Annotated in this window: 45 protein-coding genes; 24 read left to right on the top strand and 21 right to left on the bottom strand. The window is 61.9% G+C overall.

Annotated elements, in window-relative coordinates:
- The first annotated feature begins 338 nt into the window (after nt 1-338).
- Entirely contained in the window at nt 339-791 is a 453-nt protein-coding gene (rnhA, locus tag ACTHLA_RS07860; protein ID WP_440186949.1) for a ribonuclease HI, read from the top strand.
- Between the two features lie 11 nt (nt 792-802).
- Here the strand turns inward: rnhA and ACTHLA_RS07855 are convergent, their stop codons facing one another.
- Nucleotides 803-1,330: a gamma carbonic anhydrase family protein gene (locus ACTHLA_RS07855; RefSeq protein ID WP_440186947.1), complete on the bottom strand. Its 528-nt coding sequence runs from the start codon at nt 1,328-1,330 to the stop codon at nt 803-805.
- A gap of 328 nt (nt 1,331-1,658) precedes the next feature.
- Between ACTHLA_RS07855 and ACTHLA_RS07850 the strand changes: the two genes are divergently transcribed.
- The gene (locus tag ACTHLA_RS07850) at nt 1,659-2,429 is read left to right on the top strand and encodes a PhoH family protein (protein WP_440186944.1); all 771 of its coding nucleotides are present in this window, start codon (nt 1,659-1,661) and stop codon (nt 2,427-2,429) included.
- 38 nt (nt 2,430-2,467) lie between these two features.
- On the opposite strand, the gene ACTHLA_RS07845 is transcribed toward ACTHLA_RS07850, so the two are convergent.
- A complete protein-coding gene (locus ACTHLA_RS07845) occupies nt 2,468-2,854 on the bottom strand; it encodes a MerR family transcriptional regulator (protein ID WP_440186941.1) in 387 nt (128 codons plus the stop codon).
- Between the two features lie 68 nt (nt 2,855-2,922).
- Here ACTHLA_RS07845 and ACTHLA_RS07840 point away from each other — a divergent pair, with 68 nt between their 5' ends.
- Complete coding sequence (locus ACTHLA_RS07840; RefSeq protein ID WP_440186938.1) at nt 2,923-3,663, top strand: MauE/DoxX family redox-associated membrane protein; 741 nt, start codon at nt 2,923-2,925, stop codon at nt 3,661-3,663.
- Here ACTHLA_RS07840 and ACTHLA_RS07835 read toward each other — a convergent pair.
- Nucleotides 3,650-3,865, bottom strand: a complete 216-nt coding sequence (locus tag ACTHLA_RS07835; protein WP_440186935.1) for a hypothetical protein — start codon at nt 3,863-3,865, stop codon at nt 3,650-3,652. The two genes, ACTHLA_RS07840 and ACTHLA_RS07835, sit on opposite strands and share 14 nt — an antisense overlap.
- 136 nt (nt 3,866-4,001) lie before the next feature.
- Between ACTHLA_RS07835 and ACTHLA_RS07830 the strand changes: the two genes are divergently transcribed.
- Entirely contained in the window at nt 4,002-4,442 is a 441-nt protein-coding gene (locus tag ACTHLA_RS07830) for a hypothetical protein (protein WP_440186932.1), read from the top strand.
- 46 nt (nt 4,443-4,488) lie between these two features.
- Here ACTHLA_RS07830 and ACTHLA_RS07825 read toward each other — a convergent pair whose 3' ends face one another.
- The 6 genes from ACTHLA_RS07825 to ACTHLA_RS07800 all read right to left on the bottom strand — a co-directional run bounded on the left by ACTHLA_RS07825 (nt 4,489) and on the right by ACTHLA_RS07800 (nt 13,949).
- Nucleotides 4,489-5,745, bottom strand: a complete 1,257-nt coding sequence (locus ACTHLA_RS07825; protein WP_440186929.1) for a DUF3422 domain-containing protein — start codon at nt 5,743-5,745, stop codon at nt 4,489-4,491.
- Between the two features lie 81 nt (nt 5,746-5,826).
- A complete protein-coding gene (manD, locus tag ACTHLA_RS07820) occupies nt 5,827-7,038 on the bottom strand; it encodes a D-mannonate dehydratase ManD (RefSeq protein ID WP_440186954.1) in 1,212 nt (403 codons plus the stop codon).
- 24 nt (nt 7,039-7,062) lie between these two features.
- Nucleotides 7,063-9,678, bottom strand: a complete 2,616-nt coding sequence (locus ACTHLA_RS07815) for a glycosyl hydrolase 115 family protein (RefSeq protein WP_440186926.1) — start codon at nt 9,676-9,678, stop codon at nt 7,063-7,065.
- A gap of 9 nt (nt 9,679-9,687) precedes the next feature.
- Nucleotides 9,688-10,716: a cupin-like domain-containing protein gene (locus ACTHLA_RS07810; protein WP_440186923.1), complete on the bottom strand. Its 1,029-nt coding sequence runs from the start codon at nt 10,714-10,716 to the stop codon at nt 9,688-9,690.
- The gene (locus ACTHLA_RS07805) at nt 10,716-11,525 is read right to left on the bottom strand and encodes a GDSL-type esterase/lipase family protein (protein WP_440186920.1); all 810 of its coding nucleotides are present in this window, start codon (nt 11,523-11,525) and stop codon (nt 10,716-10,718) included. The genes ACTHLA_RS07810 and ACTHLA_RS07805 overlap by 1 nt, the downstream gene beginning before the upstream one ends.
- Before the next feature lie 15 nt (nt 11,526-11,540).
- Nucleotides 11,541-13,949: a glycoside hydrolase family 3 N-terminal domain-containing protein gene (locus tag ACTHLA_RS07800; RefSeq protein ID WP_440186917.1), complete on the bottom strand. Its 2,409-nt coding sequence runs from the start codon at nt 13,947-13,949 to the stop codon at nt 11,541-11,543.
- A 188-nt stretch (nt 13,950-14,137) separates the two neighbouring features.
- Between ACTHLA_RS07800 and ACTHLA_RS07795 the strand changes: the two genes are divergently transcribed.
- Complete coding sequence (locus tag ACTHLA_RS07795; protein ID WP_440186914.1) at nt 14,138-15,286, top strand: endo-1,4-beta-xylanase; 1,149 nt, start codon at nt 14,138-14,140, stop codon at nt 15,284-15,286.
- 127 nt (nt 15,287-15,413) lie between these two features.
- Nucleotides 15,414-15,956, top strand: a complete 543-nt coding sequence (locus ACTHLA_RS07790; RefSeq protein ID WP_440186911.1) for a hypothetical protein — start codon at nt 15,414-15,416, stop codon at nt 15,954-15,956.
- On the opposite strand, the gene ACTHLA_RS07785 is transcribed toward ACTHLA_RS07790, so the two are convergent.
- Together ACTHLA_RS07785 and ACTHLA_RS07780 are read right to left on the bottom strand one after the other, a co-directional pair.
- Nucleotides 15,950-18,169: a WD40/YVTN/BNR-like repeat-containing protein gene (locus ACTHLA_RS07785; RefSeq protein WP_440186908.1), complete on the bottom strand. Its 2,220-nt coding sequence runs from the start codon at nt 18,167-18,169 to the stop codon at nt 15,950-15,952. The genes ACTHLA_RS07790 and ACTHLA_RS07785 overlap by 7 nt on opposite strands.
- A 170-nt stretch (nt 18,170-18,339) precedes the next feature.
- On the bottom strand, nt 18,340-19,002 hold the full coding sequence (locus tag ACTHLA_RS07780) for an OmpW/AlkL family protein (RefSeq protein ID WP_440186905.1): 663 nt from the start codon (nt 19,000-19,002) through the stop codon (nt 18,340-18,342).
- A gap of 165 nt (nt 19,003-19,167) precedes the next feature.
- Here ACTHLA_RS07780 and ACTHLA_RS07775 point away from each other — a divergent pair, with 165 nt between their 5' ends.
- Nucleotides 19,168-19,482 (top strand): rhodanese-like domain-containing protein, encoded by a 315-nt coding sequence (locus ACTHLA_RS07775; protein ID WP_440186902.1) that lies wholly within the window; start codon nt 19,168-19,170, stop codon nt 19,480-19,482.
- On the opposite strand, the gene ACTHLA_RS07770 is transcribed toward ACTHLA_RS07775, so the two are convergent.
- Nucleotides 19,479-21,098 (bottom strand): methyl-accepting chemotaxis protein, encoded by a 1,620-nt coding sequence (locus ACTHLA_RS07770; RefSeq protein ID WP_440186900.1) that lies wholly within the window; start codon nt 21,096-21,098, stop codon nt 19,479-19,481. The two genes, ACTHLA_RS07775 and ACTHLA_RS07770, sit on opposite strands and share 4 nt — an antisense overlap.
- A gap of 148 nt (nt 21,099-21,246) precedes the next feature.
- Here ACTHLA_RS07770 and ACTHLA_RS07765 point away from each other — a divergent pair, with 148 nt between their 5' ends.
- A complete protein-coding gene (locus tag ACTHLA_RS07765) occupies nt 21,247-22,443 on the top strand; it encodes a glycoside hydrolase family 5 protein (protein ID WP_440186897.1) in 1,197 nt (398 codons plus the stop codon).
- Here ACTHLA_RS07765 and ACTHLA_RS07760 read toward each other — a convergent pair.
- The 5 genes from ACTHLA_RS07760 to ACTHLA_RS07740 form a co-directional block, all read right to left on the bottom strand.
- Nucleotides 22,440-23,570 carry an ABC transporter permease gene (locus tag ACTHLA_RS07760; protein WP_440186895.1) on the bottom strand — a complete coding sequence of 377 codons (1,131 nt, stop codon included), beginning with the start codon at nt 23,568-23,570 and terminating at the stop codon, nt 22,440-22,442. The genes ACTHLA_RS07765 and ACTHLA_RS07760 overlap by 4 nt on opposite strands.
- Before the next feature lies 1 nt (nt 23,571).
- Complete coding sequence (locus tag ACTHLA_RS07755) at nt 23,572-24,513, bottom strand: ABC transporter ATP-binding protein (protein ID WP_440186893.1); 942 nt, start codon at nt 24,511-24,513, stop codon at nt 23,572-23,574.
- The gene (locus ACTHLA_RS07750; RefSeq protein WP_440186891.1) at nt 24,513-25,448 is read right to left on the bottom strand and encodes an HlyD family secretion protein; all 936 of its coding nucleotides are present in this window, start codon (nt 25,446-25,448) and stop codon (nt 24,513-24,515) included. The genes ACTHLA_RS07755 and ACTHLA_RS07750 overlap by 1 nt, the downstream gene beginning before the upstream one ends.
- Entirely contained in the window at nt 25,441-26,067 is a 627-nt protein-coding gene (locus ACTHLA_RS07745) for a TetR/AcrR family transcriptional regulator (protein ID WP_440186889.1), read from the bottom strand. Before ACTHLA_RS07745 ends, ACTHLA_RS07750 begins: the two co-directional genes overlap by 8 nt.
- 76 nt (nt 26,068-26,143) lie before the next feature.
- On the bottom strand, nt 26,144-27,313 hold the full coding sequence (locus tag ACTHLA_RS07740) for an acyltransferase family protein (protein ID WP_440186887.1): 1,170 nt from the start codon (nt 27,311-27,313) through the stop codon (nt 26,144-26,146).
- Nucleotides 27,314-27,489: 176 nt separating this feature from the next.
- Between ACTHLA_RS07740 and ACTHLA_RS07735 the strand changes: the two genes are divergently transcribed.
- The 5 genes from ACTHLA_RS07735 to ACTHLA_RS07715 all read left to right on the top strand — a co-directional run bounded on the left by ACTHLA_RS07735 (nt 27,490) and on the right by ACTHLA_RS07715 (nt 30,739).
- Nucleotides 27,490-27,879 carry a hypothetical protein gene (locus tag ACTHLA_RS07735; protein ID WP_440186885.1) on the top strand — a complete coding sequence of 130 codons (390 nt, stop codon included), beginning with the start codon at nt 27,490-27,492 and terminating at the stop codon, nt 27,877-27,879.
- Complete coding sequence (locus ACTHLA_RS07730; RefSeq protein WP_440186883.1) at nt 27,876-28,082, top strand: helix-turn-helix transcriptional regulator; 207 nt, start codon at nt 27,876-27,878, stop codon at nt 28,080-28,082. The genes ACTHLA_RS07735 and ACTHLA_RS07730 overlap by 4 nt, the downstream gene beginning before the upstream one ends.
- A 24-nt stretch (nt 28,083-28,106) precedes the next feature.
- Nucleotides 28,107-28,280, top strand: a complete 174-nt coding sequence (locus ACTHLA_RS07725) for a hypothetical protein (RefSeq protein ID WP_440186881.1) — start codon at nt 28,107-28,109, stop codon at nt 28,278-28,280.
- A gap of 13 nt (nt 28,281-28,293) precedes the next feature.
- The gene (locus ACTHLA_RS07720) at nt 28,294-29,235 is read left to right on the top strand and encodes an alpha/beta fold hydrolase (protein ID WP_440186879.1); all 942 of its coding nucleotides are present in this window, start codon (nt 28,294-28,296) and stop codon (nt 29,233-29,235) included.
- Between the two features lie 106 nt (nt 29,236-29,341).
- Nucleotides 29,342-30,739 carry an MFS transporter gene (locus ACTHLA_RS07715; protein WP_440186877.1) on the top strand — a complete coding sequence of 466 codons (1,398 nt, stop codon included), beginning with the start codon at nt 29,342-29,344 and terminating at the stop codon, nt 30,737-30,739.
- Here the strand turns inward: ACTHLA_RS07715 and ACTHLA_RS07710 are convergent.
- Nucleotides 30,736-32,202 carry a sigma-54-dependent transcriptional regulator gene (locus ACTHLA_RS07710; protein ID WP_440186875.1) on the bottom strand — a complete coding sequence of 489 codons (1,467 nt, stop codon included), beginning with the start codon at nt 32,200-32,202 and terminating at the stop codon, nt 30,736-30,738. The genes ACTHLA_RS07715 and ACTHLA_RS07710 overlap by 4 nt on opposite strands.
- Before the next feature lie 201 nt (nt 32,203-32,403).
- Between ACTHLA_RS07710 and ACTHLA_RS07705 the strand changes: the two genes are divergently transcribed.
- The 7 genes from ACTHLA_RS07705 to ACTHLA_RS07675 all read left to right on the top strand — a co-directional run bounded on the left by ACTHLA_RS07705 (nt 32,404) and on the right by ACTHLA_RS07675 (nt 39,770).
- The gene (locus tag ACTHLA_RS07705; RefSeq protein ID WP_440186873.1) at nt 32,404-34,203 is read left to right on the top strand and encodes a M3 family oligoendopeptidase; all 1,800 of its coding nucleotides are present in this window, start codon (nt 32,404-32,406) and stop codon (nt 34,201-34,203) included.
- A 116-nt stretch (nt 34,204-34,319) separates the two neighbouring features.
- On the top strand, nt 34,320-35,525 hold the full coding sequence (locus ACTHLA_RS07700) for an FAD-dependent monooxygenase (protein WP_440186871.1): 1,206 nt from the start codon (nt 34,320-34,322) through the stop codon (nt 35,523-35,525).
- A gap of 78 nt (nt 35,526-35,603) precedes the next feature.
- Nucleotides 35,604-35,843, top strand: coding sequence for an aa3-type cytochrome c oxidase subunit IV (locus ACTHLA_RS07695; RefSeq protein WP_440186869.1), 240 nt, complete (start codon nt 35,604-35,606; stop codon nt 35,841-35,843).
- A 186-nt stretch (nt 35,844-36,029) separates the two neighbouring features.
- Complete coding sequence (locus ACTHLA_RS07690) at nt 36,030-37,163, top strand: Re/Si-specific NAD(P)(+) transhydrogenase subunit alpha (RefSeq protein WP_440186867.1); 1,134 nt, start codon at nt 36,030-36,032, stop codon at nt 37,161-37,163.
- A gap of 12 nt (nt 37,164-37,175) precedes the next feature.
- Complete coding sequence (locus tag ACTHLA_RS07685) at nt 37,176-37,505, top strand: NAD(P) transhydrogenase subunit alpha (protein ID WP_440186865.1); 330 nt, start codon at nt 37,176-37,178, stop codon at nt 37,503-37,505.
- The gene (locus ACTHLA_RS07680; RefSeq protein WP_440186863.1) at nt 37,505-38,926 is read left to right on the top strand and encodes an NAD(P)(+) transhydrogenase (Re/Si-specific) subunit beta; all 1,422 of its coding nucleotides are present in this window, start codon (nt 37,505-37,507) and stop codon (nt 38,924-38,926) included. Before ACTHLA_RS07685 ends, ACTHLA_RS07680 begins: the two co-directional genes overlap by 1 nt.
- A 115-nt stretch (nt 38,927-39,041) precedes the next feature.
- Nucleotides 39,042-39,770 carry a hypothetical protein gene (locus ACTHLA_RS07675; protein WP_440186861.1) on the top strand — a complete coding sequence of 243 codons (729 nt, stop codon included), beginning with the start codon at nt 39,042-39,044 and terminating at the stop codon, nt 39,768-39,770.
- A gap of 11 nt (nt 39,771-39,781) precedes the next feature.
- Here the strand turns inward: ACTHLA_RS07675 and ACTHLA_RS07670 are convergent, their stop codons facing one another.
- The 3 genes from ACTHLA_RS07670 to rpsU form a co-directional block, all read right to left on the bottom strand.
- Nucleotides 39,782-40,279: a hypothetical protein gene (locus tag ACTHLA_RS07670; protein WP_440186859.1), complete on the bottom strand. Its 498-nt coding sequence runs from the start codon at nt 40,277-40,279 to the stop codon at nt 39,782-39,784.
- 62 nt (nt 40,280-40,341) lie between these two features.
- Entirely contained in the window at nt 40,342-40,767 is a 426-nt protein-coding gene (locus ACTHLA_RS07665; protein ID WP_440186857.1) for an acyl-CoA thioesterase, read from the bottom strand.
- Between the two features lie 108 nt (nt 40,768-40,875).
- The gene (gene rpsU / locus ACTHLA_RS07660; protein WP_440186952.1) at nt 40,876-41,118 is read right to left on the bottom strand and encodes a 30S ribosomal protein S21; all 243 of its coding nucleotides are present in this window, start codon (nt 41,116-41,118) and stop codon (nt 40,876-40,878) included.
- 252 nt (nt 41,119-41,370) lie between these two features.
- Between rpsU and ACTHLA_RS07655 the strand changes: the two genes are divergently transcribed.
- The 4 genes from ACTHLA_RS07655 to ACTHLA_RS07640 form a co-directional block, all read left to right on the top strand.
- Nucleotides 41,371-42,039 (top strand): COQ9 family protein, encoded by a 669-nt coding sequence (locus ACTHLA_RS07655; protein WP_440186855.1) that lies wholly within the window; start codon nt 41,371-41,373, stop codon nt 42,037-42,039.
- On the top strand, nt 42,036-42,335 hold the full coding sequence (locus ACTHLA_RS07650; protein WP_440186853.1) for a hypothetical protein: 300 nt from the start codon (nt 42,036-42,038) through the stop codon (nt 42,333-42,335). The genes ACTHLA_RS07655 and ACTHLA_RS07650 overlap by 4 nt, the downstream gene beginning before the upstream one ends.
- A gap of 46 nt (nt 42,336-42,381) precedes the next feature.
- Complete coding sequence (locus ACTHLA_RS07645; RefSeq protein ID WP_440186851.1) at nt 42,382-43,581, top strand: hypothetical protein; 1,200 nt, start codon at nt 42,382-42,384, stop codon at nt 43,579-43,581.
- A gap of 89 nt (nt 43,582-43,670) precedes the next feature.
- A partial coding sequence (locus tag ACTHLA_RS07640) for an N-formylglutamate amidohydrolase (protein WP_440186849.1) occupies nt 43,671-44,004 on the top strand: 334 nt, incomplete at its 3' end.

The raw sequence follows: 44,004 nt of genomic DNA, 5'->3' as shown, positions 1-44,004 counted from the left end.
ATCATTGCGCCCACGTTCGTGTTTACCGATCCGTTCAGCATCGGGTGTCCTTTCCATTCTGGTCGGGGAGATTGTCGCGGCTTTTGCCGCTCAGCCATTTTAGCCAGACCCGTCGCAGCAAGCCGAATGCCACGATGCGGCGGTGCGAAAAACAATTTATACAGTTGAATTATATAGATAAAAACATATTGCACATGGATCGAATCGGAGTCCTTGACGCTACGGCGGCAAATCCTGCCCGAGGCGCGCGCCTTACCGGCAATTTTAACCGGGCATTAGGGATGATTTCGGCCTCGCGCCCCTCGCCTTCCTGTGCGACTCCGTTATATAGCCAGCCGATGACCGCAACGCCCAAAGTTCAGCTCTACACAGACGGCGCCTGCAAGGGCAATCCCGGACCCGGCGGCTGGGGCTGCATCCTCGTCGCCGCTCCGCATGAAAAGGAGCTTTACGGTTACGATCCGGAAACGACCAATAACCGCATGGAATTGATGGCCGCCATTCAGGGGCTGGAAGCCTTGAAAAGGCCGTGCGACGTCGATCTCTATATCGACAGCCAGTATGTCATGAAGGGCATGCAGGAATGGATTCGCGGCTGGAAGGCGCGCGGCTGGAAGACAGCCGATAAGAAGCCGGTGAAAAACGACGATCTGTGGAAACGCCTCGACGCGGCTACTCAGCGGCACAAAATCCGCTGGCATTGGGTCAAGGGCCATGCCGGACACGAGATGAACGAACGCGCCGACGGTCTGGCCAACAAGGCGATCCGCGAGGCGCGCGCGACCGGCTGAGACGCCGCCGGTTAGATGGCCGTTAATCCGGCGCGGAAGCGCTTGCCGTTCCAGACATAGTGCTCCGCCGACAGCCGCAGGCCCGCAATCTGTTCGGGCGTCAACTCCCTCGCCACGCGCGCGGGCTGGCCGATCAAGAGCACGCCGACGGGAAATGTCTTGCCTTCAGGGACCAGCGCCCCGGCGCCGACGATGGTGTTTTTGCCGATGACCGCCCGGTTCAGCACGATGGCGCCGATGCCGATCAGGCTGTTGTCGCCGACCGTGCAGCCGTGCAGCATCGCCTTGTGGCCGATGGTGACGCCCTCGCCAATGGTGAGCGGGCTGCCCGGATCGGAATGCAGCACCGCGCCGTCCTGCACATTGCTGCGCGCGCCGATGGTCATAGGCTCATTATCGGCGCGCAAAACCGCGCCGAACCAGATGCTGACATCCTCGCCCAGCCGCACCTTGCCGCAGACATCGGCGCTCGGCGCGATCCAGCAGCGCTCAACATCCGCCATCTCAGGCGCGTCGTCGTCCAGTCGATAGGTTGTCATGACCTCACCCTTTCGTGAACCTTATATGAAATCGCACATGCAGCATTTTTTATTAAGACCCCGCTAACCATACTGAACGAATCTGTTAGCGTGGCAAGCGGGGGAATCATCTCCTCCTCGGTCCTCCGCTTCAAGGCTTTAGCTTTCGAGGTTTCAGTGGCAAGACGGGTTGTTTTTTCTCCCTTTGTCTCTCCCCCGCCCCTTCCGGGCGACGGCGCTGAACCTCTTGCGTCACGCCCCGGCGGTCCCACCTCCTCACATCGCGTATCCGTATCCGAAGGCGAGCCTCTGTGGCCTCGCCTTTTTCATTGGCTTTAAGGAGCATCCCATGACCAAGCGATCCGTCAAACGCTTCATGCGCGAAGGCACGCTCGATCTCGACCAGTATCAGCCCGATACCAAGGTCCGCCGCCTCAACGTCCATAGCGGCGGCGCGGCGTGGTCGCCTGTTGGGAATCATGAAGAACGCGATCAGAGCTATATGAAGACCATAAAACCGAAATCGGAGGGCCAGGCGGCCCTGCTTTCGGCTATCGACGAAAAGAACCTGATCCTGGCGCTTGGCCCTGCAGGCACCGGCAAGACCTATCTGGCCATCGCCAAGGCGGTCGAGGCGCTGGAGGCGGGCAAGGTCGGTCGCATCGTGCTGTCGCGTCCCGCGGTCGAGGCGGGCGAGTCCATCGGCTTCCTGCCCGGCGACATGGAGGACAAGCTGGCGCCTTACCTGCGCCCCCTTTACGACGCCCTGACCGACCGCCTGTCGATGAAGCGCGTCAAGGCGCTGATGCAGGAGGGGCTGATCGAGATCGCGCCGGTCGGCTATATGCGCGGGCGCACGCTCAACAACGCCTTCGTGGTCATCGACGAGGCGCAGAACTGTACTTACACGCAGCTCAAAATGCTGCTGACGCGCCTCGGCTGGAATTCGACCATGATCGTCACCGGCGATCCAAACCAATCCGACCTGCTGCCTGGCCTGTCCGGTCTGGGCGACGTCGCCGACAAGTTCGAAGCCGTGGATACCATCGCCGTCGTGCGTCTGATGGATAAGGACATCGTCCGCCATCCGCTCGTCGCGCAGATGCTGGGCGTTTTGTAACGCGCACAGGGCCGGTGCGGAGGACGCGTCGGCCCTGCCTACATTGTGTCTTCAAACGCGGTCAGGATCGGACACGGCCCGCAACTGTGTTCACAGGCGTCCGCCAGTCGCTCCAGCGCCGAGCGCGCCGTCTTCATCTCCTTGATTTTCGCATCGAGCGCTGCGATGCGCGAGCGGGCCAGAGCGCGCGCCGCGTCCCGATCCTCGGACGCATTGAGCTGCAGGAGTTCGGCGATTTCCTCCAGCGTAAAGCCTGCCCCCTGCGCCTGCCGGATGAAGCGCAAACGGCGTACATCGCCATCATCATACCGTCGCCCGCCCGCCATGCGTGGCAGCGTCGGCAACAGGCCGCGCCTCTGATAATATCGCACTGTCTCAACACCTACGCCGCCCTTATCGGCCAGCCGTGCAATCGTCATCGACATGCCGCTTGACTCCGTACCATGGTACGGAAAGTAAGCTTCCGGCCTTGAAATGCAAGTAGGCGCAGATAATGACCGAACCCAAAACCGCCGTCCTCTATCGCATGGTGATGCCGACCCACACCTGTCCTTATGGACTGAAATCTCTGCATTTGCTGAAAAGCAAAGGTTATAGCGTCGAAGATCACTGGCTGAAGACGCGCGAGGAAACCGACGCCTTCAAGGCGCAGCATGAGGTGAAAACCACGCCGCAGACCTTCATCGGCGACGAGCGCATCGGCGGCTATGACGATCTGCGCCGCCATTTCGGTCAGCGCGTCTCCGACCCGAAAGCCAAGTCCTATACGCCTGTACTCGTCGTTTTCGCTGTTACGGCGCTGCTGTCGCTCGTCATAGGCTGGCTGACCGGCCAACTGCTGAGCTGGCGCACGCCGCAAGGGTTCATCGGTCTGAGCATGGTCGTTCTGGCCATGCTGAAATTACAGAACCTGGAAAAATTCTCGACCATGTTTCTGAATTACGACCTGCTGGCCAGACGCTGGGTTCCGTATAGCTACATCTATCCGTTCGCCGAACTTGGCGCAGGCCTGCTGATGACCGCCGACGCACTGAATATCGTCTCCATCCCGGTCGCCCTGTTCATCGGCATTATCGGCGCGGTCTCAGTGTTCAAAGCCGTCTATATCGACAAACGCGAATTGAAATGCGCCTGCGTCGGCGGCGAGTCCAATGTGCCGCTCGGCTTTCTGTCGCTGACCGAAAACCTGATGATGATCCTGATGGCGGTCTGGATGCTGATTATGCCCTTTTAAGCTTCCCGTCATGTGCGCGCGGCGGCAGGATGAGCAGAATGCGCGGCGCTTCGGGATTATGCGCCAGCGGAGAGCCGCTTTCGGCATAGAGCCAATCGCCCACAGCATAGATGGCTGGTCGCAATCGCCGCCGCAACACCAGTTGCAGGCGCGCCTCGCCCTCAATCTCCACCCAGCAGCAATCCTCCAGCCGATCCAGCATACGCGACTCACATGACTACAGTTCAATCTTTGTTCTGGAGCCGCCGCTGCGGTCAAATCACAAAATAGGCGTACACGCTGGACAGAGGAAAAGACCCCTCCTAGTGTCCGGCGCCATGACCATGCGCCTGTTGTTAATGCTTTCTCTCGCTGTTTCGTTCGCCGCCGCCCCCTTGGCGCACGCCGCTGTCAAACATCCGACTCATCCCGCCCATAAAACGACGACCAAAAAGACGTTGCACAAGACGGCCAGTCGGAAAAAAACCGAAGACCCCAAAGCGAAAACCGAAGCCGCGCTGCGCGAGCAGACCGAAAGTTTCGTCACGCTGATTAACGACGGCAAACAAAGCCTGACCGACGCCCAGATCGCCTGGAAGGCGAATCATCCGCAGGTCGCCTGTCAGCGCGCCAAAACCGCGAAAGTCCGCTTCGACAAGGCGCGCCTCATTTTGGACGGCATGGTCAAAACAGCGGACGATGGCAAAGCCGACGCAGCGCCGTTTAAAGCCCTGTACCCCAAGACCGACGAACTGGATGCGACGACGCGCAAGCTGATCGGCATGACCTGCGCAGGCTAGATGTGAGGCTTCAGAATTGAACGCCTCTGACCGCGAAGCAACGCCGCTATTCCGCCGCGCCTTCGATGCGTTTCTTACGATGGGTGATGAACAGCCAGGCCAGGGCGAGGATAGTCGCTATAATCGGCGCGTAAAGTATGTGCGCCAGACGCTCGTGGCCGCTGAGCAGCGGATCAAGCGCGTATTTGACCAGATTGAAAACATAGTAGCTGACGGCGAACACCGACAGCCCCTCGACCAAGGCCGACAGCTTCATTTGCAGACGCGCGCGCAGGTCCATGCTTCGCAACAGATTCTGGTTCTGCACCTCCAGCGAGATCGAGATGCGGGCGCGCAAAAGGTCCGAGGCTCGCCCGATGCGCGTCGCCAGATCGTCGAGCCGTCTGGACGCCGCCTCGCAGGTGCGCATAGCCGGTTGCAGGCGGCGTTCGATGAACTCCTGCATGGTCGAAAAGCCCTCGACGCGGCTTTCGCGTAACGAAGCCAACCGGTCTTCGGTCAGGCGATAATAGGCCTCGGTGGCGCCCTGGCGGAAACGCACCGCATTGGCGCGGCTCTCGACCTCGGCGGACAGGGTCATCAGCCGCTCCAGCAAGGCGTCCTGCGTCGCGCCCTGCGCCGCCATGTCGGCGGTAATCAGGTTCAGCCGCGCCTCGGCGGTCTTAAGCCAGCCCATCAGGTCGCGCGCCACCGGAAAGCCCAGCAGGGCCAGCTTGCGATAATGGCCGATCTCGATCAGACCCTGCAAAAGCCGCGACAGCTCATCGTGCTTCAGGCCCTTGTCGTGGACATAGATCCGGCCCGCCCCTTCATGGGAGCGGAAATCGCTCCAGATACGCGCGTGATGGTCGAAGACATCGCAGCACACGGCCTGGGTCAGGTCGATCACGCCATCGAACTGGGTCGGCTTCGGCTCGGCGCGCGCCACCACGATTTCAACCGAACGGAATACCCGGCCCGGCGCGCCTTGCAGGCCCTCGACATCCGCCGTGCGGATTGCGCCAAAGCCCAGGCCTTTACGCGCTGCAAAGCGCGGATCGATTCCGGCGTCGTATTTCAGCCAGGTCGAGAATTCGCCATGACGTTCCCAGATGACGCCGCTGCGCTCAGACATCTGCGCCATCCGTCCGTCGGCGGTCTCGCCCAGCCTCGCGACCCAGTCCGTCTCGGCGGCGCGCTCCTCATCGGACACCAGCATGACCCAGCTTCTCGCTACCGCGGGCGAGGCGAATACCGGTATGGTGCGCTCGTGCATCAGTTGGCTTAACGCGGCGCGCAGCGGATGGTCGGCGGGTTCGGTCATGACGGAAGTGTGGCTTTGTTGGGTTTGCGCCACCATAGTGCGAAATGTCGCGGTCGTAACGTCACATTGGATGACGAACTTCTACCAGTTCCACATGCTGCCGTCCTGCAATCGGGCGACCGGCAACTGCTTGGGGCTATAGGGATATTTCGCCGCCAGCGCCTCATCAATATCGACGCCGTGGCCGGGCGCCGAGCCCGCGTGAAGATAACCGTCCTCGAAGCGGTAGTCGTGCGGAAAGACGTCGTCGGTTTCCGGCGCATGGCGCATATATTCCTGGATACCGAAGTTCGGAACCCAGGTGTCGAAATGCACCGCTGTCCCCAGCGTGACCGGCGACAGGTCGGTGGCGCCGTGGCACCCGGTGCGCACCTGATACACCGAGGCGAAGTCGGCGACGCGGCGCAGGTGGGTGACGCCGCCCGATCCCACAATTGTCATGCGCAAATAGTCGATCAACTGCTCGCTGATCAGCTCCTTGGCGTCCCATAGCGTATTGAAAATCTCGCCCACGGCCAGCGGCGTTGTGGTGTGCTGGCGGATCAGGCGGAAGGCCTCCTGATTTTCGGCGGGGGTGGCGTCCTCCATCCAGAACAGGCGGTAGGGCTCCAGATCCTTGCCCAGTCGCCCGGCTTCGATCGGCGTCAGGCGATGGTGGACGTCGTGCAACAGATGCACTTCCTCGCCATGATCGGCGCGCAGACGCTCGAAAAGCCTGGGCGCAAAATTCAGGTAGGAGGATGTATTCCACAAGGTTTCGGTCGGCAGGGCCGAGTCGGCGGGCTCGTAATACATATCGCCGCGTCCGACCCCGTAGGCGCCCTTGACGCCGGGAATGCCCGACTGGGCGCGGATCGCTTTATAGCCCATGTCGCGATAAAGGCCGACCTGCTCGGAGGTATGGTCGATGTCCTTGCCATTGGCGTGGCCATAGACCAGTACACCGTCGCGCGAGCGCCCGCCCAGCAGGTCGTAGAGCGGCATCCCTGCCATCTTGGCCTTGATGTCCCATAGAGCGACATCGACTGCAGCGATGGCGCGCATGGTCACCGGTCCGCGCCGCCAGTAGGCGCCGCGATAGAGGTACTGCCAGATGTCCTCGATACGGCGCGGATCGCGCCCGATCAGGCACGGGATGACGTGGTCTTCCAGATAGCTGACCACAGCCAGTTCACGTCCGTTCAGCGTGCCATCGCCGATACCGTAAACGCCTTGGTCGGTCTCGATTTTCAGCGTGACGAAGTTGCGTCCGGGCGAACAGACAATGACGCGGGCTTTGGTGATCTTCATGATCGTCTTCTCTTATGTTTTTATTTATTATCGCGCCGTTTCCGGCGGACCAAGATAAGACGGCTTAAGACCGCCGGTGTCCAGAACCAGCCTCTCCAGCACGACATTGCCGTCGATGCGGTAAATATGGATGGTGTGGTTTCCCGCGTTCAACTTCGCAAACTTGGCCTTGAGAACGATGATATTATCCTCTACCGCCTTGTTCCATTGCGGGGTGTCGGGCCTAAGGTCGAAGTTCAGGGTCTGCATAGGCGCATCGTCGATGCTGACGCCGATGCGAAGCCCGCCCTGCCCTTGCGTGTCGAGCGTAGGCGCGAGGTAGAGATTGAGCGTGGCGTCGGCCTCCTTGGCGGTCTTGACATCATAGTCGAGCCGCATCGAACCATCATGGGTCGCGGGAGCGGATTGCGGAAGGGACAAAACGGCTCCAAGCGTACGACCGAGATCAGGTATCACCTGCCAGCGCACACCGTGCGCCTCGGTTTTGCGGGTGAAATGCGGGGCCTCAATGGCGATATAGCCATCCTGACCATCAGCACCTCCATAATCGGCAAATCGGTTGCCAGGCTTGGGTGGAGGAGGCAGGCTACAGACAGCGAATTGAAAAAAATCGCTGCACACGTGATTTTTGGGCAGCGAACCCGCCGACTTGCGCTCAACTGCTGGCATAATATTAGTTTTGGGCTCCTGCCAGTTCGTATAACCAATATGAGTTTGATCCATCATATGGTCCCATTTGCCATCGCCAAGCGCGTTATATTGACCCGACAATTTGGCGTCTTCATTAAAAGCGGCTTCGGCAAGGTCAGCGGCCTTGTTGCCACAAATCGCATCGCCAGCGACATGGCTATAATTGGCTTCAGCGTAGAGCTCATAAAGGTTCGCGCTGGCTTCGACCGGGTATTGCACGAGTTGGAAAAAAGCGTCGTGTAGAGGCGCAGGTAACCGCTCGCCCTCGGAATCGACAACAAGACTTAAGAGATTGTAAGCTCTTGTCATATCTGCAAAGTCCGGATCGCCCGCGACACCCGTATTCAGCAATTCCGGCTTACGGCGCGCATTATATTGCGTGTAGCGTGTCAAGATTCCACCGATCTCCGCCGCGTGTTCAGCCCCGAACTGCTGCCCCGCCCATTTCGTGGGATAGTCCGCCAGCGCCTGCGGCGTCATTGCCTTGGGGTTCCACGCCATGTCGAGGAAGAAGCTTAAGGGGTATTCCATCGGCTTGATGTCGCCGACATTGACGATCCACAGACGGTCCGCGCCCGCCTCGTCGGCCAGTTCCATCTGCTGCCAGGTCTTTTCGATCTGGTTGGTGTTGATCCACTTATAGTTCCGCGGCCCGCCGACATAATCGAAGTGGTAATAGATTCCATAGCCGCCGGTTCGCGGCGGCGCGCCGAATGTCGGCAGACGGCGAATCTGGCCCCAGTTGTCGTCCGAGAACAGCAGGGTCACGTCATCGGGAACCTTCATCCCGTGATCGTAATAGTCCTGCACCTCTTTATAGAGCGCCCAGACCTGCGGCGTTTCCGAAGCCGGTTTGCCGGTCACATCAGCGATAATCTGGCGCTGGTCCGTGACAATGCTTTCCAGTAGCGGAATGGCGCCGCCCTCCGTCATCGGCTCATCGCCATCGCCGCGCATGCCAATGGTCACCACATCCTCATGGCCGCATTTTTTCGTTGTGCTACCGCTATCGCTGCTTGAGCACGCGACCATGCGCTCAATGCCGCCGCGCCAGAATGTATTGAGATTGTCAGCGTTCTTCGTGTAATCCCACGCCCCGCCGGTGACGCCCTGATCCTGATGGCGGTGCCACTCCTCCTGAGCGCGCGTCATCGGTTCATGGTGCGAGGTTCCGAGGACAATGCCGTAATCGTCGGCAGTATCGAGGCTTTGCGGGTCGTCGTCTGCAATCGCCTTGCCCCACATGGCGGGCCACAGGTAATTGCCTTTCAGGCGCAGATCCAGCTCGAAAACCTTGGCGTAGAGTTCGTGATTGATTCCGCCGAACTTCTCGCGCGCCCAGCCGCCGAAAGACGGCTCCTCGTCATTGATGAAAAAGCCGCGATACTTGACGACAGGCTGATCGTGGCGCAGCCCCGCCGTAACGTAGAGATTATCCTTGTGCTGCGTGGGAACGTCCGCCCACCAATACCAGGGCGACACCCCCATCTTCGCAGAGATGTCGTAGGTTCCGTAGATGGCGCCGCGCTTGTCCGCACCGGTGATCACCAGCGCATGATGACCATTGGACAGGTCGATCACCTGTTGCGCATAGGCTTCCCACTGGCCCTGAATGGGCGAGACATTGAGCTTCCCGGCCTTGACCCAGGCGTCAATGAGCGATGAATGCCCCATCTCGCCGATCACCACGACATCGCCCGTCACGCCGTCGAGACTGTGGACAATCTGCGCATCCGTTCCCGAAACGCGCCCCAGATCGGCGGCGAAGTCGGATGCGACTCGCGCCACCGGCTTTTCAGCCTCGGCATCGACATAGACCGCCACCGGACGGCTGTCATGGATCAGAGCGACTCCGGGGCCTGCCCCATCGCAAACCGCCACCGGGCCTTCGCAGGCCGCGAAAGCCGGGGTTGCGACAAAGACCAGAAGAATGCCGATACAATAGCCCCGCATGATCGTTTCCTACAGTTTGAAGTGCGTTTTGATAAACGCTTTGAGCTGCCGCTCCATCTCAGGCGTCATCGGGCCGAATACGCCGCGCGCATCTTCGGGAAGATGCGCGACTGCGCCTTCGGGATCGTCAAACACCAGAAGGTCAAGCAGACGCCGCCAGATCCGCCGGTGTTCGCGCGGCAGATCGCGCAAACTCAGCAAGGCGGCGTAAAAGCCCGCATAGGGCGAAGCCTGCCCTTCACGGCCCTCGTCCCACCAATAGTTCAGCAGGATATTGAACGACGCCAGCGAGCGCACATGGTGCCACCACATGTACGGGATAAAGACCGCATCGCCGGGCTCCAGTTCGCCGCTGACGGCGTGCGCCAACGCCTCACGAAAGCGGGGGTAGCGTTCAAAATCAGGGGGCTCCAGCGGCGCCATGCTGAAGGCCACGCCGCCTGGACCATTGTCGAACGGCGCGACATAGAGGTTGTCAACCTGATCGGGCGGGAACAGCGTGAAGCGACGCCGCCCAGCCAGCACGCAGGCGATGTTGTGCGACGGATCGAAATGGGTCTGCGCCCACAGCCTGGTGCCGATCCAGATGCGCGGCTCGATCCCGTCGAGCAGCGGCATGGGCATTTCGCGCTCCAACCCCGGCAGCACGTCCTTGACCACCATCGACGGCAGATAGACGCTGGGCCGATCAGGTTGAGCGCCATTGGCCAGTTGCCAGGCGACGACCTGCGAGATCGGCGCCTGATCGCGCATGAAATTAAACCCCTTCATATCGCTGCGATAGAAGAAGCTGCCGTCATTTTCAGGCGGCGCCACCATGACCTGACGCGGCGCGCCGGGATCGAAACGTTGCAGATGCGCTGCCGCCGCCTGCGGCGACGTTCTGGCCGCTTGCACGAGCGGCCAGTCGCCAACCAGTCCACGCATCACCACGGGCTGGTTGGCGGGCAGTATTTCGGCCTCGAAGCGTTCGCGCGTCACAGCCTCTACGACAGGAATAGGCCGCAGCGACGCAGGACTGAACGCTTCGTCCGCCATCACCCCGCCAGCGCCGTATTAACCGCCGCCAGCAGAATCGGCTGCATCAGCGCATAGCCCTGCGCGTTCGGATGCACGGCGTCGCCATTGATGCCCAGTTCCGGCTTCAGACCGCCATCCGGGGTCGCCAGCACAGGCCAGTAATCGACATAGGTGGCCCCCTGCGCCGTCGCGACCGATTTCAGCCAGTCGTTCAGCGCCACGATCTTGTCGTGCGGATTGCCGACCGAAGCATGCCACGGAAAGCTGATTGAGGGCGGCACGGAGCCAAGCAGCACCTTCATGCCGAACAGGTTGGCCAGGCTGATCATGGCCTGCAGATTATTGGTCGTGGCGACCGGATCGTAAGGATCCTTGTTTTCCGCAATGTCATTGGTCCCCGCCATGATATGCACGGCCTTGGGGCGCAGCGCCACGACGTCAGCCATAAAGCGCACCAGCATCTGCGCCGACACCTGGCCGGAAATGCCGCGTCCGATCAGGCCGTTATCGGCGTAGAATGTGCCGGAAAACTGCGGCTTGGCCCAGTTGTCGGTGATCGAATCGCCCATCATGACGACGCGACGCTGCGCGTCCGGCAGGGCGGCGGCGCTGGCGTTGGCGACGTGGTAACGATGCAGGTTCGCCCAGTCCTCACCGACCGGCGTGACGTTCAGTTCCGGCCCGTTGAAATCCTCAAGCGCCTTCTGAACATTCTCGGCTTCACTGTTATTCTGCCCCGCATTTTGCGCCCGCGCCGCAGCGGCGACGGCCATAGCCGCCCCGCCCGCCAGCGCGCCTGTGAGAAGTTTGCGCCGCATTCCGTCCATGAGGTGTCTCCCTATTCAGGCGACTGTCAGAGTCGCCGTCTTCAGATCGACACTATTCGCTCCGGCCATGATGGTAAAGGTTCCGGGCTCCACAACGCGCTGCATGTCGGTGTTATAGAACCACAGATCGGGCGGCGCGATGGTGAAGGTCACCGTCTGTTGCTCGCCCGGTTTCAGGGTGATGCGTTTGAAATGCTTCAGTTCTTTGATCGGGCGTGTGACCGAGGACACGTCGTCGCGGATATAGAGCTGCACCACTTCGTCGCCCACGACCGGCCCGGTATTCTTGACGTCGATGCTGACCTCGACGCTGTCCGCGACGCCCATCGTGTCTTTCGCCAGCCGCGGCGCGGAGATGTCGAACGTGGTGTAGCTGAGACCATAACCGAACGGGAACAGAGGCTTGGTCGTGCCATCCAGATAGCCGCGGCGCGCCGTCGGCTTGTAATTGTAGTAGATCGGCAATTGCCCGACATTGTGCGCGATCGACACCGGCAGCTTGCCGCCCGGATTGGCCCGGCCGAACAGGATGTCGGCGGCGGCCCAGCCGGTTTCCTGGCCCATATACCAGCCTTCGACCAGCGCGTCGGCCTTGTCGTTGATGCGGTTGACCGACATCGGGCGGCCATTGAGCAGGAAGACCACGGTGGGTTTTCCAAGCGCGAAAATCTTCTCGGCCAGGTCGTTCTGGCGGCCCGGCAGTTCCAGAGACTGCACATCGCCAAGGTGATTGTCGGCCCAGGCCTCGCGCGAGGTCTGTTCGTTGCCGCCCAGCACCATCAGAATGGTGTCGGCTGATTTCGCCGCTTCGACCGCGTCGGCGATCAGCTTGTCATTGACGGAATCCGGCGTAAAGTGCACCTCATCCTGGCCCCAAACATGGCCTTCGGTGATGCGCACCGCTTCGGAATAGGCGACTTCAAAGCCCTGAGCCTTGCCCTCGGCCATAACGCCGTCGAGGATCGAAACGACATGGCGCGGCACGTCGGAATAGCCGCCGATCGGTGTATCCTTGGCGTGCGTACCCAGCACCAGCAGCTTGCCCAGCTTTTTCGGCTGAAAGGGCAGTATGCCATTGTTTTTCAACAGCACGACGGTCTTGGTCGCCGCCTCGCGCGCCAGCGCCACCGCGTCCGGCGTCGCGGTCAACTTGTCGGCCAGCTTGGCGTCGACATACGGGTTCTCGAACAGGCCCGACTGGAACTTAAGCTCCAGAATGCGGCGCACCGGCGCATCGATCTCGTCTTCCGAGACGCGACCGGCCTTGATCAGGTCGATCAGGTGCGGATAGGCGGCGCCGTCCGGGGTTTCGATATCGACGCCCGCCTTGATGGCGCGGAAGGCGGCTTCCGTGAGATCCGGCACGAGATGATGGCGCGTGATCAATTCATTGATGGCGAAATAGTCTGAGACGGTCACGCCCTTGAAGCCCCATTCACCGCGCAGGATGGTGGTCAGCAGCCACTTGTTGGCGTGGGACGGCACGCCGTCGATCTCGTTATACGAGGGCATGACGGCGCGGATATTGGTTTCCTTGATGATCTTCTCGAACGGCGGGAAGAAGTCTTCGCGCAGTTCGCGCTCGCCCAGATCGGCGGGGCCGACATTGGTGCCGTTTTCGGGCTGGCCATGGCCCGTCATGTGCTTAAGCGTGGCGAACACCTTGTCATTAGCCAGCGGCAGCGCATCGCCCATAAAGCCCAGCACAGCGGCCTTGCCCATTTCACCGCACAGATGCGGATCTTCGCCATAGGTTTCCTCGATGCGGCCCCAGCGCGGCTCGCGCGCCACATCGACCACGGGCGCCAGTGCGAAATTGGCGCCGCGCGCGCGCATTTCACGCGCCGCCACGGAAAAGATCTTTTGGGCCATGTCCGGGTCGAACGACGAGGCCAGACCGATGGCTTGCGGGAAGGAGGTCGCGTCGCGCGCGACATAGCCATGTAAGGATTCCTCGTGCATGATCAGAGGAATACCGAGGCGCGTCTGTTCGACCGCCCACTTCTGCACGGCGTTGATATAGGTGGCGGTCTCGAAGGCGTTGCGATTCGGCGTCGCGCCATTGTCGCCCGCGCCGGTGACGGCGTGAACGCCGACCCGATCCGAGGGGCGCGCCATCATACCAAGACCATTCGGATAGACAGCCTGCGCCTTCCTGGGATCGAAATTGCCCTGATCGTCCATAATGGCGCCCTTGGCCTGCCAGACGCACTGCATCTGCATGACCTTTTCTTCCAGCGTCATCCGGCCCAATAGATCGTCGATGCGCGCCTCGATCGGCTGGCCGGCGTCCTTGTAGAGCGGCAGATCGGCCTTTTTCGCTTTGGCGACGGCGCTGCTGGCGGCGCCGAGCGTCAGGGCCAGGGTGGAGACGCCAGCGCCAGCAGTGAAGGCGCGGCGGGTCGTGTTGAGGGTGTCGCTCATAATATCTTCCCTGTCTTGTTCGCCGATGGATCGGCTGTTGTTTCACATCGGGCGGAGCCCGTCACGGGCCGTCTTGTCAGACCTATCCTGCCCTTTGCGGCGCGCGTCAAGCCGATACGACATTGACGATACGCACAATTGCTGTCACTGTTAGCGCTAACAAAAAAAAGTGCAACAGGGAATTTTTCATGAAGCAAAATCTCGCACCTGCGAATTTCACCCGGCGTCAATCTCTGGCCCTGGTCGGTGCGTCGATGGCGGCGACGGCGCTTGGCGCCGGTCAGACCCTTGCGGCGGACGCCCGCCCATTCGACGGCCCGTCTCTGGCGGAACTGGCGGCGCATAAAGGGATGCGCTTCGGCACGGCGATCGCGGCGGGCAAGACCGGTCTGCTGGACCCGCAGGTCACCGCCATCGTCGCGGCGGAGTGCAATATCCTCGTGCCTGAAAACGAGCTGAAGATGTACGTCACGCATAACCGGAATGCGACCGATTACAATTTTGCGCCGGGCGACGCGATTCTGGCCTTCGCCGAATCGCGCAGCATGGCGATGCGCGGCCATAATCTGTTCTGGGCGCGCGATGAGTTCACACCGAAATGGCTGCTCGATTACAAGTTTTCCGGCAAGGCTGAAGCCGAGCAGATGCTGCGCGACTACATCGCCAAAGTCACGGAACATTACGGAACGCGCCTGACCTCATGGGACGTGGTCAATGAAACGGTCGATCCCAGGACAGGCGAGGTGCGCGACAACGTCTTTTCACGCGTGCTGGGCATGGACGCCCTGCGCATCAGTTTCGAGGCGGCGCGCGAGCATTTGCCGCACATGCAACTGGTCTATAACGACTCTATGAGCTGGGAAGCGGGCCATGAAGTCCATCGCGGCGGAGTCTTGAAACTGCTGCGCTGGTTCCGCGACAACCATGTCCCGGTCGATGCGCTGGGCGTGCAGAGCCATATCGGCAACGGCTTCGACCTGCTGGGCGCGCAGGTCAATGCCTGGAAGGACTTTCTCGATGAGGTCACCGGTATGGGCTATGACCTGCTGATCACCGAATTCGATGTGGACGACCAGCGCATCCCAACCGACGACATCGACCAGCGCGACGCCATTGTCGCCACGGTCGGACGGCTCTATCTCGACCAGATGTTGAGCTACAAACAGACGAAGGACGTGCTGTGCTGGGGCATGTTCGATAAATATAACTGGCTGCAAGGCTTCACGCCGCGCAAGGATGGCGCGCGCTTACGCTGCACGCCCTACGATGAGGATTTCAAGCCCAAGCCGCTGCGGGAGGCGATCGCGGCGGCGTTCAGGACCGCCCCCGCGCGATAGCGGCATGAAAGCCACGGGCGGGACTCAAGTTCCGCTCGCCGCTTCTGACTCTGTTGTCAATTCCCGGTCTGCATGGCAGCCTGCCTGAAAACAGGACGACTCTACGTCCGAGTCTTGGGAGATCACCATGCGCAAGCGTCACCTGCTTATCGCCCTCGCCACCGCGTCCTTGTGCCTGCCCGTCATGGCGCACGCCGACGACGACCCGATGCAGCACCTGATCAACAATCCCAATCCGGCCAGTCTGGTCATTTACGGTCCTCAGACCAATAAGAAGATCAAGGATTCCGGTGTTCAGGGCGGCGGCGCCATCGAGGTCAAGGCCACCGGCGTCGGCGAATCCTACGCCGCCGCCGTGCAGACCAGCCTCGACAAGCCGATCAAGGCGGGCGATCAGATCGAGTGCGATATCTTTCTCAAGGCGAAGCGTGACGACGGTCAGCCGCCCGTGCTGCACAGCCGTGTGCAGATCAACGAAGCCCCCTACTCCAATGTCGGCGCCGAGGCTGACTTCAACGTCACCGACCAGTGGACGCTGTACACGCTGAAAACCACCGCCGACAAGGATTACGACGCCGGTAAGCTGGTCTTCGTCGTCCATCTGAACAGCGCCAAACAGACCGTCGATGTCGGTCCGGCTTTTGTCTTCGACAACAGTAGAACCTATTGAGCCGCCGCAGGCTGCCCCACCATGACGCCGCGTCCATCGGGCGCGATGTAGAGTACGCCGTATTCGCGCGGATCGCCCGCTATGGCGCGCATATTGCCAAAGCGGTGCGCATCGTCATTGATGCGCGTCCAGGAGCGGCCTTCATCGTCGGAGCGCCACAAACCTTCGACGCCAGAGACCTTGCCCCACAGGAAGACGGCGGGATAATCCGCACCCGGCGCCGCCTTGCCGAAGGTGACCTGCCATGCCGTCGTCACCTGCGCGGCAGGCGTCGCCTCGCTGTCCTGAAGATGGTAAAGCCCTCGCGGCAGGGCCAGCCACAGATCGCCCCTGCGTCCTGGAACAGCACGCAATTGACCGCGCTCGTTACTGTCCAGCTTCGGCAGGCGCGTCGCCAAGGGCGCAAAGCTGACGCCGCCGTCGCGACTGACCAGAATGCGCTGGCCCTTGCGGTCAAAGACATAGAAGCTCTGCGGATCGACCTTGTCCGCAATCGGATCGAGGCCGCGATCCGGCGACGGAAAACCCTTCGATGCGATCCAGGTCACCCCGCCATTCCTTGAGACATATGCGCCTGCGTTTTCGGGCATCCACAGCAGGCTTGCGCCGTCCGCCGACACGGCGATCCGGCCCGCGCGGTGGTCATGCCATTCCTGACCGCTCAGCGGCGGCGGCGCAGAAGGCATCGCCGCCCAGCTCTTACCGCCATCGTGCGACAAGTAGCCGTGCGCACCATCATTATCGGCGGCGCGCGCCACAATCAGCGGATTCAAGGCCGCGAAGGCGACCGACTGATTGGTCTCATGCGTCGGCGCGAACAGATAGGCGTCCGGCGTCTTTGTCACATCGTCCCAGCCCGCGCCGGAAACATCGCCCATCGCCGCCAGTACGCGCGCGCCTTCAGGCGGACTTTCAAGCCCGAGGATCACCGTCTCCTCGAAATTATCATCGCGGAAGGCGAAATCGACGGAACCGCCGCTATCGAGATGACCGAGATCGTTCGTCATCCAGACGCCATAACCCGTGCCATAGACCAGCTCATCAGGATCAAACGGATTCAGCTTCACCGCATCCATCCAATGGCCCATCTTGCGTCGGTTGGCCGCGTCGTGATCGGCGTCGCCCATATAGGAGGTCAGCCACGGCTCATGGGAAATGTCATGCGTCGCTTGCGGGCCAATCGCTTTCCATGAGGCGCCTCCGTCACGACTGACATAGAGATCGTCGCGCCCCGGATAGTGGTCCGAGGTCGAGACGACCAGCACACCGTCTTGCAGGTCGAGGCCGGAAAAGCCGAACCTGTCGTCTTTGGAAGGATGGATCGGTGATATGTCGGTCCAACGGCCATCGGGCGACACTTTCCACACGGCGCCGTCCGTCACCCCCCAGGGTCCGAGGCCATCGGCAAAGGTTGCGTACAGCGTTCCGTCGGCGCCAAGCGCCATCTGGTGCGGGATCAGATGCGGCGATCCGGCGACCGCTGTGAAGCTTTGGCCGCCATCCCGGCTGACGAACAGTCCCTCGCCCGTTTCGCCGGAACCGACCCAGACGGTCTTGCCATCTGGCGACGGCAGCACGACGCTGACCGATTTTTGCGCAAAGGCCCGGTTGCGCGCGAACGATCTGCCTGAGTCGTGCGACTCCCAGAGCCCGTCCTGCGGCGTCCCAAGCCAGAGATGCGCGCTGTCCGCCGGATCGACCTGCAAACGCTCGCCCGTCCCGCGTCCCATAGCGTTGCCGCCCATTCGCACCGGCACGCGCGTCAGCGTCCAGGTCGCGCCACGATCTCCAGACCGCGCCACGGCGCCGTTCGGAGCGTTGGGGCTTACATACAAACCGCACGTTGCGTAAAGGCGGTCTGGTTTATGACGGTCCACCGCCATGCTCATGACGCCGAAGCAGTCCCAGTCATCATGGCCAAAACCATCCATCAGCGGTATCCACCGCCGCGCGCCGCGATCATAGCGGTACATGCCACCCACGTCCGTGCGCGCGTACAGAAGCCCCTTTTCGGTTGGGTGGTAGAGGAAGCCATCGACAAAGCCGCCACCATGCCATGGAACCGTCGCCCAGTTATAGTGCTGAACAGCCGTAACTTGTGGCGCCCAGGAAGCGACGATTTGCGCGACCGTCGGCTGCGCGCCAATTGGCATGCCAAGGCCAATGATAAGCATAGCAGTGGCGACGGTTGTGAAAAGGCGACGATGACGCATGGCTCAACTCCCGGCGCCGTCTTGTTCGCGGCGCTCGGAGGTCATTTGACACGGACAATGCGTCCCAAGCCAGTGAAAATTATATGTTATATAAAAAAGGAGGTCATACGCCGGGTTTAAGCGCATAACCTCCAGTGGTCCTTGGGCAGGATGGGGGGCAGAATTGACGATCAGAAACGGTAACCGAGACCGACCGAAACAACCGCCGGATCGAGTTTGACTTTGGACTTCAGCGCGCCGCTGTTGATATTGGCGTCGGTCTTGTAGAAGACCTTTTTGACGTCAATGTTCAGCGCCCACGGCCCTTTGAGCGCAATGTCCGCGCCCGCCTGCAGCGCCGTCCCGGCGCCGCTCTTGAGCTTGACCGTGAAGCCGTTGTAATCCTTGCCGGAATACCAGTCCATATAGTTGACGCCGGCGCCGATATACGGATTGATCTTGCCCTTAGGGTTGAAGTGGTATTGCAGCGTCACCACCGGCGGCAGCACCCAGGTCTTATGCACCTGCACATCCGTGCCGGGACCGACCGCCTTGATCGTATGCTGCGACGTGCCCAGTATGGCTTCGGCGGCGATGTGGTCCGTAAAGAAATAGGTGAAGCCAAGTGTCGGCACTGTGTCGTTATTGACATCGACATGCAGGCCCGAATCCGCACCCGCCGCCGTGAAAATTTCACCCTTTTCCGACGGGGCCACCGAGGTGACGCGCGCGTCGATCACGAAACTGCCCTTGCCCAGCGGCTTGTAGGCAGCGTCTTGAGCGCAGGCGGCGCCAGCGGAAACGACAAGGGCGAGAGCCCCTACACTTACTAAGGTTTTTTCGATACGAGTCATGATCAGTTATCTCCTATGCGCCAATGGTTTGTTATTGGATTGCGCTAACGGATACGCTCGCTGCGCCGCAAAAACACCTGTACATTCGGTCGCGCGTCAGGCTGTCGCACCCTTGCGCATTCGCAGGCGAACGCGTAACGAAACGGGAGCCATCAGGAGCCCGCCATGCCCGTTATTGACCTGTCGCCGCAGACCGTCGCCGAAGCGCTGCAAGCCGGAGATATTCTGCTGATCGATGTGCGCGAGCCTTATGAATTCGAGGCCGAGCGCATCAAGGGCGCGATAAGCCTGCCTCTGTCCGCCATCGACCCAGCCGCCGTACCCGCCGCCGAAGGCAAGATCATCGTGCTGTCCTGCGCAGGCGGCGTGCGATCGGCGCGCGCGGCGGAATATTTACAGGCGGCGGGTCTGGACGTACAGCGCCATCTGGCGGGCGGGCTGTACGCCTGGAAGCTGGCGGGTCTGCCGACCGAGCGTTAAGCTCTCACCCGTTGCAGGAAGCCGTCCACGGCGCGGCTCAGATCCTGCGACTGTTGCTGCAATTTCGTGGTCGCGGCCCAGACGCGCTGGGCCGTTTCGCCGGTTTCTCCCGCCGATGACAACACATTGACCATGGTGTCGGCGATTTCGCGCGAGCCCTGCGCAGTGGCGTGAATATTGTGCGAGATTTCGCGCGTCACGTCCGACTGCTGGCTGACGGCGGCGGCGACCACCACCGTGCCTTCGGTCACGGCGCCGATAATGCCGAGAATATCGTTCATCGCCTCAACCGAGTGTTTGGTTTCGCTCTGGATGTCGTGAATCTGGCTGGAAATTTCCGCCAGAGCCTTGGACACCTGACCCGACAGGCTCTTGACCTCGTTGGCGACGACCGCAAAGCCCTTGCCCGCCTCGCCAGCCCGCGCTGATTCGATGGTCGCGTTCAGCGCCAGAAGGTTGATCTGACCGGCGATGTCGTTGATGACATCGACCACCTCGCCGATGCGGCTGGAGGATTTCGACAGACGCTCGATCACCTCCTTGGCGACGCCGCCCTTTTCGGCGGCGCTGCGCACCACAGCCTGCGAGCGTTCGGTCTGATCGCGGATTTCGCGGATCGAAGCCGTCAGTTCCTCCGAAGCGGCGGCGACCTGCGCCGAGGTCTGGGCGGCGTCGTTGGAAATACGCGACACGGCTTCGGAACGCTCGCGCGTATCGCTCGAAATCGACGAGACGCGCTGAGATTCGGCCTGCAACAGATCGGCGGCGGCGACCACCTCGTGCAGCGCCGTCTGCACGCTGGCCTCGAAATTCTCCGCCAGCTCGAACATGGCCTGACGGCGCGCCTCGGCGGCGCGGCGTTCGCTCTGCGCCTGCTCCTCTGCGCGCTGCGCCTCCATATCGGCCAGTTGCTGCTGCTGGGCGCGCGACTTCTCGTAATTGAGGTTGGCGGCGCGGCGCAGCACAAACACGGTGAAACCTGCGATCCCAGCACAGACCAGAGTGATCAGCAGCCCGATGGCCAGCGCCTCACGCACAAGGTTGAGCCGCGCCTGATACTGTTCAACGTGCATATCGACGCCCGTCATGCCGATCATATTGCCGTCAGAGTCGGTGATCGGCGCATAGGCGCTCAGCACCGTGCCCCATTTATCGGTATAGGGCCTGTCCTCGACCAGCGCGGTCTTGCTGTCGAACGCCTTTTTCAGCACCACCGACGCATCGTCATAAACCTCGCCGATATTGGCGGGCGGCTCGCCGCCTTCGGGCAGGGTGTCAACGATAAAGCGTATCTTGCCGTCCGTTCCTTGAGTCATCGCGTAGAGGTCGGCCAGATTGCTGTCGCCGGCGGCGATCTTCTTGAACGTGGCGAGAATGCCCTGATAGGCGCCGCCGTTCTTCTGATCGGGCGATGAGATGGTCGCAAAACCGGAAGCATCCACCAACTGCGACGCCGACCGCGACAGTGCGCCGAGACTGGAGCGTATTTCCGACTTCATCGCGCCCTCAGCCGCAACATAGACGGCGAGACTGGCGACCGCCCCGACGGCGAATACGGCCAGCGCCGCCAGCAGGCCATAGGTTTTAGGATTGAGGCTGGAGGTTTTGGTTTTCATGCGCGAATCTCTGACAACGACCCACCCCTGAGTCTGTCGCAAGATGCAGCGACATGGTTAACAATTCGGTTAACCCTGAAACGAAAAGCCGGACTGGCCTTATCGCCGATTTTATCGCAAATTGTTGTCAGACAAGAAGGAAACGCCAATGCAACCGTTACGCCTGATGGCGGCGTCGCTGGCCGTTGCGACGAGCCTGTCCGTCCCTGCCTATGCCGCCGATCTGATCCATTTCTGGGACGCGCCGCAGCACGGCGCCAACAGCTTCAATGAGGCGCCGCCCGATCTGGCCTATTTTCAGGCCCTGCGCGCCACCGGCGCGACCTGGGTGCGGCTGACGCCGTCGAAATGGAAGGGCGTGGGGCGCGACTTTCTGATTGGCGACGCCGACCATTACAGCGGCCTTCCGGCTTCGGACCTCGCCACCTTACGCAAGGTGGTCGAGGCGGCGGGCGCGGCGGGCCTGAAAGTGGTGATCGTCCCCCTGTCCCTTCCCGGCGACCGCTGGAGCCAGCAAAATGGCGGCAAGGACGATGCGCGACTGTGGAACGACCGCGCCTACTGGGAGCAGTCGGCGGACTTTTGGCGAGACCTGGCCGCCGCGCTGAAGGACGAGCCGATGATCGCGGGCTACAATCTGATCAATGAGCCGACGCCGGAAAAGGGCATGGGCCTCGATGAGCAGGCCGCGCCGGATGTGCGGCAGGCCTGGTATGCGAAGTATAAGGGTACGACGCACGACCTGCCCACCTTTTATGAAACGCTGATCAAAGCGCTCCGCAGCGTCGATCCGGACACACCGGTCATGGTCGATGGCGGCTGGTACGCCAATGCCGCGAGCTTCAGCTACTGGCCGTCAAAACTCAGCGACGACAAGGTGCTGTACAGTTTTCACATGTATGAACCCTACGAGGCGACCAGCGGCCCTAATATCAAGCGCGATCCGCAACTGCGCTATCCGGGCGTCGAATCCAGGTTCGGCGGTGAAAAAGTCCGCTGGGACAAGGCGGTGATGGCGCGTTATGTAAACGGCCCGTTTGACTGGGCCGCTGCGCATGGCGTGCCGAACAACCGCGTGGTGACCGGCGAATTCGGTTGCGTGCGCGAATGGGTCGATTGCGGGACGTACCTTGGCGACGTGCTCGACGTGCTGAAAAGCCATCACGCGCACTGGGCGTTTTACGGCTGGCGCGAGGACGGCTGGGATGCGATGGATTACGAACTGGCGCCGTCGGTGACGACAGGCCAGTTCTATTATCTGCGCGAACAGGGCAAGGCCGATCAGCTCAAACGCACGCCGCACCCGCTGCTCGACATTATCGAAGCACATATGGGGGATGATTAATCCAGCGTCGAGCGATAGCGCGCCATAGCCACCGTGGTCGCCACGGCGATGAAGATCAGCAGTGGCCAGATGTTCGGCCACATCGCCGCCCAGTCCGCGCCTTTCAGCATTACGCCCCGGATGACGCGCAGGAAGTGGGTGAGCGGAAAAATCTCGCCGATCCACTGCGCCCAGACCGGCATGCCGCGGAACGGGAACATGAAGCCTGACAAAAGCATGGACGGCAGAAAGAAGAAGAAGGTCATCTGCATGGCCTGCATCTGCGAACGCGCTATGGTCGAGAAGGTGAAGCCGACCGCCAGATTGGCCACAATGAACAAAGCCACGCCCAGAGCCAGCAACAGCGGATTGCCGATAAACGGCACGTGGAAGACGAAACTGGACGCGCCCAACACGATCAGGGTCTGCACCAGACCGACGGCGATATAGGGCAGGATCTTGCCCGCCATCACTTCCCATGGGCGCGCGGGCATGGCCAGCAGATTCTCCATCGTGCCGCGTTCGGTCTCGCGCGTCATGGCGACCGAGGTGACCATAATCATGGTCATGGTCAGGATGACGCCCAGCAGTCCCGGCACGATATTGTACTGCGATATGCCTTCGGGATTGTACATGCGGTGGACGATAATATTGACCGGCGGCGGCCCCTGTTTGAGCGGCGCCCATTGGCCCTTGAGATCATGACTGAGGGCCGAGGACACGATCAGGCCGATCTGACCGACCGCATTGGAAGCCGCAGACGGATCGGAGGCGTCGGCCTCGATCAGAACTTCCGGGTGGTCGCCGCGCAGCAGGCCGCGTGTAAAGCCCGCCGGCACGGTCACGACGAAGGCCGCCGTCCCCGATTGCAACGCCTGCCGCCCGGCTTCGGCGGTCGGGACCGCGCCGACAATATCGAAATAGGTCGAATTCTGCATGCCCGACACCAGCGAGCGCACATAGACCGAGTCGTCTTCCAGATAGAGCAGCGTCGGCAGGTGGCGCGGGTCGGAATTGATCGCGAAGCCGAACAGGGCCAGTTGCACGATCGGCACGATCAGCATGATGGCGAAGGTCAGCCGGTCGCGCCGCATCTGGATAAATTCCTTGAGCAGGATGGCGCCGACGCGCCGCAACGAGGACAGCATGTTAAGCCTCCACCGATGTGTCGACGGACTGGCTCATCAGGTGGATGAACACGTCCTCCAGATTGGGCCGCTCCTGCCGCCATGACACGCCTGTCTTGTCGCCGTCGGCGGCGATCAGCGCCTTGAGTTGGTCAAGATTGGGCCCCGTGACATGCAGCGCATTGCCGAAATAGGCGACGTGATCGGCGCCCGCCTTGCCGCGCAGCCGCTCCATCAGCTCGCGCACCCCCGGTCCTTCGGCGACAAAAGCGTAAAGACCGCTGTGGCTGATAATGTCCGCGACGCGGCCTTGGGCCATCAGATGTCCGTAGGCGATATAGACGATCTGGTCGCAGCGCTCGGCCTCGTCCATATAGTGGGTCGAAACCAGCACGGTCAGGCCTTCGGAGGACAGGCGGTGGATCTGGTCCCAGAAGTCGCGCCGGGCCTGCGGATCGACCCCCGCGGTCGGCTCGTCCAGCATCAGCATTTTCGGCTCATGCAGGGTGCAGGCGGCCAGGGCCAGCCTCTGTTTCCAGCCGCCCGACAGGGTTCCGGCCAGTTGATGCTGGCGCGAGCTCAGGCCCAGCGTCTCCAGCGTCTTGTCCACCACCGTCTTCTTCTTCGGAATGCCGTAGAGATTCGCGACGAATTCGAGGTTTTCCCGGATCGTCAGGTCGTCCCAGTAGGAGAATTTCTGCGTCATATAGCCGACGCGATCCTTGATCTCGCGGCTCTGTTTGCGAATGTCGAAGCCGAGGCATGTCCCCTCGCCCGCATCGGCGCGCAACAGGCCGCACAGCATGCGGATCGTGGTCGTCTTGCCCGATCCGTTGGGGCCGAGAAAACCCCAGACCTGTCCGCGCGGCATCTTGATGTCGATATGATCGACCGCCGTGCGTGCGCCAAAGACCTTGGTCAGGCCCTTTACATCGATCGCGAGATCGTCGGCCTGATCAGTCATCACAGCCCCACATCCACCGGCTGGCCGACATGCAAGGCGTCGGGATGTTCCGGCGTCGCCTCAATCAGGAACATCATCTTCTGGCGCTCCTTGACGCTGTAGATGACCGGCGGAGTAAATTCGGCGTCAGGCGAGACATAGCGCACCCGCGCAGCCTGCGCCGCGCAGCCATCGCAGGTCACATGCACTGTCGCGCCGACCTTGAATTTCGACAGGTCGGCCTGCGGCACATAGAAGCGGACGAATTCCCGCCCCTTGGGCCGCACGGTCAGCACAGCCGCGCCCGCCGCTACGAACTCGCCCGGCTCGCGCAGGCGTTCATCGACCTGGCCCGTCAGCCGCGCCTTGACGATGCGGTCATTCACCGTCCACTGCGCCTGCGCGACCTCGGCGCCGGAGGCCGCCGCCGTCGCCTGCGCCGCGCGCTGCTGGTCTTCGCGCGCCGCCAGCAGCTTGTCCTCGATCTGCTTGTCGATATTGGCCAGACTGGCCTGCGCCGACCGGGTGGCTGCGTGCAGGCTGTCCATCTGAGCGGGCGAGACATAGCCCTTCGGCTCCAGCGCGGCGTAACGCGCCTCATTGGCCTTGGCGAGGTCGAGTTGCGATTGCGCCTGAACGCGCTGGGCCTGTAACGGCGCGATATCGGCCTGACGCGCGCCCTTGGCCAGATCCTCGGCATTGGCCTGCGCGGCCTCGGCCCGGCTCTGCGCGCCGCTCAGGGCCGCGTCCGCCTGAGTCGTATCCAGCCGGAACAGCAACTGATCGGGCGCCACCGCGTCGCCACGATCGACGTCAACGCCAGTCAACCAGCCGGACTGCGGCGCATCAATGCTGACCTCCTGCGCCTCAACATAGCCGGCATAGGTGTTCGCCGGTTTCGACTGACACCCGCTCAGGGCCAGCACGGCGATCCCCGACATCATCAGCTTACGCATGCTGCAATCCTTTCAGAAACAGACGGATGTGCGCCGCCAGATACGGCCCGGCGCGGAACGGCTCCGGCTCGGTCGGCGTGAAGACCAGCGCCCACATCAGTGCCTTCAGCACCGGCGCGACGAACAGGTGCGCCAGCATGACCGGATCGTCCTGTGCGATCTCGCCTTTGGTCATGGCGCGCGCAAACAGGCCGCTCAGGGCGGCGAGCAGAACGCCGACCACTTCGCGGCGGTAGAAATCGACCAGTTCCGGCAAACGCTGCGACTCCGCCACCAGCAGGCGCGGATAGATCGGCGTCTGACCGGAATCGATGATGGCGGAAACCATGTCGGCCAGATTTTGCAGAGCGATCTCCAGCGGGCCGTCATAAGCGTCCAGAAATCCCCTGGCCATGGCCACGCGCGGGCCGATGTCGCGCCGCACCAGCGCCTCGAACAGGGCCTGCTTGGTCGGAAAATAGAGGTAGACGCTGCCCTTGGACACTTGCGCGACGCGGGCGATGTCTTCGATACGCGCGTCGGCGAAACCATGACGCGCAAACGCCTCAAGCGCGGCGTCGAGAATGGCGGCCTCGCGCTGTTCTGGCTTCAGGCGACGTGATCTGGCGGCGTCGGGCATGGCGCTCCTTTGAGTACTGACCGGTCAGTACTCTAAAATCACCAGCCTGACAAGCTGACGGGATGCCGCACCGCTTTCACACCTTGAGGAAGATGCGCTTGAGGTAAAAGGGCAGGACGAACAACCAACACACGATCAGCACCAGCACGGCGAAGGCCAGCGACATGGCGTAAGGATCGCCGATGACGCCCAGCAGCCATGTCGTCGTTGCGCGATAGACGCCCGTAACGTCGAGCGCCACCGACAACAGCCAGGCGAAGACATAGGCCAGTATCGCGTTCATGCCGAAGACGCGGATCGGCATGGCCCATTTTTTATGGCCAAGCCTGTCCATGACCAGCATCAGCGCCGACAGCATCAAAAAGGCGATGCCGCTGGTCAAAAGGGCGAAGCTGGGCGTCCACATCTTCTTGATGATCGGAAAGACCGGATCGAGCGCCAGCCCCAGAACGGTGAGGATCAGGCCGATCCACATCACCTGCCCGACCGCCTTCGCGGGCGTCTTCGCCTTGATCAGCATACCGACCAAAAGACCCGCCAGAATGTTGAACACCGCCGGGAAGGTGGAGAGAATCCCCTCCGGATCGTAGGTCTTGCCGCCGCTCCAGATATGGTCGAGACCGAAGACCATGCGATCGACATAGGCGGGCCAGCTCATTACGGCGTCGAAATGATTGGCGCCAAAACCGGGGACCGGCGCGTAGCGCAGCAGGACGCCATAGGCGATCAACAGGCCCGCGCCCCATGCCGCCAAGGCGCGACCATGTACGATCAGCTTGCCGTCGGCGTCCTGATGCGAATGCAGCAGCAAAAGGCCGGTGGCGATAGCGTAGCAAACGCCAATGCGTTGCAGCACGCCGGGAAAGCGCCAGTGGGCAAAATCGAAATGCGGCAACAGGTTCAGGAACAGGCCGATCCCAACCAGAATCGCCGCGCGCCGCAGGGCGTGGACGGCCATCTGCGCCTTTCCCCCCGTCGCCATGCGGCGGCCCAGTGACAGACTCATCGACATGCCCACGCAAACCATAAAACCGGGAAACACCATGTCGGTCATGGTGAAGCCATGCCATTCAGCATGGTCGAACGGCGCATAAATATGCCCCCAGTCGCCAGCGTTATTGGCCAGCAGCATGCCGATCAGGAACAGGCCGCGCAGAATGTCGAGCGCTTCGAAGCGCGTCTTCGCGGGCGCCGCTGCGCTTTTGGCCTGTTTCTGCGCCGCTTTGAAATCCACCACATTCGCCATAGTCGCGCCTCCCGTTTCGCAACTCATCCCACATGCGGCCGCATCTGCCAAGTGCAAATTGGTAATTACCAATACAATACCATGAGGCGTAAGGCTGACCTTACATTTTTTCAAATGTCAGGTTGACATGACATGAGTCGGCATGTAAGGTTAGCCTTACACAAAGGAGCTGAAACATGGACCTGAACACCCCTAACGCCCGTTACGTCATGGGCCTGAGCTTCTGGATGGTCTTATACGCCGCCGCGCTTTACAGCTCCATTATCGCCATCCGTAACCTGCACCCTCAGGGCGCCTTGCTCTATGGGCTGGCCGTCCTGCCCGCCCTGCCGGTCGGCGGCGCGATCTGGGTGTTTCTGAAATATATCGAGGCCGTCGATGAATATGTGCGCGGCGTGCTGATCCGTCGCTTCGTCATCGCCACCGGCTTGACCCTCTTCATCTGCACGGCATGGGGCTTTGTCGAGGCCAATGCAGGCGCTCATCATTTTTCGCTTTACCTCGTCTATCCCCTGTTCTGGATGATATTCGGCCTGGCTAGCGCCTTTCTGAGGAAGGCGTCATGAAACAGAATCTGCGTGAACTGCGCACCGAAATGGGCCTGACCCAGGCCGATCTGGCCGCCAGGCTCGGCGTCTCCCGTCAGGCGGTCATCGCTCTGGAGACCGACAAGCATTCGCCGTCGCTCGACCTGGCCTACAAGATCGCCGGGGTGTTCGACCGCCCGGTGGAGGCCATCTTCGCCAACCCGTACCGCGTAACCCCTTAAACCCCTATTCGCAAAAGATTTTTCATGTCCATGCGCATCCTGCCGGAGCGTAAGCGCTCCCCCCTTGTTCAGAGTCAGGTCATCACCTGGGTCATCGCCAGCGTCGTCGTCATCGCCATTGTCGCCGATCCCGAACACCGCCTCGCCTTCGTACTCATCAACCTGTTCGCCCGTCTCTCGGGCCTGATCCTCGCATAAAGAAAGCCCCGCCATGTTCAAACACGTCTGCTCCAGCTTCCATAAACATGGCCTCATCCATCGCCCGATGGCGCTGCTGGCCATCATTATCGGCGTCATCGCCGCCCTGTCGTCGGCGCATCACGCCAAGGCGGCAACGCCCTATCCTGACGCCACGCATGAGCGTTTTTCCGTCGCCGTCAGCGGTTCAGGGCCGGACATCATCCTGATCCCCGGCCTCGCCTCCCCCGCCGCCGTCTGGGACGGAACGGTCGCGCATCTTGACAGCCATTACCGCGTGCATGTTCTCAACCTGGCCGGATTCGCCGGAGAACCGGCAGGCGCCAATGCGGACGGCGATGTGCTGGCGCCCTCGGTGGAGGCGCTCGACGCCTATATCAAGGCCGAACATCTCGACCATCCGGTCCTTATCGGCCACAGCCTCGGCGGCCTGATGGCGCTGATGCTGGCCAAAAGCCACCCGGAGGATGCAGGCAGGCTGATCATCGCCGATTCCCTGCCCTTCGCCGGACTGATGATGGGGCCTCAGGCCAGCGTCGCCGCGATTGAGCCACAGGCGAAGGCCATGCGCGACGGCGTGATCGCCCTGCCCGCCGACGCCTTCAAAGCGCAGCAACAGGCGACCCTGGCGCGCATGACGACCTCAGACGCCCACCGCGACCTGATCGTGCAATGGTCGCTTGATTCCGACCGCCGCGTGCTGGCGCAGGCCTTCTACGAGGATCTGACGACCGATCTGCGTCCCGATCTGCCCGGCATGACCTTGCCGATCGCCGTCATCTATCCGGTAGACGTCACGGTTGGACAGGTTCCGGTAGCGACCGCCGCCTTCTATAAGGCCGTCTATGCGGGCGCGCCGAAGGTCGCATTCACGCAGATCGACGCCTGCCGCCACTTCATGATGCTGGATCAGCCCGACGCCTTTTACACCGCCATCGACGCCGCGTTAAAGTGAATGAGCAGACAAGAGGCGGGCTGCGCTCGGCCCGCCTCTTACGTTTTCATTAAGACCTGTGGCGGCACAATGACGCACTGTTTCCGTAGTTCTGACTCTGTGTCGCATGTCCCCGCCCGAAGCGCTCACCGCAAAGCCCGCCTTGCAAGCCTATGAGCCGATCGGGCCGCTTGAAATCGCCAGCTACAGCCTTGGCGACGCCGGATTCAATCTCTACTGGGCGCCGCTGACCGCCTTTCTGATGATCTATCTGACCGATGTGGCGAAGATTCCCATCGCCGCCACCGCCACTCTGCTGTTGACCATGCGACTGGTCAGCGCCGTCGCCGAACCGGTCTTCGCCGCCATCATCGACCGCACGCATACCGCTTACGGACGCTATCGCCCGTGGTTTTTATGGCTGGGCCTGCCTCTGGCCGCTGTCGGCGTGGCGACCTTCTCGACCGCCGATCTGTCGCAAAACCAACGCCTGCCCGCCATCTATATGGGGCTGATCGGTCTAAACCTGGTCTATAGCGCCGCCAATGTCGCCTATAATGCGCTTTCCGGCGTTATTACGCCGGACTCCGCCCAGCGCGACACGATCCTGTCCTGGCGCTACGGCACGGCATTCCTCGGCGCCGTCGCGGTCACCTGGCTAACGCCAAGGCTGATCGCCTGGGGCGGGCGCGGCGACCACGCGCTTGGCTGGCAGTTCACCATGACCCTTTACGGCGTCGCCGCCGTCGCCTGTCTGATTATGGTATTTCTCCACACGCGCGAGCGTTTCTCGCTGGCGACTCAGCCACGCGGCAACCCGTTGCGCGACATCGCGGATCTGTTTTGCAGTCGGCCGTGGATCGTCCTGTTCGCGCTCGGCGTGGTCGAGATGGCCGCCTTTGTGCTGCACACCTCGGCCACGCCCTATTTCATCAAATATGTCGCCATCCGCCCGGATCTGGTCAGCGCCTTTATGATCGTCTTCTATGTCGGTCTGGCCGTCGGCTCCGGCGCCTCATCGACCCTGACCCGGTTTGCGACGCGGCAGGTCTGGATCGCCGCCATGCTGGGCGTCGCGGCGCTGGATGGCCTTCTTCTCTACCTCTGCCCGGGGAAGGCGCTCGCGGCCCTTTTCGTCCTGCAAGGCCTGTCCGGCGCGGCCTTCGGCGTCGTCTCGACCCTGACCTTCGCCATGTACGCCGACGCCGCCGACTACAATGCCTGGAAAACCGGTCACCGCGCCACCGCCATGACCTACGCCATGATCAATGTTGGCAAGAAGATCGCCGCCGCGGCAGCGGGCGCAACTCTGGGCTGGCTGCTGGCGGGACACGGCTACGCCGCCAATGCGGCGCCCGAAGCGGCGCTACAGGAAATGCACGCGGCGCTTGGGCTGTATCCCGCCGGTCTGTGCGTTCTGGGCGTCGTCGTGATCCTGATCTACGATCTCACCCCGACTAAGGTCAGCCGCCTGCAGGCGCAACTGCTCGGCGCAGCGCGCGAACGATTCAGCCAGCTTTCCTAGCCGGCTTCCTTAACCATGCCTTCCAGGCCGCAGTCGCGCACTTTGCGGTAAAGGGTCGAGCGCCCGATGCCGAGACGGCGCGCCACTTCCGACATATGACCTGCATAGACGCTGATCGCGTGTTCGATCAGGTCGCGCTCGATCTCCTCCAGCTTGCGCAGATGGCCGCTGTCGTCGAGAATGCGCACCGGCGCGTCCTGAAGGGCGTTGAGCGCGTCGTGATGCGCTTCGATCGCCGCCCTGCCATTGACCGGGCCGTCTGACGGCGCCGTCGCAATGAGAGGCGCGGACACGCCGCTGATCGCCGGGAAATCGAACGGTTGCAGATAGGGGCTGTCGGCCAGCACAATGGCGCGATAGACGGTGTTCTCCAATTGCCGCACATTGCCTGGCCAGTCATACGCGGCCAGCATCTGCATGGCTTCCGACGACACGCCGGTGACGCGCTTGCCTTCCTCGACATTGAATCGGCGGACGAAATGTTCGACCAGGGCCGGAATATCCTCGCGGCGGTCGCGTAAGGAGGGCGCCTCGACCGGAAAGACGTTAAGACGATAGAACAGGTCTTCGCGGAAGGCGCCCGCCCGGACCTGATCGGCCAGATTGCGGTTGGTCGCCGAGATGATGCGGACATCGACCTTGACCGGGCGTTTGGATCCGACCGGGTCGATCTCGCCTTCCTGCAAGGCGCGCAACAGCTTGACCTGCATGTCGAGCGGCAATTCGCCGACCTCGTCGAGGAACAGGGTGCCGCCATTGGCTTCCTGAAACTTGCCAAGATGCTTGTCCGAGGCGCCGGTGAAAGACCCCTTTTCGTGGCCGAACAGGATGGATTCGACCAGATTTTCCGGCAGGGCGCCGCAGTTGACCGCGACGAACGGCTTGCCCGCGCGGTCGGATGATCCCTGAATGGCGCGCGCGATCAGCTCCTTGCCGACGCCGCTTTCGCCGAGGATCAGTACGGGGATATTGGATTTGGCCGCGCGCTCGCCCAGCCTGCGCACCATCTGCATGGCGGGCGAAGACCCGATCAGGTCGTCGAACGAGGTGCGGTTGGTTGTGCGCTTTTGCAGACGCTGCACCTCGGCGGACAGGTCGCCCATCTGAAGCGCATTGCGCACCGACACCAGAATGCGCTCCGGCGAGGCGGGTTTGATAAAGAAGTCCTGCGCCCCGGCCTGCATGGCCTTGACCACCGTGTCGATGCCGCCCGACGCGGTCAGCACCACCACCGGCGTCCGCACGCCGGATGCGCGCAATTCCTTGAGTGTTTCAATGCCGGATTGCCCCGGCATGACCAGATCGAGAATGACCGCGTCAATACCGGAATTCTGCGTCAGCCGGTCAATCGCCTGCGCGCCGTTCTCGGCGTGCATGACCGAAAAGCCCTCGCGCTCCAGCACGGCCTGAATCAGGCGGCGCTGAGTCGGATCGTCGTCACAGATCAGGATCGTCTTGGCCATATCGAAGTCACCCATCATCATTCTGATGCGGTCGGCGTCACAAAACCCGACCTGTTTTGGGACATGTGTATCGTCTTGGGGTAAAAATCGGGTGTAGCGGTATCCTTAATGTCGCGTTTTGGTTTTGACGTTCGCGGGCTTCTCCCCTGACGGCCAAATTACCTCTCGCTTTTCGGGTCGGTGCGGATTATCTGAACCTCCATGACACAGACCCTGCCTATCGACGCCGCGTCCGGCCTGCCCATCTGGGATCTTACTGATCTGTATTCCGGCCCTGAAGATCCGCGCCTCAAGGAAGATTTCGCGCGCGGCGAAGGCCATGTTAAAGAGCTGGCCAAGCTGGAGGGCGCCTTCCTGTCCGCCCGCGCCAATGCCGAACGTCTCGGTCTTTTGATCGACCAGGCGGCCAGCCTTTACGAAAAAGCGATGGACGATATGGGCGGCGCATTGGCCTATGCGACCCTGGCCTCGACCATCGACCGTGAAAATCCGGCCATCGCCAAGATGCAGTCCGACCTGTCGACTCAGGCCGCGATGATCTCAGCGGGAACCCTTTTCCTGAGCCTTGAGCTGAATAAGCTTGAAGACTGGGAGATCGAGCAGGCCCTGCGCGTCACGGAGCGCGCGCTACGCTGGCGCCCCTGGCTGCGCCGCATCCGCGCCTCGCGCCCGCATGAGCTGTCCGCCGACCTCGAACGCCTGATGCTGGAGCGCATGCCCGCCGCCGCGCAATGGACACGCCTGTTCGACGAAACCCTGACCCGCTTGCGCGCGAAAGTCGGTAAAGAGTCGCTGACGCTGAACGAGGCGCTGACCCGCCTGTCGGCGCCTCAGGCTGCGGTACGCAAGGCCGCCGCCAAGGGGCTGAGCGAGGCCCTGGCCGACAACGCGCCGGTGCTGGCCCTGTCGCTGAACACGCTGGCGTTTGAAAAGCAGATCGAGGACCGCTGGCGCAAATATGACGATCCCGCCGCTTCGCGTCACCTGGCCAATGAGGTCGATAAGGACGCGGTGGACGCCATGGCCGAGGCAGTCAGCGGATCCTACGCCACGCTGTCGCATCGCTATTACGCGCTGAAGGCACGCATCATGGGTCGCAAATCGCTCGACTTCTGGGACCGCAACGCCCCCCTGACCGAGGATGTGCAGAAACAGTACAGTTGGGACGAGGCGAAAACCATCGTGCTGAACGCCTTCGCACAGATGGGACCGGAATTTGTCCGCCGTGCGCAACTGTTCTTCGATCATGCATGGATCGACGCCGCGCCGCGTCCGGGCAAGTCGTCGGGCGCCTACGCCCATCCGGTCACGGCCAACCGCCACCCTTACGTGATGCTCAACTTCACCGGCGACCGCCGCGAGGTGCTGACACTGGCGCATGAGCTGGGCCATGCCGTCCACCAGACCCTGTGTCAACCGCTCGGCTCGATTCTGGCCGACACGCCGCTCACGCTTGCCGAAACCGCTTCGATCTTCGCCGAAGGTCTGGTGTTCGAGCATCTGGTGGCGACGGCCTCGCCCGACGACAAGAAGGCGCTGCTGGCGGGTAAGATCGAGGACGGGTTGAACTCGGTGATCCGTCAGATCGCCTTTCATCGCTTCGAGGAAAAATTCCACGCTGCGCGTATGGAAGGCGAGGTCGCACTCGATCAGATCAACACCATCTGGCTGGAGGTCATGGGCGAATCCCTCGGCCCCGCGATCAAGCTCAACGACGGCTATGAGGTCTGGTGGGCCTATGTCAGCCACTTCGTCCACGCGCCCTTCTATGTCTATGCCTATGCGTTCGGCGACCTTCTGGTGTCGGCGCTGATGGAGAAACGCCGCGAAGACCCGGCGTCTTTCACGCCGCTGTACGAACACCTTCTCAGCGGCGGCGGCACAAGAACCTATGTCGAGGCCCTGGCGCCCTTCGTCATGAATCCACGCGACAAGGCGTTCTGGAAGATGGGTTGCCACCGCCTGGAAAGCCTGATTGACCAGTTCGAGGCGCTGTTCTGACCTCCTGCGCCAGCGTTTCTTACACGTTTAAAAACAAATACAATTTTTAATTGCGCGGCAAGATATTTGCAATCCCTGCGCTCTACGCTCATTTTGCGACAGCCCAGGAATGCGCCATGCCGACAGCCCGCCTTACCGATAACGACCGTGTCCTGATCGTCGGCGGCGGCATTGGCGGTTCGTTGCTGGCTATGGTTCTGGGGCGGCAGGGCGTGCCTGTGACGGTGTTCGACCCCAAACGCGTCCCCGCTTCGTCCTTTCGCAATGAAAATCTCGGCGAAGAACAGGCTGATATTCTCAAAAGCCTCGGCGCGCTCGAACCGTTCGCGCGCGTGTGCCTGCCGCCGGAAGGCGACGCCAAAGCTTACGCCGTCAATCCGCGCCTGACCGATTGCGGCGCGCATCATCACGACTGGGTCGCCGCCGTGCGCGCGGACTGGCCGGACTGTGTGACATTTGTTGAGGCGACGGTCAGCGAGATCACGACCTCCGATGTCGGTCAATCCGTCGTCACCAGCGATGGCGCGCGTCATGAAGGCCGTCTGGTCGTGCTGGCCTCAGGTCGCGCCGCAGGTCTGCACAAGGCGTTAGGCATCGACGTTAAAACCGTCAGCGCCGGTCATTCGGTTACGCTCGGCTTCACACTTCAGGGCGCGCGGCACATTCCAGCGATCGTTTTTGCGGCGCGACCGCAAAGCCATATCGGCTATGTCAGCGTGTTTCCAATCGCCAGCCCGGCGGGCGCGAAACAAACCCGCGTCAACATCTTCAGCTTCAAACCACTGACCGACGACTGGACGCGCCGCATGAGCCGCGCCCCGCTCGCCACCCTCGCCGAGGTTGCGCCCGAAGCCGTCACGGCCATGGCCGGACTGTCGCTCGCAGGCCGCTGCGAGGTGCGCGGCACGGACCTTTACCGCGTCCGCCGTCACAAACGCCCCGGCCTTGTCCTGCTCGGCGACGCCTTCCACGCCCCCTGCCCGTCGTCGGGGACGGGGCTACTGCGCGTCCTGTCTGATGCGCGCGCGCTCAACGCCCTGATCCCGCAATGGCTGGCGACGCCCGGCATGGGACAAACCAAGATCGCGCAATATTACCACGACCCCGCCAAACGCTGGATCGACCGGACGGCGTTGCGGCGTTCGCTCAACAGCCGCAAGAGCGCGCTGATGAGCCTCTCGGCGCAACGGTTCTGGAACCTGCTGCGCGCCCTGCGTCAGCGCCTCGGCATGGACGCCGCGTCGAAACTGACGCGGCTGGAGCGCCGTCTGCAAGGTCGGGCGCAAACCCAACCGCAGACTCCCCAACTGCAGACTCATTGACCGCCCCCGCGTCCTTTTGTAAGACTCCTGTTATGCGCTGGCGACGGCGCGTCATATAAAACAGGTTTGAGGGTAAAAATGGCCGATCATCATGAGTCTTCCGACTACGTTCACGGCGAGATGGACATTCGCCAGCACGAGGCCACCTATCACCTGTTCAATGGCCTGACCAAGTGGATCAGCCTGCACCTGGCGGTGCTGCTGGTCTTTTTGGTCATCCTGACCTGCACCAAGCTGGGCTTCATCGCCGCCTTCGTCGCCGCCGCCGTCGTAACGGTCGCGGGCTTCTTCTTCCTGAAAAAGAAACCGGCGCACTAAAGCCGGTTTCAGCTTTAGCAGATTTAAAGTCTCACCGGCGTTTTTCTAGCGTAACAAGTCTTTGACTTGCGCGACGTTTGCTCATACCTAGCGACGTCACAAAAGAAACGGCGTCAATATCGCGCCGACAATAAATAAGTTGCACAAGCAACAACTTGCCACAGACTTCAAAGTGAGGACTTCATCGTGGGCTTAAAGCTTGCCATTCCCGCCGAGACCTGGCCCGGCGAGGCGCGCGTCGCCGCCACGCCTGATACGGTCAAGGTGTGGACAGCCGCCGGTCATGAGGTGCAGGTGCAGTCGGGCGCAGGCCTGGGTGCCGCCCTGCCTGACGCGGCCTATAGCGCCGTCGGCGCCACCGTTGTCAAGGATGCAAAAGCAACCATCAAGGACGCCGACATCGTCCTCAAGGTGCGCGGCCCGTCGGCGGACGAGATCAAGGCGCTGAAACCCGGCGCCATCGTCATCGCTACGCTCGATCCGCACCGCGAGCGCGCTACGCTCGATGCGCTGGCCGCTCAAAAGGCGACAGCGTTCGCGATGGAGTTCGTGCCGCGCATCACCCGCGCGCAGGTCATGGACGTACTGTCATCGCAGGCAAACCTCGCCGGTTACCGCGCGGTGATCGAAACGGCTTCGGCCTATGGCAAGGCGTTTCCGATGATGATGACGGCGGCGGGCACGGTCGCCCCGGCCAAGGTCTTCATCATGGGCGTCGGCGTCGCAGGGCTACAGGCCATCGCCACCGCCCGTCGTCTGGGCGCGGTGGTGTCCGCGACGGATGTGCGCCCAGCGACGAAAGAGCAGGTCGAATCACTCGGCGCCAAGTTCCTCGCGGTCGAGGACGAGGAATTTAAAAACGCCCAGACTGCGGGCGGCTACGCCAAGGAAATGTCCGCCGAGTACAAGGCCAAGCAGGCGGCGCTGACCGCGTCGCACATCGCCAAACAGGACATCGTCATCACCACGGCTCTGATCCCCGGACGGCAGGCGCCGATTCTGGTCACGAAAGAGATGGTGGCCTCGATGAAGCCCGGTTCGGTGCTGATCGACCTGGCCGCGCCGCAGGGCGGCAATGTCGAAGGCTGCGTCGCCGACGAGGTCGTGGACGTCAACGGCGTCAGGATTATCGGCTTCTCCAATATCGTCGCCAGCATCGCCGCAGACGCCTCGGCGCTCTACGCCAAAAACCTCAAGGCATTTGTCGAACTGCTGCTGAACAAGGACGGCCAACTGGCGCCCGATATGGAGGATGAAATCCTCAAGGCCGCGCTGGTCACCCGAGACGGCGCCGTCGTCCACCCCAATCTTTCAAAGTAAGGAGATCCGGATATGGAAGCCGTCGATCCCACCATCTTCCGTCTCGCCATCTTCGTGCTGGCGATCTTTGTCGGCTATTATGTCGTGTGGAGCGTCACCCCCGCCCTGCACACGCCGCTGATGGCCGTCACCAACGCCATTTCCTCGGTCATCATCGTCGGCGCGCTGATCGCCGCCGCCGCGTCGGCTTCCGGCGCGGGCGGAAGCGTATGGGTTTCCAAGGGCGCGGGCGGCCTCGCCTCCATGCTGGCCGCCGTCAACATCTTCGGCGGCTTCATGGTCACGCGCCGCATGCTGGCCATGTACAAGAAGAAAGATAAGCCGAAGGTGGAGGGCAAGTGATGGATATTGCTAATTTTTCGGCGCTCGCCTACCTCGTTTCCGGCGTCCTGTTCATCCCGGCCCTGCGTGGCCTGTCCTCGCCGGAAACCTCGCGCAAGGGCAATCTCTACGGCATGACCGGCATGGCCATCGCCGTCGGCGTCACGCTTCTGAGCCTGCTCATCAAGGGCGACCTCGACCCGGTCACCATCGTCATCATCCTGTGCGGCATAGCGGTCGGCGGCATTGTCGGCTCGATCATCGCCAACAAGGTGGCGATGACGCAGATGCCGCAACTGGTCGCCGCCTTCCACTCGCTGGTCGGTATGGCGGCCTGCATGGTGGCGGTCGGGGCGCTCTATGCGCCACGCGCCTTCGGCATTGACGACGGGCTGGACGGGATCAAGACGCAGAGCCTGATCGAACTGTCGCTCGGCGTGGCCATCGGCGCGATCACCTTCACCGGCTCGGTTATCGCCTTCGCCAAGCTGAATGGCAATATGTCGGGCGCGCCGATCATCCTGCCCGCGCGCCATGTGATCAACATCGTTCTGGGCGTCGCCGTCGTGGCGCTGATCGGCGTGCTGATCGCGACGCACGGTCTGGCCGCCTGGGCCTTTTGGGGCATTTTCGCCATCGCGCTTGTACTGGGCGTGACCCTTATCGTCCCGATCGGCGGGGCGGACATGCCGGTCGTGGTGTCGATGCTCAACTCCTATTCAGGCTGGGCCGCTGCTGCTTTGGGCTTCACGCTGGAAAACATCGCGCTGATCATCACCGGCGCGCTGGTCGGCTCGTCCGGCGCCATCCTCTCCTACATCATGTGCAAGGGTATGAACCGCAGCTTTATCAGCGTCATCCTCGGCGGCTTCGGCGGCGATGCGGGCGCGGCGGCGGCGGGCGGCAAGGTCGAGACGCGCCCCGTCAAACAGGGCTCGGCGGACGATGCGGCCTTCATCATGAAGAACGCCTCCAAGGTCATCATTGTGCCCGGCTACGGCATGGCGGTGGCTCAGGCTCAGCATACCTTGCGCGAAATGGCCGACAAGCTGAAGGAGGAAGGCGTCGAGGTCAAATACGCCATCCACCCGGTCGCCGGTCGTATGCCCGGCCATATGAACGTGCTGCTGGCCGAAGCCAATGTGCCTTACGATGAGGTGTTCGAGCTGGAGGACATCAATTCGGAGTTCGCCACGGCGGACGTCGCCTTCGTGATCGGCGCCAATGACGTGACCAATCCGGCAGCCAAGACCGACCCGGCCTCGCCCATCTTCGGCATGCCGATCCTTGACGTCGAAAAAGCGCGCACCGTTCTGTTCATCAAGCGCGGCATGAGCGCGGGTTATGCGGGCGTGGAGAACGAACTCTTCTTCCGCGACAATACTATGATGCTGTTTGGCGACGCGAAAAAGATGGTTGAGGGCATCGTCAAATCGCTCTGATGCGCTCACGAATCCAAGCCATGCAACGGGGCGGTCGCAAGATCGCCCCGTTCAGCTTCCATTCAGTCTTAAATTCTTATACCTGTGCCGGTAGATACAGCCGCCGGAACCACTGATGGATTGGAATCTGATGAGACTTGCGTTCAAACCCGCCGTTTTGCTGACCTCCGCCGCCCTGCTGCTGGCCGCGCCCGCCCTGGCGACGCCTAAGCTGCCGCCCGCGACCAGCGCTAACGGCATGGTGACACAGAACGCCTCGGCGTCCGACGCCTTCCCCGGCTATAAGGGCTTTTTGAACCTGTCGCCCGCCGAGCGCAGTCAGATCGACGTCTATTATCTGCTGCGCATCAAGCGCTGCGACGCCTCCAAGGTCAGCGCGTCGCTCAATGTCAATGGCCGAACGATCCCCCTTCGCATCGCGCCGGACGGGCGCATCGAGCCCTTGCCGACGCGCGCCCAACTCAACAGCGGCGCCAGAATCACGACTGTGCGACCGGAAAGCTGTTCGGTGGCGATGAAGCTCAAGGTGACCCCTACTCAGGGCCTGAAGACCAGCTATGACGCGCACGATCTGGCTCAAGGCGTCGATCAGGGCAACAGCGCCATGCGTAAAATCGCCGGCATATTGGCCATCGCCCTCGACAAGCTCGACCGGGTTTACTTTGTTGGCGGCGGCGACGCCGTGGCTGTGATGGATAACGGTCAGAAACAACCCCTGCCGCGTACTTCCGGCAGAAGCGATTATCCGGCCGGCACGCCCTATTTCGTTCCAAGCCAGATGCGCGACGCGGCGCGTATCGAATTGTCGCGCACACCGTCCAACGTGCTTTACGACACGAACTGAGGATTTTCGGCCTATTCCGCCACGCTGCTCATCAATTTGCGCGCTTCGACATACATGGCCAGCCAGCCGCCCGCAAAGGCGCAGCCGCCGACCACAATAGGGCACAGCACGAACAGGGCGGCGTCATTGGGCAGGCTCAGGAGGTCGATCCAGTCATAGGCGACCAGTAGAATCCCGACGATCCAGGCCGGAAACTGCCCCGCACGCCCCATGCGCGCCGCGCAATAGCCGCCCGCCAGCGCGCCTATCGCCCAGGTCAGTGGTATGACAATGAACAATTGCACGATCACGGTTTTCATCAACGCAGTCTTTTCGGCGCCGTGGACCATGTAGAGTCCGGGCGGGAACGGGAACATCTGATCCAGCGCGTACTTAGCGATGGTGTAGACCACCATGCCCAGCAACAGACCGCACAACACGCCCAGCACCACCACCAACACCTGTCGCGTCTTGGCGTCGCTCCATTCGCTGAGCCAGTCCTGAAAACGGCTGAGAGCGGTCGATTTCATGCGATGTCCCCTGTGGCGCGCCGATCATCTTCGGATCGGCAAGATGACAGTCTTAACATAAATTAATCTGCAGGCGAATCCTTTGGTTCAGCGCGCACCGGGCGCGGGCGGCCCGCTTCGTCGATGGCGACGAAGGTGAAGACCGCTTCGGTGACGCGCGTCTTCTGCTCGCCTTCGCGCGGGCGACGATAGGCGTCCACCTTCATGCGCATCGAGGTGCGCCCCACCGACAGCATCTTGGCGTACACCGTCACCTCGTCGCCGACCTGCACCGGCGTCAGGAACACCATGCCGTCCACCGCGATGGTGGCGACGCGCCCCTGCGAATAGCGGGCGGCGATATTGCCCGCCGCCAGGTCCATCATCGACATCAGCCAGCCGCCGAAAATATCGCCGGACGGATTGGTGTCGGCGGGCATGGCCGTGGTGAGGATGCCCAGATCGGCGGGATCGGGCAGTTCGGATGGATCGGAAACGGACTTGACCATGGACGCCTCTCAGATGGCGTAAGACAAAAAAAGAAAGCGCCGGGACAGTCATCTGCCCCGGCGCTGATCTCAAGCGGCTTATCTGCAGCACGAGGGCTGCAGAAAGACTTACTTAGAGCGACCCGTCAGGCCGCCTTCGCGCTGGATGCGCTTGCGGGCCAGCTTACGGGCGCGACGCACGGCTTCCGCCTGCTGGCGGGCGCGCTTCTCGGACGGCTTTTCGTAATGGACGTGACGCTTCATCTCGCGGAAGGAGCCTTCGCGCTGCATCTTCTTCTTCAGGGCCTTCAGGGCCTGATCGACATTGTTGTCGCGGACGAAAATCTGTACCAGAGGTATCTCTCCATTCAGGGTCGAAGGCGTAAAGACAAACCGGGCTGCGTCGCCGTTCGTTCCGCCAAAAGTGAATAAAAACCTGTCCCCGCCAACAGGCGCTGGCGGGAAAATCGGTGACTGCCATACATGAGCAATCCCCCCCTGTCCAGATCAGCCCCGCGCGAAAAGGGAATTTCATCACTTTTTTTGCCGAATCCACCGCGCCTGCGGCATTATGCGGCCTGTTGGCCACGTAAGGATGGCTTGGCGGCGCACGCGATGGGGTTTATGCTGACGCGTATGAAAAACATCGCCTCCCCGCTCAAAGCCGCTGAACGCCAGTTGGCGCTGGCCGCCGCCGACTATGTTCCGCAGATTGGCCTCAATCGTCAGAGCGTGCTGGCCGGGGCGCGCAAGGCAGGATTCTCCGAGGCCGAATGCGATCTGATCGCGCCCAATGGCGCCGCTGACATCGCCGCCCTGATCTGGCGGATGCACGACGAGGTTCTGGACGCGCCCGCCACCACCGAATCGCTGGCGGCTATGCGAATCCGCGACAAGATCGGCTACCTTTTGAACCTGCGCCTCGATACGGCGGCGCAGCAGCCCGAACTGGCGCGGCGGCTGATGGGCTTTTTCGCCCTGCCGACGCACGCCGCCCTGTATCACAAGCTGATGTGGGCCACCGCCGACCGCATCTGGAAGCTGGCGGGCGATACGGCGCTCGATGAAAACCACTACTCCAAACGCCTGATCGTCAGCGGCATCCTGTCCACCGCCCTGATGACTCGCCTCACCCAGGGCCGCGACACGCAGGCGGCGCAGATCAAACGCAATATCGAACAGGTGATGGCGTTTGAAAAGTTCAAAGCCAAATTGCCGAAAAAGCCCGAAGACCTGTTGCTGGACTTCGGCAAGGCGCTGGGGCGCCTGCGGTTTCGGCAAGACGCGGCATGAGGTTGCTGCGCGCCCTGCTGGCTGTGATCTGGCTTTTGTTCGGCCTGAGCGCGACGGCGCACGCCTTGCCTGTGGCTCAAAATGTCTGTCATATGGGCATGAAGACGCAGCATGCGCCGATGCGCAGCGATCAGGGCGTCATGCCCTGTTGCAGCCAGCCCGTCGTGATCGCCCCGGAACCTGCCTTCGTTCCAAAGGCGCGCAAGCCTGTCCCCATACGCCTGTCGCCCGCGCCCGCATCCATTCCGGCCGGCCTGTCCGTCCCCGCCGAACCGCGTCCGCCAAGAAACGCCTGATGGTCTGAAACCGCGTTTCCCATCATCGTTTTTTGAAAGATTTCCCATGTCCTATCGTTTTTTCGCGTCCGCTCTTCTGACGGCGCTTCTGCCTGTTTCCGTCCACGCCCAGATGTCCGATATGGGCCAGACGCCGGATATGGCCATGACGCCCGCATCCGGCTGGAGCGTCATGGCGCACGCCACACTCACAGTCGTCGCCGACGATCAGCAGGGTCCGCGCGGCGGCGCCAAGACCTTTGTCGAAGGCATGAGCATGATCATGGCCAGCCGCGCTCTGAACGCCTCAAACGACCTTGAGCTTAAGGCCATGCTGTCGCCCGACCCGTTTATGGGCAAGAGCGGCTATCCTCTGCTGCTGCAAACCGGCGAGACCGCCGACGGCGTGACTCCGCTTGTTGACCGCCAGCATCCGCACGACCTGTTTATGGGCCTGAACGCCACCCTGCGCCATCGCTTCGGCGACGGCGTCAGCGGCTTTGTAAGCGCCGGATGGCCCGGGGAAAACGGTTTCGGACCTGAGGTCTTCATGCACCGGCCTTCGGGGGAAAACTTTCCCACGGCGCCGATCACGCACCACTGGTTCGATTCCGGCCACATCACCATGGGCGTGGTTACGGCAGGCCTTGCGAAAGGGCCGCTTCAACTGGAGGTCAGTGGGTTCACCGGGCGCGAGCCGGACCAGCACCGCTTCAATCTCGACCGCCCGCGCTTCGATTCCGCCGCTGTTCGCGTCTCCTGGAAGATCACGCCGGACCTGTCGGCGCAGGCCTCATGGGCGCACGTCATCAGTCCCGAACAACTCGAACCGGATGTCAATCTGATCCAGAAAAGCGTCAGCTTCGCCTATAATCATGCCTTCGCCGCCGGGACGCTCGATTCGACCCTGGCCTTTGGACGCAAGATCGCTTCCACAGGCGCCGACAAGCCGTCGGACGCTGTGCTGTTCGAAAACACCTTTCACTTCAACGGGCCCTGGCTCGGCCTGCTGCGCCATGAGCGCGTCTATAATGACGAGTTGGTCCCCGGATCGGCCTGGTGGGTGGCCAAGACCGAGATCGGCGTCGTGCGCGAATTCGACATAGGCCACGACATGAAACTGGGCGTCGGCGTCGTGCGCCAGTTCAACGCGGTTCCCGATGCGCTGAAAACAATCTATGGCGGACATCCGGACGGAACCGTCGCCTTTTTGCGTCTGACGCAGCAATGGATGCCCGGTATGTCCATGTCAGGCATGGATATGTGAGCTTGACAGGTTTGACGGCAAAAGGTTCAATTGCAACCATGCCGTCAAATCCTCCGCCTGCGGACGAAATTCCTCCGTTTGAGTTTCATATGGGCGCCGGCCCTTTGCTGGTTTCGGCCCCGCATGTCGGCACGCACATTCCGCTGCCTCTGGCTGTGCGCATGAACGAAACCGGTCTGGCGGTGCGGGAAACCGACTTCCATGTCCACCGCCTGTTTGATTTTGCGCCTGAACTGGGCGCCTCGACCCTGTTCGCGACCCATTCGCGCTATGTCATCGACCTGAATCGCGCCCCGGACAGCGCGCGGCTTTATCCGGGTCAGTTCGAGACCGGTCTGTGCCCCTTGAGCGATTTCGACCAGAACCCGATCTATCAGGACGGCTTTGCGCCGGATGAGGCCGAGATCGCCGAGCGCCGCGACC

The sequence above is a fragment of the Asticcacaulis sp. genome, from assembly GCF_051956075.1.
Lineage (GTDB): Bacteria > Pseudomonadota > Alphaproteobacteria > Caulobacterales > Caulobacteraceae > Asticcacaulis.
The sequence above is the reverse complement of the archived record's forward strand: the minus strand, read 5'-3'. Positions and strand labels throughout refer to the sequence as shown.

Bases quoted from the DNA above. Each gene is read 5' to 3' on its own strand.
- ACTHLA_RS07680 (WP_440186863.1), top strand. From the start codon at position 37,505: ATGGATATTGCTAATTTTTCGGCGCTCGCCTACCTCGTTTCCGGCGTC.
- ACTHLA_RS07720 (WP_440186879.1), top strand. From the start codon at position 28,294: ATGTTCAAACACGTCTGCTCCAGCTTCCATAAACATGGCCTCATCCAT.
- ACTHLA_RS07675 (WP_440186861.1), top strand. From the start codon at position 39,042: ATGGATTGGAATCTGATGAGACTTGCGTTCAAACCCGCCGTTTTGCTG.
- ACTHLA_RS07770 (WP_440186900.1), bottom strand. From the start codon at position 21,098: ATGAAAACCAAAACCTCCAGCCTCAATCCTAAAACCTATGGCCTGCTG.
- ACTHLA_RS07705 (WP_440186873.1), top strand. From the start codon at position 32,404: ATGACACAGACCCTGCCTATCGACGCCGCGTCCGGCCTGCCCATCTGG.
- ACTHLA_RS07845 (WP_440186941.1), bottom strand. From the start codon at position 2,854: ATGTCGATGACGATTGCACGGCTGGCCGATAAGGGCGGCGTAGGTGTT.
- ACTHLA_RS07650 (WP_440186853.1), top strand. From the start codon at position 42,036: ATGAGGTTGCTGCGCGCCCTGCTGGCTGTGATCTGGCTTTTGTTCGGC.
- ACTHLA_RS07725 (WP_440186881.1), top strand. From the start codon at position 28,107: ATGTCCATGCGCATCCTGCCGGAGCGTAAGCGCTCCCCCCTTGTTCAG.
- ACTHLA_RS07710 (WP_440186875.1), bottom strand. From the start codon at position 32,202: ATGGCCAAGACGATCCTGATCTGTGACGACGATCCGACTCAGCGCCGC.
- ACTHLA_RS07765 (WP_440186897.1), top strand. From the start codon at position 21,247: ATGCAACCGTTACGCCTGATGGCGGCGTCGCTGGCCGTTGCGACGAGC.
- ACTHLA_RS07785 (WP_440186908.1), bottom strand. From the start codon at position 18,169: ATGCGTCATCGTCGCCTTTTCACAACCGTCGCCACTGCTATGCTTATC.
- ACTHLA_RS07685 (WP_440186865.1), top strand. From the start codon at position 37,176: ATGGAAGCCGTCGATCCCACCATCTTCCGTCTCGCCATCTTCGTGCTG.
- ACTHLA_RS07825 (WP_440186929.1), bottom strand. From the start codon at position 5,745: ATGACCGAACCCGCCGACCATCCGCTGCGCGCCGCGTTAAGCCAACTG.
- ACTHLA_RS07790 (WP_440186911.1), top strand. From the start codon at position 15,414: ATGCGCAAGCGTCACCTGCTTATCGCCCTCGCCACCGCGTCCTTGTGC.
- ACTHLA_RS07805 (WP_440186920.1), bottom strand. From the start codon at position 11,525: ATGGACGGAATGCGGCGCAAACTTCTCACAGGCGCGCTGGCGGGCGGG.
- ACTHLA_RS07740 (WP_440186887.1), bottom strand. From the start codon at position 27,313: ATGGCGAATGTGGTGGATTTCAAAGCGGCGCAGAAACAGGCCAAAAGC.
- ACTHLA_RS07695 (WP_440186869.1), top strand. From the start codon at position 35,604: ATGGCCGATCATCATGAGTCTTCCGACTACGTTCACGGCGAGATGGAC.
- ACTHLA_RS07835 (WP_440186935.1), bottom strand. From the start codon at position 3,865: ATGCTGGATCGGCTGGAGGATTGCTGCTGGGTGGAGATTGAGGGCGAG.
- ACTHLA_RS07735 (WP_440186885.1), top strand. From the start codon at position 27,490: ATGGACCTGAACACCCCTAACGCCCGTTACGTCATGGGCCTGAGCTTC.
- ACTHLA_RS07795 (WP_440186914.1), top strand. From the start codon at position 14,138: ATGAAGCAAAATCTCGCACCTGCGAATTTCACCCGGCGTCAATCTCTG.
- ACTHLA_RS07780 (WP_440186905.1), bottom strand. From the start codon at position 19,002: ATGACTCGTATCGAAAAAACCTTAGTAAGTGTAGGGGCTCTCGCCCTT.
- ACTHLA_RS07850 (WP_440186944.1), top strand. From the start codon at position 1,659: ATGACCAAGCGATCCGTCAAACGCTTCATGCGCGAAGGCACGCTCGAT.
- ACTHLA_RS07700 (WP_440186871.1), top strand. From the start codon at position 34,320: ATGCCGACAGCCCGCCTTACCGATAACGACCGTGTCCTGATCGTCGGC.
- ACTHLA_RS07750 (WP_440186891.1), bottom strand. From the start codon at position 25,448: ATGCGTAAGCTGATGATGTCGGGGATCGCCGTGCTGGCCCTGAGCGGG.
- ACTHLA_RS07760 (WP_440186895.1), bottom strand. From the start codon at position 23,570: ATGCTGTCCTCGTTGCGGCGCGTCGGCGCCATCCTGCTCAAGGAATTT.
- ACTHLA_RS07840 (WP_440186938.1), top strand. From the start codon at position 2,923: ATGACCGAACCCAAAACCGCCGTCCTCTATCGCATGGTGATGCCGACC.
- ACTHLA_RS07815 (WP_440186926.1), bottom strand. From the start codon at position 9,678: ATGCGGGGCTATTGTATCGGCATTCTTCTGGTCTTTGTCGCAACCCCG.
- ACTHLA_RS07755 (WP_440186893.1), bottom strand. From the start codon at position 24,513: ATGACTGATCAGGCCGACGATCTCGCGATCGATGTAAAGGGCCTGACC.
- ACTHLA_RS07800 (WP_440186917.1), bottom strand. From the start codon at position 13,949: ATGAGCGACACCCTCAACACGACCCGCCGCGCCTTCACTGCTGGCGCT.
- ACTHLA_RS07810 (WP_440186923.1), bottom strand. From the start codon at position 10,716: ATGGCGGACGAAGCGTTCAGTCCTGCGTCGCTGCGGCCTATTCCTGTC.
- rnhA (WP_440186949.1), top strand. From the start codon at position 339: ATGACCGCAACGCCCAAAGTTCAGCTCTACACAGACGGCGCCTGCAAG.
- ACTHLA_RS07655 (WP_440186855.1), top strand. From the start codon at position 41,371: ATGCTGACGCGTATGAAAAACATCGCCTCCCCGCTCAAAGCCGCTGAA.
- ACTHLA_RS07665 (WP_440186857.1), bottom strand. From the start codon at position 40,767: ATGGTCAAGTCCGTTTCCGATCCATCCGAACTGCCCGATCCCGCCGAT.
- ACTHLA_RS07645 (WP_440186851.1), top strand. From the start codon at position 42,382: ATGTCCTATCGTTTTTTCGCGTCCGCTCTTCTGACGGCGCTTCTGCCT.
- ACTHLA_RS07670 (WP_440186859.1), bottom strand. From the start codon at position 40,279: ATGAAATCGACCGCTCTCAGCCGTTTTCAGGACTGGCTCAGCGAATGG.
- ACTHLA_RS07730 (WP_440186883.1), top strand. From the start codon at position 27,876: ATGAAACAGAATCTGCGTGAACTGCGCACCGAAATGGGCCTGACCCAG.
- ACTHLA_RS07830 (WP_440186932.1), top strand. From the start codon at position 4,002: ATGCTTTCTCTCGCTGTTTCGTTCGCCGCCGCCCCCTTGGCGCACGCC.
- ACTHLA_RS07745 (WP_440186889.1), bottom strand. From the start codon at position 26,067: ATGCCCGACGCCGCCAGATCACGTCGCCTGAAGCCAGAACAGCGCGAG.
- ACTHLA_RS07855 (WP_440186947.1), bottom strand. From the start codon at position 1,330: ATGACAACCTATCGACTGGACGACGACGCGCCTGAGATGGCGGATGTT.
- ACTHLA_RS07775 (WP_440186902.1), top strand. From the start codon at position 19,168: ATGCCCGTTATTGACCTGTCGCCGCAGACCGTCGCCGAAGCGCTGCAA.
- ACTHLA_RS07715 (WP_440186877.1), top strand. From the start codon at position 29,342: ATGTCCCCGCCCGAAGCGCTCACCGCAAAGCCCGCCTTGCAAGCCTAT.